We start from the raw sequence: 57,671 nt of genomic DNA on the forward strand, positions 1-57,671 counted from the left end.
CGTGCGTTCACCCCGGAATTCCGCAACCGCCTCGATGCGGTGGTGCAGTTCCAGCCGCTGGGCTTCGAACACATCCTGCGCGTGGTGGACAAGTTCCTGATCGAGCTGGAGATGCTGCTGCAGGAGAAGCACGTCAGCCTGTCGGCCACACCGACTGCGCGCGACTGGCTGGCCCACCACGGTTTCGACCCGCTGATGGGTGCCCGCCCGATGGCGCGGGTGCTGCAGGACAAGGTGAAGCGCCCGCTGGCCGACGAACTGCTGTTCGGCAAGCTGGTCAACGGTGGCAAGGTCAGCATCGACGTGCGCAACGACGAGCTGGTGGTCGAGGCGCAGGCCGAGCCGGAACGGCTGTTGCCGGCCACGGTGGAGTAAGGATGTGCCGGGCAGCGCCCGGCAACGGAAGCAACGACAGGGCGGCGCAGGCCGCCCTTGTCGTGTCAGCTCCTCAGCGGCTGCGCTGGCGGGCCATGCGCTGGAAGGTGGCAGCTTCGAGGGGTTCGATCCGCTCGACCGTGCAGCTGGCGCGGTCGGTCTTCAGTACGCTGCGTGAGCCGGCGCAGAGCTGGTTGCTTTCGCCCTGGGTTTCAAAGGCCAGCCGCCGCGAGGTCACGGCGCCGTTGCAGGAGGCTTTGAACACCACGCGGTAGTGCTGGTCACCATTGCGCAGCAGCACATCGCGATCGGCGCCGGCGCGGACGATCTGTTGGTCTTCGCTCAAGGCAATGCAGCTGTCACCGGCGCTTGCCGACGGCGTGTCGGCGGCCTGGGCGGCGGGTGCGATCAGGGCGGCAGTGCTGAATACCAGGGCGGCGAAACCAGCGGGCAGGGAAGTCACGTTCATGGCAGGGGGCAGGGGGTGGCGATCCGGACTGGATCGGATGCCACGATGACGCCGCCGCTGGGAATGCGAATCTGCCGCAAGCATGGCTGACCGATGTCACGGTGCATTCGGTCAGGGTGCCGTCCGGCAGGGCCGGATTCCAGGCATGACAAAAGGCCAGCGTCCAGGGCTGGCCTTGTCGAGGTGGCGCAACGCGCCAGCCGCTTACTTCATTCGGTAGGTGATACGACCCTTGGTCAGGTCGTACGGGGTCATTTCAACCTTGACCCGGTCACCGGTGAGGATGCGGATGTAGTTCTTGCGCATGCGGCCGGAGATGTGGGCGATGATTTCGTGCCCATTTTCCAGACGAACGCGGAAAGTGGTGTTCGGCAGCGTCTCGCTGACGGTGCCCTCGAACTCGATGGAATCGTCTTTCGACATGTAGTCCTGTGCGGTTCAGAAAACGGCCACGCTGGGCCTAAGGCGCAGCATTTTACGCGTCAAACGCCCAGCTTGCAAAGATTGTGTTATTCCCCGGCAAAATCCGCTGCCGGCACGCGCCCGACGAGCCGGGTCCAAGCGCCTTCCCGGCCCGGCGCCTGTACCGCGCTGCGGACCTGCTGCAGAAACGGCGCGCGCGGCAGGTGCTCGGCGCCCATGCGCAGCAGATGCGGATTTTCCACCTGCGCGTCGATCAGTGGCCAACCCCAGCCGTGAAGCGTGCGTGCCAGTGCGGCCAGCGCCACCTTGGAGCCGCCACTTTCGCCACTGAACATGCTTTCACCGAAGAACATCGTGCCGATGGCCACACCATAGATGCCGCCGACCAGCGTCTGCCGATCCCACACCTCGAAGGAATGTGCGAAACCCAGGTCGTGCAGCTGGCTGTAGGCATCCACCATCGCCGGGCTGATCCAGGTGCCGTCCTGGCCGGGGCGGGGCGCGCTGGCGCAGGCACGCATCACCTGGCTGAAGGCGGTATCGGCGGTCACTTCCCAGCGGTTGCCGCGCAGCTGCCGGCGGAACCTGCTGCTCAGGTGCACGCCGTCGGTACGGAACACCATGCGCGGGTCCGGCGACCACCACAGGATCGGCTCGCCCTCGCTGAACCACGGAAAGATGCCGCCGGCATAGGCATTGAGCAGGCGCAGCGGGTGCAGGTCGCCGCCCACCGCAAGCAGGCCATCGGGTTGGCGCAGCGCTGTCTCGGCCGGCGGGAAGGGGGCATCCGGCGCATCGGCCAGGCGCCAGGGCAACTGACGGGTCATGCCGGCATTGTATTCGTCGTGGCGATGGGCGATGTCTGGCACCATCACGCACTACCGGCAAGGAGCCCCGCATGAGCGATCCGATCACCGCCATCCTCGATGCGCACGATGCGCCGCGCACACGCAATGACAGCCTGGCCATGCTGTTGACCCTGGCCAGCGAAGACCGTCCCCAGCTTGGCGCGCTGCTGCTGCGGGCGCTGGACCGCCGCTCGCCCAGCTCCACCTTCCTCGACACCGCCTTGGATCTGCTGCCGGACGAGGCTGTCGCCCCGGTCTGTATTGACGCCTGGCGGCGCTATCGTGACGGCGAGCGCGGCGAGCTGCTGACCAGCGTGCTGGAGTTTGCTAGCTACCAGGCGCCGCACACGCTGCAGGACGATTGGGAGGCGCTGCTGGAGGTCGCCATTGAGGATCATATCCAGCTGGCCTCGCAGGTCTGGCAGGCATTGCCGCCGTCGGTTGCGACTGACTGGGCGCATCGGTTGACCGAGGCAGACGACGATCGCGAACTGGAGCGGGCCAAGGCAGTGCTGCTGGCCACCCAGCCGGAGACCCATGCCGCCGCCCGTGGCTACCTGGCGGACTGGAGCGACCTGGATGCCGAGGTCTGGGCGCACTGGGCGGGCTTGGCCGATGGCCCGCGTCTGCGCCATCTGCATGGCCGGCAACCGCTGCACCTGCGCTTCGGGCGCGAACAGCATCGTGCACAGGTGGCCGAAGAGCCTGCCTGGCGCAAGCGGATCTGGCGGCTGCATCCCACCTGGAATGGCGGCCAGGTGCTTCACGCCGGGCGCGTGGGCGGGCTGCTCGATGCCTTGTGCGGCAGCTGTCATGCGCCGCTGCAGCGTCTGCTGCAGTCCGATGCTGCGGCGCTGCAGCCGGACGCGGAGGGTGAGGTCACGCTCGGGCTGTGCCTGGACTGCTGTGGCTGGGAAGACCCGCCCGTGCGTTTCTATCGGCACGATGCACAAGGCACGCCGAGCTGCCACCCCAGCCAGCACTGCCAGGTGCCGATCAATCCCACCGACAGCGGCGACCTGCTGCAGGCCGAGGTGGGTCTTGCCGCGATGGACAGCCATCGCTGGCAGCAGCAGGACTGGGGCCAGTCCAATCACCGGCAGAACCTGTCGCGGGTGGGTGGCGCACCGAGCTGGGTGCAGAGCGCGCACTACCCGGCGTGCATCGATTGCGGCGAGCAGATGCCTTTTGTGATGCAGCTGGACTCAACGTTGCCGACTAACAATGAAGGCATGTTGCTGTGGGGTAGTGGCGGCATGCTCTACAGCTTCTGGTGCGCGAAGTGCCGGGTGAGCGGGCACTTCTGGCAGTGCACCTGAGCGCCGCATCCCCGCCATTGCCGTGGTGGATGCCAACCTTGGTTGGCGCGCTTCTCCGACGCTACGGTTCCGCGCGGAACGGGCCATGCCCCTGCAGCTCCTGCTGGTAGCGCCGCACATCCCGCCGCTCCTGCCGGCACCAGTCGCGCAGTGCCTCGGCAAACTCCGCATCGGCCACCCAGTGCCGGCTGCGCACGATGGTGGGCAGGAAGCCGCGTGCCAGCTTGTGCTCGCCCTGCGCACCCGGCTCGAAGCGGGCCACGCCCTCGCGCAGGCAGTACTCGATGCCCTGGTAGTAGCAGGCCTCGAAGTGCAGGCCGGGCAGGGTGGCACCGCCCCAGTAGCGGCCGTACAGCGTGTCGCCACCGCGCAGGCACAACGCGCCGGCAATCGGTTCGCCGTCCTGTTCGGCCAGAAACAGCACCAGCCCGCGCCCCAGTGAAACCGCCAGATGGCGCAGGAACGCTTCGGTCAGCGCTGGCGCGTTGCCGTATTCCAGGAACGTCTGAAGGTAGAAGCGGTACATCGCCTGCAGATCGGCGCGGGTGGCCTCATCGCCATGCACCACCCGGAAGCTGATGCCCTGGCGGCCGACCTTGGCGCGCTCCTGGCGGATGTTCTTGCGGTGTTTGTGGTCCATCGCGCCCAGGAACTCTTCGAACGTCACCCAGTCACCCGGGTTATGCCACTGGAACTGGATGTCCTCGCGCAGCAACCAGTCGTCGTCGAAGATTGTTTCGTCAGCCGCTGTGTGGAAGTTGATGTGTGCTGATGACACATCCAGCACAGGCAACTGTTCGCGCAGTGCTGTCAGCAGGGCGGTGCGCTGCGCATCGTCGCGGGCCAGCAGGCGCGGGCCGGTCACCGGCGAGTACGGCACCGCGCCGAGCCACTTCGGGTAGTAGTCGCGCCCGTGCCGCGCATAGGCATTGGCCCAGGCGTGGTCGAACACGAACTCACCGTGGGAATTGGTCTTCAGGTAGCCGGGAATCGCGCCGACCAGGGCATCACCGTCCCACAGGGTGAAGTGCTGCGGCTGCCAGCCCCAGTCCTCGCGCAGGCAACCGTAGGTTTCCAGGCCGGACAGGAAGGCATGGCTGACGAATGGATTGCGGCCATCGTGCAGGGCGTCCCAGGCGGTGGCGGGAACGGACTGCAGGGAGTCGAGGAAGCGGGCGGTGGGCATGGGAGAAAGGATAGGGCAGGTGGGATGCGAGCTGGGTTTGCGTAACCGGTCCGGTTTGTTGCGGGCTCGGTCGTGCTTGCCAGGCATGGCCTGGCACTACTGAAAAGAAAAGGCCGACGCTTTCGCGTCGGCCTTCCCGGTCAACCACGCCTCGATGCTGCGGAAGCCAGCCTCAGCTGGCCTTGCCCTGTGCATCCAGGTAACGCTCTGCGTCCAGTGCGGCCATGCAGCCGAAGCCGGCCGAAGTGATCGCCTGGCGGTAGTGCTGGTCGGCCACGTCGCCGGCGGCGAACACGCCTTCCACCGAGGTCTGGGTGGCGTTACCGCCCAGGCCCGAACGGATTTCCAGGTAGCCGTTGTTCATGGTCAGCTGGCCGTCGAACAGCTGGGTATTCGGGTGGTGGCCGATGGCCACGAAGAAGCCGTGGGCATCGATGTCGCGGGTGCTGCCGTCCAGGGTCGACTTCACGCGCACGCCGGTCACGCCGGCCTCGTTGCCCAGCACTTCCTCCACCTGGTGGTGCCAGACGGTTTCGATCTTGCCGGCTTCCACCTTGGCGAACAGCTTGTCCTGCATGATCTTTTCCGCCTTCAGGGTGTCGCGGCGGTGGACCAGGTAGACCTTGCGGGCGATGTTGGACAGGTACAGCGCTTCTTCCACGGCGGTGTTGCCGCCGCCGACCACGACCACGTCCTGGTCGCGGTAGAAGAAGCCGTCGCAGGTGGCGCAGGCGGACACGCCGCGGCCCTTGAACTCGTCTTCGGTCGGGATGCCCAGGTACTTGGCGGTCGCGCCGGTGGAGATGATCAGGGCGTCACAGGTGTACTCGTGGCTGTCGCCGATCAGCTTGAACGGGCGCTGCGACAGGTCCGCGGTATGGATGTGGTCGAAGATGACCTCGGTCTCGAAGCGCTCTGCGTGCGCCTGCATGCGCGCCATCAGGTCCGGGCCCATCAGGCCATGGGCGTCACCCGGCCAGTTGTCCACTTCGGTGGTGGTCATCAGCTGGCCACCCTGCTGCAGGCCGGTGATGACGACCGGCTTCAGGTTGGCGCGGGCAGCGTAGACGGCAGCGGTCCAACCGGCCGGGCCGGAACCGAGGATGACAAGACGCTGGTGGCGGGAGGGCAGGCTGGTGCTCATGTAGACTCGCGAAAAGGTAGATGGGACAAGGCGCGGCGATGTTTGCACAGCATCCTTGGCTGGTCATAGAGTGGCGGCTGGGGCAGGGCGATTCAAGCCGATGAACAGAACAGCGCCATCCACGGGCGGTTTCAGGCCCCGTCCTCGCTTGCGCGGCAACGGATAACTGAAAACTGACGCCGTCTCGTTTATTATCAAACACTAACAGCGCATTCCAAAGGTATGGTCTAAGGTGGCGAAGCAGGTCCCCGAACGCTCCAAGTCCGACGACAAAAAGGCATCGCGTCGCTCGGCGGCAGCGGCCACGACCGACAACCCACGCCGTCAGCGCCTGTGGCGCGACCTGGGTCTGATCGCCATCGCGCCGGCGCTGCTGTATCTGGCTGCCAGCCTTTTCACCTATTCAGCGACGGACCCGGGCTGGTCACACACCGGCAGCGTGGTTGCGCCGGTACACAACATGGGCGGCCGCGCGGGCGCGTGGATCGCCGACGTGCTGCTGCAGTTGTTCGGCTACATCGCCTTCCTGCTGCCGGTGGTGCTGGGCGCGCTGGCCTGGATCGCAATGTTCGGCCTCAAGCGTGAGAGCAAGGGCGAGAACGATCTGGATCCCGCGTTGCGGCTGGTTGGCCTGGTCGGCTTCCTGATCGCCGGCACCGGCTTCCTGCACGTTCGCCTGTTCAGTGGCGATGTCTCCAGTGCCGGCGGCATTCTCGGCAAGCTGGTCGGCAATTCGCTCAGCGTGGGCTTTGGTGCGCTGGGGGCAAACCTGTTCGTGCTGGTGCTGCTGCTGGCCTCGATCACCCTGGCCACGGGCCTGTCCTGGTTCGTGGTGATGGAGAAGATCGGTCGCGGCGTGATGTCGCTGGCACCGTTGCTCGAGCGCAAGAAGGAGCAGGCCACCGAATGGCAGCAGACCCGCGTCCTGCGCGAGGAACGCCAGGAAGTGCGCAAGGCCGATGCCGAAGTGCGCGCCAAGCGCGAGCCGGTGAAGATCGAGCCGCGCCCGGAGCCGGTGATCGAAAAGAGCGACCGGGCCAAGCGCGACAACCAGATCCCGATGTTCCGTGGCGTCAATGGCGACGGCTCGGACCTGCCGCCGCTGGCCCTGCTGGATGATCCCAAGCCGCAGCCCGTGGGCTATGACAAGGACACCCTGGACGCGCTGTCGCGGCAGATCGAATTCAAGCTCAAAGACTTCCGCATCGATGCACAGGTGGTCGGCGCCAATCCCGGCCCGGTCATCACCCGCTTCGAGATCGAGCCGGCGCCGGGCATCAAGGTCAGCCAGATCAGTTCGCTGGACAAGGACATCGCCCGCGGCCTGTCGGTCAAGTCGGTACGTGTGGTCGATGTGATTCCGGGCAAGTCGGTGATCGGCCTGGAAATCCCCAACGTCACCCGCGAGATGATCTACCTGTCCGAGCTGCTGCGCTCGAAGGAGTACGACAAGTCGGCCAGTTCGCTGACCCTCGCGCTGGGCAAGGACATCGCCGGTCGCTCGACCGTGGCCGACCTGGCGCGCATGCCGCACCTGCTGGTGGCCGGTACCACCGGTTCGGGCAAGTCGGTGGCGGTCAACGCGATGGTGTTGAGCCTGCTGTTCAAGGCGTCGCCGAAAGACCTGCGGATGCTGATGATCGACCCGAAGATGCTCGAATTGAGCGTCTACCAGGGCATTCCGCATCTGCTGGCGCCGGTGGTCACCGACATGAAGGAGGCCGCCAACGGCCTGCGCTGGTGCGTGGCCGAGATGGAGCGCCGCTACAAGCTGATGAGCGCGGTGGGCGTGCGCAACCTGGCCGGCTTCAACAAGAAGGTGAAGGACGCCCAGGACGCCGGCCAGCCGATGATGGACCCGCTGTTCAAGCCGAACCCGGAACTGGGCGAGGCGCCGCGCCCGCTGGAGACGCTGCCGTTCATCGTCATCTTCATCGACGAATTCGCCGACATGATGATGATCGTCGGCAAGAAGGTCGAAGAGCTGATCGCGCGACTGGCGCAGAAGGCGCGTGCGGCCGGCATCCACCTGATCCTGGCCACCCAGCGCCCGTCGGTGGACGTCATCACCGGCCTGATCAAGGCCAACATTCCCACCCGCATCGCCTTCCAGGTCAGCTCGAAGATCGATTCGCGCACCATCCTCGACCAGTCCGGCGCCGAGACGCTGCTCGGTCACGGCGACATGCTGTACCTGCCGCCGGGCACGGCGATGCCCGAGCGTGTGCACGGCGCCTTCGTGTCCGATGAGGAAGTGCATCGCGTGGTCGAGCACCTCAAGGCAATGGGGCCGGCCGACTATGTCGACGGCGTGCTGGACGAAGTACAGACGATGGGCGATGGCGTGGTGGTCGGTGCGACCGGCCTGCCGGAGAGCAGTTCCGGCGGCGGCGATGAGTCCGACCCGCTGTACGACGAAGCGCTGCGCGTGGTCACCGAGACCCGCCGCGCGTCGATTTCCGGTGTGCAGCGTCGCCTGAAGATCGGCTACAACCGCGCGGCGCGACTGATCGAGGCCATGGAAGCGGCTGGTGTGGTCAGTCCGCCCGAGCACAACGGCGACCGCACGGTGCTGGCACCGCCGCCGCCGAAGTAAGCCAAGCCCTGCCGCACTCCCGACGTCCAAGGAACCGACGCATGCTTCAACCCGTTTCCTGCGCGCTGGCGCTGGCCTGCCTGCTGGCAGCCGGCCCGGCGCTGGCCGACGCCGCCGCGACGGCTGTACCCGCAGTCGCGCCGCCGTCCACCGGCAGCGATGCCGAGGCCAGCAACAACTTCAGCTTCGTACGTTATCGCGCCGACTACCAGGTGCGCGCCGATGCCGGCAACGTGCAGACTGAAACCTACGAAATCCTGCTCAAGACCAAGGCAGCGGTGGAGCAGTTCAGCCAGGTGCGGCTGAGCTACAGCGAGAAGATGGAAACGCTGGATGTGGTCAACGCTTATACGCTGACCGCCGACGGCCAGCGCCGCGAAGTGCCGGCCGACCGCATCTACACCCAGGAAAGCTATTCCAGTGCCTCGGCGGCGATGTATGCCGACCGCAAGGTGCGGGTGATCGTGTTCCCGAACCTGGCGCCGGGCACGCGGCTGTTCTACCAGGTGCGTCGGACCCAGCTGACGCCCTATTTCCCGGGCTACTTTGGCCTGTGGGAAACCTTCAATGTGTTCACCCAGTACGACGATGCCGAAGTGACCCTCAGCGCGCCGGCCAATCTGCCCATGTTCGTGGACAGCCGTGGCGTGCAGGGCAGTGACCGACCGGTGGTGAAGAACGGCCAGGCGCAATGGCGCTGGCGCTACCAGCGCCGCGAGCCGATGCAGGCGCAGAACTGGTCGGCGGCGGTGTGGGAGTTCGGGCCGAACATCATGGCCAGCACCTATCGCGACTGGGCGCAGATGGGCCGCGCCTACCAACTGAAAGCAGGGCCGGCCGCACAGGTCACCCCGGAGATCCAGGCGCTGGCCGATGAAGTCACCGCCGGCATCAGCGACCGTCGCGCGCAGGCCGATGCGCTGTACCGCTGGGTGGCGCAGAACATCCGCTACGTGGCGGTGTACCTGGGCAATGGCGGCTTGGAGCCGAACAGTGCGCAGAGCATCCTCGACAACCACTATGGCGACTGCAAGGACCACGTAACGATCCTCGAGGCGCTGCTGGCGGCCAAGGGCATCACCAGTTCGCCGGTGCTGATCGGTGCCGGTGGCGGCCCGACGCTGCCGAAGATTCCGCTGCTGGGCCGCTTCAACCACGCCATTACCTACGTGCCCGAGTTCGACCTGTACCTGGATTCGACCAGTGCCTGGGCGCGCTTCGGCCAGCTGCCCGATGGCGACCTCGGTGCGCCGGTGCTGCACACCCGCGATGCCACCCTGGCACGCACGCCGGCCAATGATCCGCAGCGCAACGCCACGGTGATGGAGGTGCGCTTCACCTTCGACGCGCAGGGCAACCTGCGTGGCGAGACGGTGCCGCAGCTGAGCGACAACGCCGAGATCGGCATGCGCGCGCAGTTCGCCCAGCTCAATGCACAGAACCGGGCACGCGCTGAAGAATCGATCATGGCCGCGTCCGGTTTCGATGGCCGCGGCCAGCTGCAGCTGCAGGGTGTGCCGGTCGACCTGACCCGGCCGTTTGGCTATCGCATGGCCTTCCAGGCCGAGGACTACGTGGACTTCGATGTGGCCGGCGGCATGGCCGTGCCCGATCCGCCCGGTGGTGAATCGGTACGCGGGCTGTATGCCAGCGCCTCGGCGCCGGACAATGAGACGCCGTTCTACTGCAATGCCAGCCTGCGCGAGGAAACCTATCGCCTGCAGTTCCCGGCCAATGCCCCGATCATCGCGATTCCGCGCAGCCAGCGGTTTGCCAATGCGGCCGGCGAGTACCGGGTCGACTGGAGCCGGCAGGGCCAGGAAGTGACCGTGCATCACCGCCTGCAGCAGAACGCGGTGCGCGGCGCCGAGGCGCTGTGCCAGCCGCAGGACTATGCCGCGTTCCGCGCGCTGTTCCGCGAGGTGCGCCGCGGCTTCCGTGGCCAGGTGCTGTACGGCAAGCTGCCGGCCGCTGGCAGCTGAATCGCCGATCAGCGATCAGGGCGTCATAATGGCGTCCTGATCGCCCATTCATCTTTCGCCGGGCACACTGGCACCCAACTTTCCTGGCCGCGCGCCCACAGGATCCCTGCATGAACCTTCGCCTCCGCCGTTTCCTTGCCACCACCACCCTGGCCGTGGCCTGCGCCGCTGCCGGCAGCGCCTGGGCCGGCGCCCGTGATGACCTGAAGACCTTCACCACCGGCCTGAAGGGCCTGGATGGGCAGTTCAGCCAGCAGGTGTTCGACAGCCGCGGCAAGGCCAAGGAATCCACCAGTGGTCGCGTCGCTTTGTCGGCACCGCGCCTGTTCCGCTGGGAATACGTGCGCCCGCACGAGCAGCTGATCGTGGCTGACGGCAAGAAGGTGTGGATGTTCGAGCCGGACTTGGAGCAGGCGACCGTGCGCGAGCAGGGCAAGGAAGAGCAGAACAGCCCGCTGACCGCGCTGATCAACCCGGCACTGCTGGAGCAGCAGTACGACGTGAGCGAAGAGGCCGCCACCCGCGATGGCCTGCAGTGGCTGTCGCTGTCGCCGAAGCGCGAGACCGAAGCCAGCTTCCAGTACGCCGCGCTGGGCTTCAACGCGCAGGGCCTGGCGAAGATGGAGATCACCGATGCCGTGGGCCAGCGTACCGTGATCAGCTTCAGCGGCTGGAAGCGCAACCCCAGCTTCGCCGCCAACACCTTCCGCTTCACCCCGCCGGCCGGTACCGACGTCATCGGTAACTGATCGCAGTCGCCGGGCATGGCCCGGCGCTACCGGCCTTGGTGGGTGTCAACCGGCACCGCCTTGGTAGGTGTCAACCTTGGTTGACATGCTTTTGATCTGCCGGCCAGCGGCCGGCACTGCCGATTGCCGCAGATCTCCGGTCCGCCGGGCATGGCCCGGCGCTACCTGCGCTGGTGGGTGTCAACCGGCACCGCCTTGGTGGGTGTCAACCTTGGTTGACATGCTTTGATCTGCCGGCCAGCGGCCGGCACTGCCGATTGCCGCACATCTCCGGTCCGCCGGGCATGGCCCGGCGCTACCGCCCTTGGTAGGCGTCAACCTTGGTTGGCATGCTCTCGCGGTACAATGACCGCGTGCCAAGACATCGCTCCACTTCATTCCCCGGCCCCGATCTGCTGAGTGTCGATCGGGAACACATGCGCCCGCTGGCCGAGCGCATGCGCCCCCGCACCCTGGATGAGATGGTCGGGCAGAAGCGTCTGCTCGCGCCAGAGAGCGCGTTGCGCCGTGCCGTCGAATCCGGTCGCGTGCATTCGATGATCCTGTGGGGGCCGCCCGGCTGCGGCAAGACCACGCTGGCGCTGTTGCTGGCTGAATACTCCGACGCCGAGTTCCGTGCCATTTCCGCCGTGCTGTCCGGCCTGCCGGAGGTGCGCCAGGTGCTGGCAGAGGCCGCGCAGCGCTTCGCCGAAGGTCGTCGCACCGTGCTGTTCGTCGATGAAGTGCACCGCTTCAACAAAGCGCAGCAGGATGCGTTCCTGCCGCACATCGAGCGCGGCACCATCCTGTTTGTTGGTGCAACCACCGAGAACCCGTCGTTCGAGTTGAACTCTGCGCTGCTGTCGCGTTGCCGCGTGCACGTGCTGGAAGGTGTTTCGCCAACCGACATCGTCGAAGCGCTGGAACGTGCGCTCGGTGATCGCGAGCGCGGGCTGGGCGAGGAACGCATCGAAGTCGCGCCCGAGCTGCTGCTGGAAATCGCCACCGCCGCTGATGGCGACGTCCGCCGTGCGCTGACCCTGCTGGAAATCGCCGCCGAGCTGGCGGGCGGGGAGGGTGGTCGCATCACCCCGCAGACGCTGACCCAGGTGCTGGCCGACCGCACCCGCCGCTTCGACAAGGGCGGCGAGCAGTTCTACGACCAGATCTCGGCGCTGCACAAGTCCGTGCGCAGCTCCAATCCCGACGCCGCCTTGTACTGGCTCACGCGCATGCTCGACGGCGGCTGTGATCCCTCGTATCTGGCGCGCCGGCTCACCCGCATGGCCATCGAGGACATCGGCCTGGCCGATCCTCGCGCGCAGAGCATGGCGCTCGAAGCGTGGGACATCTACGAGCGGCTCGGCAGCCCGGAAGGCGAGCTCGCCTTCGCGCAGCTGGTGCTGTACCTGGCCAGCACCGCCAAGTCGAATGCCGGCTATGCCGCCTTCAACCAGGCCAAGGCCGATGTGCGCGACAGTGGTACCGAAGAAGTGCCGCTGCACCTGCGCAATGCACCGACCAAGCTGATGAAGGAGTTGGGCTACGGTGCCGAGTACCAGTACGACCACGATGCCGAGGGCGGCATCGCGCTGGACCAGACCGGTTTCCCCGATGCGATGGGCGAGCGGGTGTATTACAACCCGGTGCCGCGCGGGCTGGAGATCAAGTTGAAGGAAAAGCTCGACCGGCTGCGTGCCGAGCGTGAGGCGGCGAGGGCGGCCAAGGGCACGTAGTCGTCTGCGTGTGGCAAGGCGGCGCATTGCTCCGCTCGCATGCATTTGGCAGACTGCGCGGCTTGTTTTTCAAGGAACGATGCCGTGCAGGAAATGATTCTGCCGTTGAAGCGCTACGCCCAGTTCGAAGGCCGCGCCAACCGCCGCGAGTACTGGATGTTCCAGCTGTTCCTGCTGCTTGCGGGAGCCGCGGTATGCGTGATTGCGCTGGCAGTGGCGCTCGTTGCCGGCCTCGTGCTGGACGCCGATTCCAGCTGGATGGCCGGGATCACGATCGGCGCGGCGGCACTGGTGGGTGCGCTCTGGCTGGCCACGATCGTGCCGCTGATCGCGGTGACCGTGCGCCGCCTGCATGACTGCAACCAGTCAGGGTGGCTGTACCTGCTGGCGCTGGTGCCGGGCGGTGGCGTGGTGATCCTGATCTTTGCGCTGCTGCCGGGTACGCCGCAGGACAACCCGTACGGTCCGGTGCCCGCCGGCCCCTGAGTCAACGGGTTTCGGCCCGATGCAACGAAGCCGGCCCAGGGCCGGCTTCGTCGTTTCTGCGCTGCTGTCAGCAGTGCCAAGCTGATTACTGCAGAACGCAGTCGCCCAACGCCAGGTAATCCGATCCCGAACTGAACTGCAGCGTGCAGCTGGCGGTGAAGGTGACGCCGTCCTCCATCGCTGCAAGCTTGGCGTTCTGCTCGTCGTCGGAGGCGGTCAGGCGGGCCAGCACCTGGCCATCCTCATCGCCCGCCTCAAGGACCGGCTCGCCCTGCAGGTTGCTGGAGGCGCCCAGGCTCACTGCCGTGAACTGTACGGTCTGGTTGAGTTCTTCCAGCCCGAGGGAGGAATAGCCGGCCTCTTCATAGGCCGAATACAGCCCGGCCAGGCTCGGCGCGGCATGGCCGGCCAGCGGGGCGAGAAGGCCGGCGACGAGTGCGATCAGTGCTTTGTGCTTCAAGGGGTTCTCACAATCATGGGATCCGATCCCATGGCGGTTGTGGAGCTGATGGGCAGGGACCATGCAGGCACCCGCAAGGGCGGGGCGATTCCTGCGCCCCGATGGCAGGCAAAGTAGATGAACCCGGACTTCCGGTGCAAGCGCTGGCGTACGCACTGTCGCGCGCGTGATACATAGCGTGACGTTTGATCGATGTGATAATCATTCGCATTTAAGGTAGACTGCGGTCCCTTGTGAACCGGTGGCCGTGTGCCGCTTTCGCCGTCACTGATGAAGTCTTCCGTCCTGCCTCCGCGCCGCGGCCCGCTGCTGTCCGGCTTGGCCGCCTTGATGATGGGCCTGCTCCTGGCTACCCCGTACGCATACGCGCAGCAACGCAATCCGCTGCAGAAGATGGGCCAGACCGTGCTTGATGCACCGGCGGCCAGCTATCGCTTCGAGCGTTTCGTGATCGACAGCCCCGACCAGCAGCGCCGCTGGCGGGTGAATGTGGCGATTCCGGCCAAGGCCCCCAAGGCGCCATCGCCGGTGCTGTACGCACTGGACGGCAACGCCGTGGCGATGGTGCTGGACCAGCCGCTGCTGGCCGAGCTGGCCGCACGCAAGGCGCCGCCGGTGCTGGTGCTGATCGGCTACGACAACGACCTGCGCATCGATTCGGCGTCGCGTACCCGCGACTACACCGCATGGATCGATCGCGCCGATGATGAAAGCGGCAGGACGCAGGCTGTCGGCGGCGGCGCAGCGGCCTTCCTGGACATGATGGAGCGTCGCATCAAGCCCGAAGTGGAACGCCGCGCCAACATCGATCGCCAGCAGCAGGCCCTGTGGGGCCATTCGCTGGGCGGCCTGTTCGTGCTCAGCAGCCTGTACACCCGTCCGGCCGCCTTCCAGTACTACCTCAGTGCCAGTCCGTCATTGTGGTGGAGCCAGGGTGCGCCGCTGGGTGACATCGAGCAGCAGTTCGTGCAGAACGTGCATGGCCAGCCAGCAAAGGTGTGGCTGATGCTGGGCGGTGCCGAGCGCGTCGGCGACCGTGGCAAGCGCGACATGAGCAATCCGCGCGTGGTCGCGCATCTGCGCCGCATTGGTGGCGCCACCCCGGATGCGGCGATGCAGCTGTCCGAGCGCCTGGGCAAGGTGCCGGGGCTGAGCGTGCAGTATCGCGAGTTCCCAGGCCTGGGCCATGGCCCGATGCTGCCGGCGTCCTTCCACGCGGCGCTGCACGAGCTTTATGGCGTGACCGACCGCAGCGCCGCCGACGGCCAGCCGGCCGGTGGAGACAACGCCGCCGAATGACCCCCTCGCACGGCAGTGCCGTGCGACCCCACTACCCAGGCGGACTGTCGATGTGCAGCGGCCAAGGCAACCGATGAATCCCGCGCCACCAGGCGCGGCCTACGTGTGCAAGGAGCCTTCCATGTCATTCCGTCCGTCTTTCCGCCTCACTTCCCTGGCCGCCGGCCTGCTGCTGGCAGTGACCGCCAGCGCACAGCCGGTGTTCGACCAGCCGGCCAGCGCAACCTTCAAGGGCCAGGTTGTCTCACGCGGTGAGAACGTGGTTCCCGGCAGCACCGCCGATGTCACCGGCCGCGGCTTCGTGCCGGGCCAGCAGGTCAGCCTGCTGCGTGGCGATACCGTGCTCAACAGGCAGCCGGTGGTGGTCGATGCCGATGGCAACTTCAAGACCCAGCTGGCCATTCCGGCCGACGCCGTGCCGGGTACCCATCCGGTGGTGGTGCGCGCCAGCCAGCCGGCCGCCGCAGCCGTGCTGAAGCTGCGTGTGTCGCCGCAGCTGCCGCTGTCGGGCCAGGCGAAGTTCGCCACCCAGTCCAACAAGCTGGTGCCGGGCCTGTACCAGTCGGCCTACAGTGCTGCCAGCAATGCCGTGTTCGTGACCTCGGCCGTCGGCCGCCCGCCGGTCACCCAGTCGCAGCTGCTGAAACTGGACCCGAAGTCGCTGAAGGTGACCAAGGCCATCACCCCGGCGCAGGTGCCGGGCAGCACCAACGGTGCGGTGTTCGCGGTGTATGGCGTGGGCGTCGATGATGCCAATGGCAATGTCTGGGTCAGCAACACCCGCCAGGACACCGTGGCTGTCTATCGCCAGGCGGATCTGTCGCTGGTCCACCAGTTCCCGGTCGGCGCCGTGCCGCACGCCCGCGACGTGGTGGTCGACAGCACGCACGGCAAGGTGTTCGCCTCGGCCGCCGGTGAAGACCATTTGTCGGTGTTCGATGCGAAGACGCTGAAGGCGCTGGAGCCGATCACCCTGGCCTCCGGCGTGGACGACGAGAAGTTCGTGCCGATGAGCCTGGTGCTGGATGAGCCCAGCGGCAAGCTGTTCACGGTCAGCATCGGTACGCCGGAAGCGGCGGTGATCGATGTGGCCAGCGGCAAGGTCGACAAGGTCATCGATCTGGGCAATTCGATCAGCGCTTCGGGCGTTGCCTTCGATGCCGAGCGCAACCGCCTCTACGTGGCCTCGCAGGGCACCGACAACCTGCTGATCGTCGACGTGGCCAGCGGCAAGGTCGTGCACGACGTGCCGGTCGGCGCCGGCGCACTGAACGTGGCCTTCGATGCGAAGAGTGGCCTGGCCTACGTCACCAATCGCGGTGCCGGCACCGTCACTGCCGTTGACCGTGATGGCAAGGTGGTCGGCAACCTCGATGGCGGCACCTTCCCCAATCACGTCCGCGCCGATGGCAAGGGCAATGTCTTCGCCGTGAACAAGTCGCGTGGCGCTGAAGATCCGAAGGGTGACCGCATCACCCGCATCAGCCTGCGCCAGCCGTAAGCCACAGGGCAGGGCGGCACCCCGCCGCCCTGCCAGCAAGGAGAATCTGCATGAACATCGCTTCCCGCCTGCGCCAGTGCGCGCTCCCGATTGCCGTTTCATTGGTGCTGGCCGCCTGTGGCGATAAAGCGCCGCCGTCTGCCGGCAGCCCAGACGCAGCAGCACCGGCGGCCGCCACCGCCAAGGCGGGAGCACTACCCGCAGGTTGGCAGCGGGTGGCAGGCAGCGACGTGCCGACACTGCCGGGTCAGCAGGCGGTGCTGCCGAGCAAGGTGCACTCCGACGATGGCGCCGATGTGGAGGTGGATGACAGCAGCCGGATCATTGCCGGCGGTGACGACATCATCGCGGTGATCGAGGCGCTGGGCCTGGGCAAGCAGGTGTTCGCCGCGCCGACCAACACCACCACCGAGGCAGGCCTGGCCGCACCGCACCAGTTCCTGTTCAACCGCACGACCGGCGTGGAGGGGGTTCTCAGCCTGCAGGGGTCGCTGTTCATCGGCAACAGCCTGCGTCGCCACACCGAACTGGCAAAGAAGCTGCGCGAAGTGGGCGAGCCTGCAGTGGTGATCGATGACCTGCAGCCGGCGCCGGACAAGGTGCGCAAGATCGCCGCCGTGCTCGGCGTGGCCGACGCAGGGCAGACCCTGGCCACGCAGGTGCAGCGCCAGCTGGATGAGGCCGCCGCGATCGGCAAGGGCCTGGCGCATGCGCCGCGGGTGATCCATGTGTCGGCGACGGGAGCGGGCGGTTCGCCCACCGTGGCCGGTGCCGACAGCGCATCGGCCAAGCTGATCGCCCTGGCCGGCGGCCTGAACATCGGCACCGAGGCCGGCGTGGCCAACTATTCGCAGCTGAGCAACGAAGGCGTGGTCGCGGCGGCACCGGACGTGATCCTGGTGACCGAGCACGACCTGCAGCTGTTCGGTGGTGCCGAAGGCCTGTGGAAGGCCTACCCGACGCTGAAGCAGACCCCGGCCGGACAGGCCAACCGGGTCTGGGTGATGCCGGATGCGCAGTTGAAGTACGCCAGCATCGGTTCCGGTGCGGGGGCATTGGCCCTGGCGCAGGCGCTGGCGGCGCTGCCGAAGGCATGAGCCCTGCGAATCGACGCCGCCGTCGCGGGCGGACGATGTTGTTGATTGCGCTGCTCGCGCTGCTGGGCGCGGTGCTGGCGTCGTTCGCCGTGGGGCCGCTGCGCTTGCCACCGCTGGAAGTGATGCAGGCGCTGGCGGTGAAGCTGGGCCTGCTGGATCCGCAATCGGTCAGCAGCCGTGACCTGGCCGTGGTCTGGCAGCTGCGCATTCCGCGTGCGTTGCTGGGGGCGATGGTCGGCGCGGCGCTGGCGATGGCCGGTGCCAGCCTGCAGGGACTGTTCGGCAATCCGCTGGCCGATCCGGGCATCGTCGGTGTCAGCCAGGGCGCCGCGCTGGGTGCCGTGGCGGCGATCGTGCTGGGCGCTGCGGGTGCAGCCGGCTGGCTGGTGCCAGTGGCGGCCTTCGGCGGCGGTGCCGCCGCGATCGGATTGACCTACGCGCTGGCGCGGCCGGGCAAGGGCAGTGGCAATGCCACGCTGTTGCTGGTGGGCATTGCGATGGCCGCGTTCTGTTCGGCACTGATCGGCTTCCTGACCTACATCGCCAACGAAAGCGAGCTGCAATCGCTGGTGTTCTGGCAGATGGGCTCGCTGGCGCGCGCGAACTGGGCCGACGTGGTGGCGGTGCTGCCGCTGTTCGCCATCGGCGCGTTCGCACTCCATCGCTTGGCCACGCCGCTGGACATGCTGGCGCTCGGCGAGCGCCAGGCACAGCATCTGGGGCTGGACGTGGCGCGTACACGGCGCCTGCTGGTGGCCTTCAGTGCGCTGCTGGTCGGCGCGGCGGTAGCGTTCGCCGGCTCGATCAGTTTCGTCGGCCTGGTGGTGCCGCACGTGGCGCGCCTGCTGGTTGGCCCTGGCCACCGCTGGCTGCTGCCGTTGTCGGGTCTGCTGGGTGCACTGCTGATCGTGGTGGCCGACACTGCGGCGCGCACCCTGGACCCGCCTGCCGAGATTCCGCTGGGCCTGTTCTCCGCCGCGCTGGGCGCGCCGTTCTTCCTCTGGCTGGTGCTGCAGCAGCGCCGCAAGGCGGCGGCATGAGCGCCTTCCTGCAACTGCGCGACGTGGTGGTGCGTCGCCAGCAGCGCGAGATCCTGCATGGCATCACCCTCGCATTCGAGCCGGGCACGGTGACGGCGCTGGTGGGGCCCAACGGTGCCGGCAAGTCGACCCTGCTGGGCGTGGCGGCTGGCGATCTGCGTGCCGACGGTGGCGATGTGCAGCTGCATGGACGTCCGCTGCGCGACTACAGGGCTGGGCCGCTTGCACGCGAACGTGCGGTGATGCCGCAGGAGCACGGCGTGCGCTTCGCCTTCAGCGTGGAGGAAGTGGTGGCGATGGGGCGCCTGCCGCACCCGCCGGATCCGCAGGTGGATGAGGCCCAGGTGGAGCGGGCGATCGATGCTGCCGAACTGCAGGCGCTGCGCCTGCGCGAAGTGCAGCAGTTGTCCGGCGGCGAATCGGCGCGCACCACATTCGCGCGCGTGCTGGCACAGGACACGCCGTTGCTGCTGCTGGATGAGCCTACGGCTGCCTTGGATCTGCGCCACCAGGAGCGCACCCTGCGCAGCGTACGGGCCTGCGCCGAAGCCGGTGCGTGCGTGATCGTGGTGCTGCATGACCTCAACCTGGCGGCCGGATACTCCGATCGCATCGTATTGCTGGAGCAGGGCAGGGTGGCCGCTGACGGCACGCCTTCGCACGTGCTGACCGAGGGCAACCTGCAGCGTGTCTACCAGCAGGACGTGGTGGTGCTGCAGCATCCGCGCCGCGGTGTGCCGTTGGTGGTGGTTACCTGATGCAGTAAAGCTTCCTTGCACAGCGCGACGTATCATTGTCGGTTCGTTTTTCTCAACGGAATGACCCCCATGAACTACATCCTCCCGCGCGCGACACTGCTGGCTTCGATCATTGCTGCATCGTGCACGGCGCACGCCGCTCCCGTCCGCACGGTTGTGCTGGACAAGGTCGCTGACCAGGCGACCTCGATCGAAATCCGCCATGCGAAGGGCGCCGGCGCCGCCTCCGATCTTTTCACCACGCACTACTACACCGGTGGCGCGATGCTGATGGCCTGGGGCAATCAAAGCGTTCTGCTGCTCTGCAAGAAGTCGGCGTATCTGAAGCTGCCGGGCATGAAGCCTGCGGCCAGCGAACTGCCGCTGGAGAAGCGGCAGATGATCGGCTACGAAGCGATGATGGCCGGCTACGGCAGCCTCGCTTCGATCAGTGGACTGGTGGACGGCAAGATCGAAGTGGCCGATGACGGCAGTGAAGTGCGCCGCCAAGCCGAGCGGTCGTGGGCCTACGGCGTTGAACGTTACGACGTGATCAGCCAGCGCATGCCCAATGGTGCGCTGCGCGTGCGCGCACTGAAGACCGCCACGGTGAACAACGCAAAGCCGTCCAAGCCGGGCGACACCTTCAGCACCGATGACGACCAGGCTGCCCGCCTGAGCGAGCTGGGTGCGGTGGGCGCCTGGACTGAAGTGACCATCCACGACACGCCCCGTCGAGGCGAGATCAATGCCGCCTTCCCGCTGAAGGACTGGGTGTCGGTGACGGGGGATCACGCCGCGACGGTGGGTGAGGCGCGGCGGATCAATGGGTGCGAATGATCGTTCCTGGGTGATTGCTGCCCCGTTGCGCCTCATCGTTCCATCCATGCGCGCAATATTCACTTGCGCGCCAGATTGACAGGTCTAGAATGCGCCGCATGAACCGGATGCCGCTCCTGAAGTTTTTCACCCTGACCCGCGCAAGCGCGGAACGGGCGTGTCTGCCTGGAGCCCTACGAGGCCGCTGATCGCGGCCTTCGCTGGACCATCCACAGAGCGCCCTCCGGGGCGCTCTTTTCGTTTCCGTCCCCATCCCTCAACCCGCTCCACCGCAAGGAGAACGTGCCATGCACCAGATCGCCGAGACCGAACGCTAGCCGCACACGCCGTTGCCAACCGGCGTGTGCGGCCCCCGAAGTTGGCCCAGCAGGAACCTTTCTCATGAACACCAACACCCAGACTCTGTCGCGTCTTCGCAACCTCGGCATCATTGCCCACATCGACGCTGGCAAAACCACCCTTACCGAACGCCTTCTGTGGAAGACCGGCGAGATCCACCGCGTCGGCGAAGTGCATGACGGCAACGCGACCACCGACTTCTCGGCGATCGAGCGCGAACGTGGCATCACCATCGGTGCGGCCGCCGTGCACGCACAGTGGGCGCCACGCGATCTGCCGCTGCACCAGCTGACCCTGATCGACACGCCCGGCCACATCGACTTCGCCATCGAGGTCGAGCGCTCGCTGCGCGTGCTCGACGGTGCCGTGGCCGTGTTTTCGGCCGTGGACGGCGTGCAGCCGCAATCGGAAACCGTGTGGCGCCAGGCGCGCCGGCATGGCGTGCCGTTGATTGCGTTCGTCAACAAGATGGATCGCATCGGTGCCTCGTTCGAGCGCGTGCTGGAGCAGCTGCAGGACAAGCTGCGGGCGCGACCGTGGGCGCTGGGCGTGCCGCTGGGCAGTGAGGGCGACTTCCACGGCTGGGTCGACCTGGTCGATGGCCGCGTACTGCAGTGGCAGGACGCAGGCGCGGCGACGGTGACGGCATGGAGCGAAGCCGAGCGCGCGCAGTGGCAACCGCAGCGCAATGCGCTGGTCGAAGCCGTGGCCGACCATGATGATGTGCTGGCAACGGCATGGCTGGAAGGTCGTGACATCGACGCGGCGACGCTGCGCGCAGCGATCCGTCGCGCGACGCTGGCGGGCGCCGGCGTACCGGTGCTGGCGGGTGCTGCCTTCAAGGACAAGGGCATCGAAACGCTGCTGGATGCGGTGGTCGACTACCTGCCGTCGCCGCTGGATCGTCCTGCGGTCACTGCCGAAGGCGAGGGCGGCGACGTCCTGCTGCCGCCGGATCCGGACGGTCCGCTGGCTGGCCTGCTGTTCAAGATCACCCACCAGCAGCACGGTGCGTTGAGCTTCGTGCGGCTGTACTCGGGCACCTTGAAGGTAGGCGACAACGTGGCCAGCTCGCAGCACCCGCAAGGGCGTCGCATCAGCCGGCTGGTGCGCGTGCAGGCCGACCAGACCCAGGACATCGGGCAGGCCGTGGCCGGCGACATCGTGGCGGTGCTGGGCTGGAAGGATGCGGTCAGCGGTGAAACGCTGAGCGGGCGAGGGCAGCCGCTGCGCCTGGAGAGCATCCAGGCACAGGCCCCGGTACTGGCCTGGCGGTTGGAGCCGGCACGTGCGGCCGACCTGATCCGGCTGGCGCAGGGCTTGGCAAGCCTGGCCCAGGAAGATCCCTCGTTCCGGGTGGAAACCGATCGCGAGACCGGTGAAACCCTGGCCTGGGGCATGGGCGAGCTGCACCTGGAGGTGATGGTCGAGCGGCTGCGCAGCGAATGGAAGCTGGACATCGGCATTGGCGCGCCGCGTGTGGCTTACCAGGAAACGCCGCAGCGTGCCGTGGAAGGCGTCGTGGGCCGCCTGGTCAAGCAGACCGGTGGCCAGGGCCAGTTCGCGCACGTGGTGCTGGATGTGGTGCCGCGCGACGACGGCGAGGTCGTGTTCAATGACCGCATCGTCGGTGGCGTGGTGCCGCGCAACTTCATCGCTGCGGTGGAGAAGGGCGTTCGTGCCGCGCTGTCGGAAGGCCCGCAGGGCCATCCGGTAGTCGGCATCGAAGTCAGCCTGGTGGATGGCCAGACCCACGCGAAGGATTCGTCGGAGATGGCGTTCCATCGGGCCGGCAGCGAGGGCATCAAGGCCGCGTTGGCGGCCAGCGGTACGCAGCTGCTGGAGCCGGTGATGGCGGTGACGGTGCATTCGCCGTCGGCCTCGGTGGGGGACGTGGTGGGTGATCTGAATCGCCGCCATGGACGCGTTGCCCGCATCGACGACCAGGACGGTCGCGCCGAAGTCAGCGGGTTCGCGCCGCTGGCGCAGCTGGTCGGGTATACGACCTCGCTGCGTTCGCTGAGCCAGGGACGGGCCAGCAGCGAATCGCACCTGCATGGCTACGAGCCGGTGCGTGCAGCGTAAGGTGGATGCAGGGAGCCCGTTCGCGGGCTCCCTTTTTTGTGTTGACGAGGGGTCATCCACGCGTGACGTGGATCTGCCGATCTTTGCATTGGCGGGGGTCTATCCACGCATGGCGTGGGTCTACTTCCCACGCCATGCGTGGATGGGTGCCATCCGTGCGCCACGCAGTTGCATTGCATTGCAACAAAACTGCAGAAAAAGCTGGATTAAAGTGATGCCTCACGATAAATTGCGCACCCCCCGTTGCTTGCCGCCGCCCGCACCCTGCCCATGCGTGATGACAATGATCCCGGAACCCTGGAGCTGACCCTGCCGCGCAAACGCGGTCGGCCGCCCAAGTTCGGGTACGCAATGAGCGACGCACAGCGGGCTGCACGCTATCGGGCACGGCGCGCTGGCCAGGCCAACCACGCCGATGTGCGGCATTGCAGCGACATGGTCCTGCTGGACAAGATCCGCGCGGCGGTCAGTGCGCGCGACACCGAACTGGCTGGCTTTCTGGTCCACGTACTGTGGCAGCGCTACCCGTTGCAGTTGAAATAAGTCGGCCGCGGGGTGGCCGTTGTCACCTGCCTTGTTGATAATGCGGGATTCAGGTTGTTCCCGCTGGCGCGCCCGGGATGGCAGGCGCGCATGATCGACATGGTTTCCACGATGACCACCACCAGCGACACCACCACCGAAGCTGCGCCGAGCAGCGCGCCCCTGTTCTACACCCGCCCGGTGCCGCTGCAGGCAGACCTGCACGCCGATCTGCGCATCCTGCCGGGCAAGCTCGAGTTCGCTGCCAGCAGCAACTCCATCCCGCTGGTGCTGGGCGAATTCTCGCTGGCGCTGCATCACTTCCCGATCCTGTTCGCAGGCCCGAGCGCGGTGCCGATGGCCGCGGTGGGTGTGACCACCGACAACCTGTTCATCACCGATGGCCTGTGGGACGACGAGACCTACATCCCGGCCTACCTGCGCCGCCATCCCTTCATCTTCATCGACACCGGCGCGGACAATGACTTCCTGCTCGGCATCGACGAAGACAGCCCGCGCATCGTCCGTGGCGGCGAAGAAGGCCAGCCGCTGTTCGTCGACGGCAAGGCCACCGAGATGGTGCAGCAGGCACTTGAGTTCTGCGGTCAGTTCACCCGCGAGCACGAACAGACCCAGGCCTTCTCCAAGGCACTGGTCGACAACGGCCTGCTGGTCGAGCGCAATGCAACCGTGCGCCTGCCCGATGGTCGCGAGTTCAACCTCAATGGCTTCTTCGTGGTCGACGTCGAGAAGTTCATTGCGCTGCCGGATGCGACCGTCATCGAATGGCACCGCAACGGCTGGTTGGCGCTGATCCACCAGCACCTGATGTCGCTGGGTCGCTTCAACGACCTGACCCGCCGCCAGGCAGGCCGCAACGCCGCCTGATTCAGGGCGACGGCGCGGCTCCCGCACCCCGGGAGCCGCGCCACGACTGCAGCTCGGCCAGCAGCTGGCGCGCATCGTCCCAGCCGGGCGGCACGCGATCGCCCAGCTCCCATAGTTCGCCGGCGCGTGCATCCATGCCGCCCGCGTTGAGCATCTGCAGCACGCCCTGCAGGCGATGCGCATGATGGCGCAGCTGCGCAGCATCGCAACGAACGATCGCTTCGTGCAGGCATTGCAGCTCGCGATCGATATCTTCTTCGTAGGCGGCCAGCAGTTCGCGGGCAGTGCTTTCGAAGGCACGGCCGGGCACAGGCTGGTCCAGCGCCTGCAGCAGCGCATCGGCCTGCAACGGCTTGAGCAATACCGCGTCGATGCCGGCAACCTGGCAGCGCAGCGTGTGATCGTCGCCAGTGAAGGCGGAAAGCGCGATCAGCCGGGCGCGCGGCGCGCCTTCTGCCTCATGCAGCCGCAATTGCCGGGCCAGCGCGTAGCCATCCATTCCCGGCAGACCGATGTCCAGCATCACCAGCGGGCAGGGCGCCTGCATCTGGGCCGCCAAGGCCTCTTCGGCATTGGCAGCCTCCTGCACCGTCGCGCCCCAGCGCCGCAACTGGGCGGCAATGACCTGCCGGGTCAGCGCGTGATCCTCCACCAGCAGGATGCGCGTGCCGGCCAGCCGGGGCAGGGCGGACGCAGCGGCAGTGGCCGGTGCATCTTCCTGCACCTGCTGCACGGGCAGGCGAAGAATGAAGCGGCTGCCACGGCCATGCACGCTATGGACATCCAGGGTGCCGCCCATGGCCTCGGCCAACGTGCGACAGATGGAAAGACCCAGGCCGCTGCCACCGCGCTGCCTGCCTGCATCGGCCTGCCGGAAGGGCTCGAACAGGGCGCTCATCTGCGCTGGCGCGATGCCGATGCCGCTGTCGATGACCTCTATCAACAGTGATGCGTTCTTCGTGGGCGCATCCAGCTGCAGGCGCAGTTCAACGCCGCCTACGTCGGTGAACTTGACGGCATTGCCGAGCAGGTTGTCGAGCAGCTGGCGCAGGCAGTCCGGGTCCGTTGCCAGCATCGGGAACGGCGCCTGCGGTGCGCAGAGCTGCAGGCTGAGCGCCTTCTTCTGCGCGAGGGGCGTAATGGCCTGCAGCGCCTGCGTGCAGATCGCAGGGACGTTGCAGGGCAACAGCTTTGGCCGGAACGTGCCGCTGGCCAGGCGGGAGAAGTCCAGCGTGCGGTTGAGCAATCCGCGCAATGTCTGGCTGGCGGTGGCCGCAGCGGCTACCAGTTCGCGTTGCCCGGCTGGCAGTGGTGCCTGAGCCAGCAGGTCGATCGACGCCATGACTGCCTGGGCGGAATTGCGCACCTCATGGCTGATCATGCCCGTCATCTGCGCCTGCTTCTGATCAAGACTCTGCTGCTGGCGCAGCCTGCGTGCAGCCAACAACGGGAGTGCCAGCAGCAGGGCTGCGGCTGGCAACAGCCAGAGCACGGTGCCATCGAGGCCTTCGCGCACCTTCTGGCCGAGCGCGGCCGGCAGCGTCTGCCGCGCCCAGCGCTGCAGCAGCTGGGCATGCTCTTCGATGGTGATGTCATCCAGTGCCGCCTCGATACGATCAAGCAGCGCCTGGTCTTCGCGCCGCGCGAGCAGATGCAGCTGTGTCGAAAGATCGGCATCCACTGTCTGCAACCGCAGGCTGTGGGAGAAGTGACGTCGTGCTATCGCACCTGCAGTGGATTCCAGGCCGATCGCAGCGTCGGCAATGCCAGCATCCACGGCAGCCAATGCCGCCCGCATGCTGGGTTGCGGCAGCACAGGTACTGCAGGGTGGTGCTGTGCCAGCCACACCGGGTAGGGGCCTCCTTCAACCGCAGCGATGCGCAGCGTGCCCAGATCGGCAACCCGCCGTGGCAAGCGCTCGCCAATGCGGCCGGCAAGCACGCTGGCACCGCCAGGAAAACTGCGCGAGGGCGCCAGGCTGGGGCAGGGCAGGCGTGCCCCATCGTCAGCCCCCATCGCCAGCACAAGATCGGCCCGCCCCTCACAGACGGCGGCCATCGCGGCGAGGGTGCTGGGAAAAGGGACTTCGACGAAGGTCAGGCCGGAATGGCGGGCCACGAGCGCAGCATAGCCATGCGCCAGCGTCTGCAGTACCTCGGGGTCGGCAGCATCTTCGGGCACAGGGTGCAGCGTGGGGGCCGCGGCCACCCTGACCACGCGCCCCGCTGTCCATTTTCCGTGCTGGATGTCGCCCGCGGACGTACAGGGAAGCAGGGTAAACAGTGCCAGCAGCATGAACCTGCGGCCACGCTTGAACAGCGCGGTCACAGTGCCTCCAACTGCTGCCGTATCGCGAAGATCTCTGCGTCATTACGCAACCCGAGCTTGCGCAGCGCGGCAATCTTCTGCGTGCTGACGGTCTTGATGCTGCGGTGCCGATGCAGGGCAATCTCCGAGACGGTCAGCCCATCCAGGACCAGCCGGATGACCTCGCGCTCGTTGCGGCTAAGTGCATCGCAGGGCGTCAGCAGCTTGCACGACGGCGGAATGCGGCAGAGCCCTTGGGACACGCGTACGACCGCGTCGGACAGTTCAATCAACGGCTCGGATTTGCCGACAAAGCCGCTGATTCCGGCATCCAGCAGGTGGTTGATGATCGCCACCGAGGTCTGTCCGGCAAAACCCAGCAGCGTTACCCTCGGCAATGCCTGCCGCAGGTGCTCGACGAGCTCGGTGCCGCTGATATCACCGGGCGCCAGGGTGATGTCGATGATGGCCACATCGGCATGACGCTGCTGCAGCGCCTGCACGAACGCCTGGCTGTCACTGTGGCTGGCGACGATCTCGAAGCGGCTGTCGTTGCCCAGGTGGAAGGCCGTGCCGCGGCGGACGACGTCATGGTCATCAAGCAGGGCCAGGCGAAGCCGGCGCGGTGCAGGGAATCCGTTCATGCGCAGGAGTGTTGTCAGCGCCCAGTGGCGTGGCGCTCATTCTGGCGCCGCTGTCGCGTCGAGCATCGAAAACGTTCGATTTTTGAGACTTTTCCTAGAGTGGAAGTAGGAAAAGTTGGAGGTTTGTGTCGGGATCTGCACAGCGCGGGTGCAGCGAAGTAGCCTGTTGCGTCTGATGATTTTTGGATCGCGTCTGCAATATGCGCGCGGACTGCGTGCGCTGCGCAAGTCTAGTGCGCGCTCCGCTGGCGAAATGCCAGCGTCCACGCTCTGGTCAAGGACAGTTCCAATCACGAGACGTTCCAGGGCGGCGCGATTGACGGGTTGGCGGGCGCCATTAACGTGACGCGTCACGGTGGTCGCGGGTCCGCCGGCGTTGAATTCTGCAGGGCTGCGGGCTTGGGTTTCCCTCAGAATTGAACGTTGGTCCGGTGAGGTACGCCTGACTAGTGGAGATTGGACCTTGCGACTGCTTGTGCGGGCGTGTGCTGCCAGGACATGCCGGGTTGCCCCTGGGGCGCCGGCGACCATGAGTGCAGAGAAGCTACGGCTCGGTTGGGGCCCGGGTGATGTCCGGGGTGCCATTGGCCGGGCTCGGTAGCGGAGTCGATGCCCGGTCTGCTTTGAACATAATATACATTATGCGAAATGCTATATCCGCTATGGTTGGGTTCGTAGGCTCTGCTTGGCAATTGTCAGTTTTCTTGATTCTTGTCCTTTTGCTTAGGATCGTGCCCCTTCTTGATTTCATTGGGAATTTTGAGGCGTTCAGGGACACCATCCTAAATAAGGAAGTGTCGGCTGTAGTTGCCTTCGATCCTGTTCGTAATGCCCGTGCCGTATCTGAGTCAGCTGAGGTGGCCGAGAGCTACAGCCAGTGGCTCCAAGCAAAAATTGGCCGTGCGCTCAACCTTGGGGCCGCTTGCTTCGGCGTGTTCCGCTTGAAGGCTGCCTCCAGCTGCGCCGGAAGTTCTCGTAGGCTGCTGAGTTGCGTCTCAAGTGCCTCGCACCTACCCCGGAGAACATCGGCAGCTTGACCGGCCGAGATGGCTGCAGATTGGGCGGCATGCAGCTCCTTGCGTAGCTGCTCCTCAATTGCCCTCTGGGCTTTGGCCTGATTGTTGAGTTGAGCCTGGAGATCTTTCGCCTCCTGCCGAGATCGATCCACGTCGCTGAGCGTTCGATTCTCGACAGATCTGACGTACTCGGCCCAGTCCTCTCGCTCAGATTTTGCCGTTTTCAGCGCTTCATGAAGCCGGGCATCAAGATGCTGTCTTGCTGCCTCAGCCCGATCGGCTCTCCGAAGCTCGAGATCCCGCTGCTCCGTGAGTTCTGAAATCTGCAGGTGTAGCTGATCGACCAGTCGCTCCAGTTCTATAGCTCGCGTACTAGCTACGCGTTCGCCGGCGATAGCAGCGGCGCGCTCTGAGCGCATTTGACTCAGTTCGTCAGCCACGGCCCGTGGCCTGGCATCCAGCACATCACGTTGGGCAGCAAGTGACTGCTCAGTCTCTGCGAACTCTCGAAGGGCCGCCTCCCTAGCGTGCTTCAGCGCCAGTTCCCACCATTGCCCGGCCAGCAACGGTTGGGCGCTCGCCCTTGGCCACCAGTTCGTCGGCGGCGGTGTGGACGTCAGATTCGGTGATGCCGCGGGCCATGCGAAGTCTCCTGTACTGGTGCCCTACTCGGCTGGTAACGTACTGGCGATAAGTGATGATTATCACCAGTACACACCCTGTTTCATAACGTACATTACATAGTATGAAACGAAATGGCACGTTGCCTGCCAACGTACATTACATAGTATGAAACGAAATGGCACATTGCCTGCCGTGGCAGCGACAGGTGCGAGCCTAGTACTCCCCGAGCAGCTGGCCCAGCAGGCCGCTGACGCGGTGCGGGAGGTGCTGGCCGAAGCCGCTGCCGCCAATACCACCCGCAGCTATGCGTCCGCCCTGCGTTATTGGGCCGGCTGGCACCAGGCCCGCTACGGCGTCGAACTGGCCTTGCCTGCCAGCGAGGCCGTGGTGATCCAGTTCCTGGTCGACCACATCCAGCGCAAAGGCAAGACCGGCCTAGTCAGCGAACTACCGCCGACGATTGACCAGGCGTTGGTGGCCGCCGGCCTCAAGGCCAAGGTCGGGCCGTTGAAGCTGTCAACGGTAGTCCATCGTGTGGCCGTGCTGTCGACGGCCCACAAGCTCAAGCGCGTAAGTAACCCGTGTGAGCTATCCAGTGTCAGAACGCTGTTAAGCCGCGCTCGCCGATCCTCGGTCAAACGCGGTGAGCGGCCGACCAAGAAGACCGCGATCACCCGCGCTGAGCTCGAGGCGATGCTAGCGACCTGCGATGATGGTCTGGAAGGCCGGCGCGACCGCGCCCTACTCTGCTTTGGCTTTGCCAGCGGTGGTCGTCGGCGCAGCGAGATCGCTGCGGCCGATCTCCGCGATCTGCGCAAGGTTGGCGAGGACGGCTACATCTACCGGTTGGAGTATTCGAAGACCCAGCAGGCCGGCGTGACGGTGGATTCCACGCCGGACAAGCCGATCCTGGGGCGCAGCGCCGACGCGCTGACGGCCTGGCTCGAGGCCGCGGAGATCCACGAGGGGGCGATCTTCCGGCGGATCTGGAAGGGGCGGGTCGGCCCTGCCCTGCTCCCGGGCTCCGTGGCCGCGATCGTGAAGCGCCGGGCCCGGTTGGCTGGGTTGGAGGACGACTTCGGGGCGCATAGCTTGCGGTCGGGGTTTGTTACCGAAGCCGGTAAGCAAGGTGTGCCGCTGCCCGCAGTCATGGCGATGACTGAGCATCGCTCGGTGGCGAGTGTGATCGGGTACTTTCAAGCAGGTGCGGCAGAGGATAATCCCGCGGCACGACTGCTCAAATAGAAGGATGACACTTCGTGATGAAACCCTCGCCTATGTCGTTTGATTACGTTGCGGCCTTTCCGCTGCCTGCCGACCTTATTCCCGAGCGGCTGCGGAACCTGCTGACGCCCGTCGGCATCAACCCGCGGGAGGCTGTCGAGGTCGCCTGTCTGTACGAGGCACCGGACCGCGATATCAACGAGGAAGCTCTCCATCTCCAGATGGCCGTGGTGCAGGATGGCAGCGACGCGCCACTGGATGTTCTCGATGAGGCCGGGCATGGCGTTGTCGCCTATTCCGTACCCGTCGATGGAAAGGGAAACGCTGCGGAATATCATCCTTCCCTATCGGGGCACGACTATATCGTCGCCTCATGGGGAAGCGGCTCCTTCTATACCTATAATCTGGCCGAAAAGGTCTGGATGACCTTGGGGCTAACTCCGCGTTGCATCGGCAACGACCACCAGAAGCTCATTTATGACGATCTTGGCCTGCCGGAGTTCGGTGTGGCGCAGGGCGAGATTTCCAACGAGTACTACTGGAGGTCGACTCGCAATATCGGCTGGTCGATGTCCAATGAATACCTGAGGAAGTACCTATGGTTGCGATCGGCGCGCGGAGTCAGGGCGATCTATTACAAGAAGAAGCTTCCCGACCGTCCCGAGATCCGCAAACTGATGGGCGCCCAAGGACATATCGATCTGAAGCCCGAGACAGGACCCGCCTGGTACACCCTCGATATTCGCGAGTACAAAAAAGGATTTTTGCTCCAAGTATGGGCCTCGGTGGAAGCCGTATCGTGCGAGCTCTGCCCCGAGCAAAGCGTCGATGGCATCGTCTGGCCGGGGGATGCGGAACCGATGACTTGCGAGCGCGCTAACGCTCTGTTGTCCGGGAAGCAGGTTTTCCTGGACGACCGGTTCCTTGAACGATACGAGCAAAGCGCCTTCTACGACACAACGCCTGCCCAGATCGACGGAAGATGGCGTTGCAGCCCTTCCTATAAGGGTCAATGGGGATTTACGGACTGTATCCGAGTTGGACGCAACCTAGTCAGCGTCTCAATGCGCGAGCTGTACAAGCCGAAACCCGACCGCGAGATCCTTCATGCATACGAGCATGCACTCGGGCGCGACGAGATCGCGCATATGGACATGGATGCCGAACACATCGTTGCGAAGACGCAACGTCTGCTCGACCAGATTATTATTCTCGGCGACAACCTTTCGCATCTTGGTGCCAGCACTGGGCTACATAAGACCGCAGAGGAGCTGACTGGATTCTCCCGTAGGGAACTGCGCGATAACGGCTGGATGGCATATCAGAACCTGTGCAAGCTGGCACAGGTCGCGCCGCTGGACATGACCCAGCAGGCATTTCTTGCGAGGTGTAAGCAACTCCATGAGATCCTGCAGAAGATTCCCAATGGCTATTTGAAGTCGTTGCTGGAGAAGGCCGGTTGCCCACGGGGCAAGATCAACGACCTAGGGCTGTTGAAACTGCTGGAGGCACTGTTGAATGTCCTGCAACGACTGAACGACGACGAAGAGTCCCTGGACGCCTTCGGATCGCAACGAGAGCCGGAAGGATGGAATGCCAGGAGCCCGCTCATAGCGCCCCTATTCTTGAACAATGACCTTCGTATCGCGGACGCTCACGAGGCGGTCGGGAAATGCATTCAGACGCTCCAGGAAATGGGCTTTGATACCGGCCATTTGAGTGACGGCTATGGATTGGCCCTGGACTTCGTGATGGATGGCGTCATCCGCGCCCTTGAATCCATCAATTCCGCCATGGGGCAGTTGCTGGAGCGCCAACGCCGGTGAACGCAGCCCTCCGAGCCCAGCTGGCCTATCGAATTCGAGTAGCCTCGCCCGCCGACTGGGCGGAGTTCTCGCAACTCTGGATTGCGTTCAATGCGATTTACGGCGGAGAGCCTGATGCTCGGGAACGCTCACGAGTGATGTCGTGCGTTCGACGCAATTTCTCCGAGAGTATCGCACTTCGCGTCCTTCGGTCGATTCGCGGATCGGTGGATCGAATCCTGGAGGTTCCGCCAGGGAACATGCAGTTGGACCGGGATGACCCGAGTTTCCGGGCCTCCACTCAGCGCTGCGCTGCCCTCTACCGCAACCGAAGAGAGACATCCAAGAACCGTCTTGCTGCAGTGGGCGGCGTCATCTACCAGGTGAGGTGCAATCTCATTCATGGTGACAAGGATCCGGATGACGCGCGAGACCGGATGCTGGTCAGCGAGAGCGTGGCTGTGCTGCGCTCGCTTATGCCCGCCTTGGAGGGGCAGCTCGCATGAGCGCGGACTCGACCGATGCCGTGGGACGGGAATGCGTCGACCTCATGCGCCGTGGCATTTCTTGTACTTCTTTCCCGAGCCGCATGGGCAAGGATCGTTGCGGCCGATTTTCGTCGCCCGCTTCCCGGCCAGCGCCGCATCTTCGGGCGGAACGAACTGCGTCAGATGCATGTTGAACTGCTGCATCTGTTCAGTACCAAAGAACTGCCAGAGTCCATTCAGTTCCTCGTAGTGCGAGCGCAGCTGCTCGGTCCAAGTGCCACATCTCATCAGGATGAAGTCCTCTCCATCCATACCGTTTGAGTGCTTCGGGGCATCTATAGCGATACCGACGACCTTCATAAGGTCCGGGAACTTGTTCTTCGCCGCTCCGCACGCGATTTCAAGCAATGCCTGCCGCTTCTCGCGGTAGTCGGCCTGAGCCTTGAATTGGTCCGGCGCATGGAGCTGCAACAGGACATACCCCACGTTGGGCTGGTATGACGGAACGTACGTAACCTGTCGGGCGAACTGGCCTGCATCATCGGGAAAGCGTTCGACTGCTGTCAGAATCTTGTCCGCCAGACCACGGCGCACGAAGCGCGGTTCCTTCACCATCTCGTAGATCGCACTCTTTCCGCGGAGCAAGTCCGCGTTGCCACCGACCGTGCCATCTAACGTGTTCTGGCAGGTTCGCTGAATGAGGTCGTCCCAGAAGTAGGAAATCCGGTCCTCGCTCTTGGTGTTCTTGTAGAGATCGGTATGGATGAAGTCATGCCATTCGCCCTCTCCGATCATCACCCCGTTGAAGCCGCCACCTCCCCCTTTCAGGCCAATTGTGTGCCTTTTTTCCTTTTTGTTGTAGTTGAGGAGATAGTGTCCGAGCAAATCCTCCTCACCGCAGTAGCTCAAATAGTCGAGCTTGGCGATTGCTCTACGTTTCTCTTCTAGATACGCCGAAAAGTCCGTTACCGTATCGAGTTCGGACAGTACGATCGACAGGTTGTGGCTGTCGAGCACATGGACAGGATTGCTCTTGTCGATCTGGATATGGAAGGGATGCTCGGAGTCGGCGTGCGAATCCAGTTCGCCGTACGTGATCGCCAGGCTTCCGTAGACATTCCGCTCCGATGCGTTCTTGCAGGCCTCCTTCGCACCATGCGCCACAATGATCTTGTGAATCACCGCATTCGCCGGGTCGATGGCAAGCGGAAATGGGATCGTCTTCTTGCTATCCAGGAAGATCGCTCGTCCACTGCGGATGTACCGCTCGGCGCCATGCGCCGTCTTCACTTGACGATCAATCACGTTGCGCTTCCAGCGCCCCCAAAGTACTTCGGGATCTTTGACGGATGTCTCAGGTAGCCTGTTCTCGCGATCGAAGAAGACAAAGACCTGGTCGCCAAAAACGGCCAAGAGATCGCAGAGCTCGTCGCCGTCATCCTTGTAGGGATTGGCATAGGCCCACAGCCTCAGGAACGTACGATCGCAGAATTCCGCGAGGAGGCGTTCGGTCTCGGTGACCCCACTTGATTTGATGATTTTTGTAGTATCCAAACAGTCCCCCTGGCTCGACGCCGAATGTCCCTTTGTTCTTGGCGTATCGTACAGGGCGCAGTACGGCCCTGATCCTCCAGCCCCTGAGTCAGGCTTTGATGGTTATCGGGAATTGCTCTGGGGGCCAAGGTATCCCGAGACTTACCTCAAAACCACCATCCCGGCAGCGGTAGGTCGAAGCGCCTGCGGCTGCCCATCGACGATGGGGCCAGGGGGGACGCTCCGTTGGAACTCCGCGCCGAGATCGCTGAAAACAATGAAAAAACCCGCTCCGCCAGCCATTTGCATTGAAACCCGCCCTTGCCGGAAAGGGGATGGCGTAAAGCGTCTTGGCGCGCCCTCCCCTCCAGGCATTTGGGCACCTGGCGTATCGCGTCGTGAGACCTGCCGGCTGCAGACTGTCCGACATCCCCGTCATTCCCCTTAGCGAACCCGAGACACGTGACTTCGGAACCCATCCTGCAGCTGTCGATGACCCTGAAGTTCAGGCATCCGGTCACGGTCTATTCGCTGGTACCTGGTGGCGTCTCGCCATTGGCCATGACCAGCGCGGTCATCCACCTGCTCGATCGGAACGTCGTCAGCTGGATCGGCCGGGAGCCTCGCAGTGTACCGGACAGCCCGCGCGACGCCGCCATGCGCTGGTGGCTGGAATTCCTGGACACGCCGACTCAGTCGATCAACCCGGTGCTGTGCGCGTTCGAGGGCAACAAAAGTCGGATTCCGACGCTGGACGAGTTCAAGGACGAGTACCGGCGGTCCTGCGAGAAGATCGGCGCGTACTTCCGCAGCGCGAGGATCGTCCGGCACCGGGACGACAACTTCCTACAGCTCTACCAGAATGTCGTCGACCTGCACGCGCGACATCGCGCGGAGGTGGACTTCCTGTGCGAAATTGCCCCCGAGATCGCCGAACGACGCCCGCGGCGCGAACTCGTCGCGATCCGGGACCGGATCCTCGACGCGGCGCAACGCAGGCGCCTGGGCGCCTCGCTTGTGCTCATTGCCACCCTGTCCTGCTTGTACGAGGGTGCGACCGAGGCAACCGCTTCGGCGGCCAGGGGCGTCATCAAGCCCAAACCGAGGTATGGCCCTAGGGCCGCGCACAATGCGGTGTCGGACGTGCGCGCCGTCGAGATGCTTGCCGCGGGCGCCCCGTTGGGGCCGGAAACGCTGGGACTGTGCACCGGGGACCGCCAGCTTGCGCGATTCTGGGATGCGCTGGGGATCATGTCCGCCACCTGGAGCGGCAACAACGCATGTACCGTCAGCCAGCGGATGTCTTCGCGGCTGTTCCCGATCCTGACCGATGTCCAATGCCGTGAACTGGCGGAGATACTCGTTGAGCATAGGTTCGCCGATGCCGGCGCACGGCTGGGATACTACCAGCGATAAATCTTCCTAAACCTTAACTCTTCCTATGCTTGCCCGCTACACTTGCCAAATGCAAAGTTCCCGCCCGAAGATTTAGTCATTCTTCCCACGCGCGCGTTCAATGCCTAAGTGAGTTGCCTCCTAAACAGCTCTAGTCGGCGGCGGCTTCATCCTTTGGATATGAACCGGGACTTCTTGGGCCCCCGCTCGCTCCATCACAGAGTTCACCATGCCTTGCACATAGACGTCCAACAGCTCTGGCTGCGTGAGCGCGGCAAATCGGTCGCCGTGTTCGCCCATGAACTGAAGCAGCTTTTCCTTCGTGCTGCGGGCGAAAGTAGCTTTCAACCGGTCATAAAGTTCGACTGGATTGTTGATCGGGCCCGGTCCCTGGCGGATCTGCCCGAAGAAGGTCTCTGGATAGCGCCTCCACGCAGCAAATTCCTCAGGCGAGAGCTGGTTGGTGTAGACCGCTCGCCCGCCTTCATCCCGATCAATAATCAACGCGACCTCGCCGTTTTCGTTCATCACGCAGGCGTCTTCCAAGGTGCCCACCAAACCATCGTCCATCTGATATCGGCGCCCAATGAGCAGGCGGTTTGACGGCAGTCCAGGAATTTCCCCTTCAAATGTGGAAGGCAGGTCGATATGTTCCTGGATCGATGCCACGAGTGCTTCGACCTCAGGATTTCGTACGCGCATTTCAATCTTCTGCGGCAGCGTCAGGAACTGACCGGTCCGGTAGTCATCAATCTTGAAGCCCTCAACGGCGGCTCCAGCGTCGGGAACCTGGGTGTCAAGGTGGTGATGGTCGGGATAGTTGGTGATGAACACCACGGCGGAGGGCAGGGTCGCTGCGTTGGGTTGTGCCTCGAACTTTCGCAGCATGTTGATCCCGATCGTTCGCCAGTCATGCGGTCCACCCGGAACATAGGGATAGGCCTGCGTATTCAGGTCGACGAAGATCAAACGGGCATGTGGCGTCGCCTTCTTCAGCGCATCGCTCACCAGCCCGGTGAACTTCCCGAGATGCTTGTTCGCCTGCTTCGCAGCATCCTGGTTTCGGATCTTGCACTCGACGCCAAAGGCTTTTCCGGTGCGCGGATAGGTGGCGGTGTATTCCACATGCTTGGTTCGGCGATCGGTCTCATCTTCCCATTCCAGCTCGAACCCGGCTCTCAGCAGCATGGCTGCAACACGGATCTCATAACGCACCCCGATGAACTGATCTTGGCACTTCAAACGACCAATCAGTGATTTCCGCAGCTGAGGGGTGCGCGTTTGATCATTGTTGTGTTCCAGGGTGTAGAGGTCATACGCCAGCGTCAGAAATGCGCTGATCGCGCCGGTCATCAGCGTCGTGTGTGTCTCGCCTGGTGCCAGCTCGCCTGGTGCCAGGTTGGCGGCTTTGGATGCCAGCAGGAACTTTTCATGCCACTGAATGACAGGATGACGTTCGCTGTGCCCCAGCTGCGTCTGGGCCTCGAGCCAGTCGCGCCCCAGAACATCTAGGATGTAGCTATAAAGGAAGTCATGAAAGGTTGGCCATGCGCCATGAAATAGACGATGGCCCACAGCGACGATCCGTTTACCGGCTGTCTGGGTGGCGATGATTGGACGACCTAGGCCTTGCTGTCGCTGCTGCTGTATCCGATTGATCTCAGCTTTGCGCTTGGCTTCCTCGGCACCTCGCGAGATCATCTCTTCGTGGTTGACATTGGTGCCGCCGTGGCAGCGCTTGAACTTCTTGCCGCTTCCACACGGGCAGAGTTCATTCCTGCCTAGCTTAGTTCCGCCCATATGTGGTTCCTTTTCCGTTCTTCCTTGAGGGCGGCCCACTTCAGCGGCTCAGTCACTTCTATCAATGCTCGTGCAGAGGTGGCAGCAAGCACTTGGATGCGGCCTCGCTACCACTTTACAGCCTCCGTATCAGGTCGGGAACTGCCCTCCCCTACCCCCGATAAATCTTCCTAATCTACGGCTCACCTTGAGCATGCTACGGTCTCGCAGCGATGGGAGAAAGTGCGGGATCGGATCCTGGCGCTAGCCGGATTGGCACCAACGACCTAAATCTCTCCTGGATCCTTGAGCACGGACTGCCCCTTCTGCAGGAACCCAGCCAGCAGTCGGCCCCCTGCCACCCTCCGTCCCAGCTGCTTGTTGAGGTAGCTGCTCTGCAGGCGCGCATGGGCCAGCAGATCCGTCTGGGCCATGCTGGGAGTTGCGAACTGGAGCGGTTCGCCTAGGGACGCCAGCTGGCCCCAGATCGGCTGGACCACGCAAGTACGCTGGCTGTCACTCTTCGCATATCCCGTGGCCATCATCCGGCCGTTCTTCGGCGACCAGCCACCAAGCACCAACTCGGCTCCGAGCTGCTCGATCGGCAATCCTGCCTCGGCTGCCGCCTTCTCGTAGTTCGGCCACAGCTGGTCCACCACTAACCCCAGCTCGGTAGATAGCTGTTCCATTGTGAAATCTGCGCGGAAGCTGGCCTGCAGCGTTAGCTCATAAATGCGGAGGAAGAACTGCGTAGAACCTCGCGTAGCAAGTATCAGGTTGTGCTGAGGGATCAGCAGCAGCTTTGCTCCTGCTGAATGTTTCCCTGTGAGAGCATCCTCTGCCAAGGTATCCACTGCGACGACAAGGTGGTCACGAGTGAGTAGAAGGTTGAGGATGCTCATGGCAGGCTCGTCTGGACGTTCGCAGACTATCGCCCTCCCCTTCCCCTCCTGTCCAGACTGCCATGACCTCCGAGATTACAGAGATCCTTGATCGCCTCCATGCTTGCGAGGCCGCAATTGAGATGCACCGCGGCTACCTAAATTCAATGGAGTATGCCCTGCGGATTTCGTTTCTAACGCACCAAGATCAAGAGCTTCTGCCCGACACGTGGACCAGATTGCTCCCTTCGATCGCTCAAAGCCACGAGAGAGACGGTGGCCAACTGTTTGCGGCCGCATTCCAGCAATCCCTGACAGTTCTCACCGAGCGGATCGGCGCGGAATGCACTAGGCCCTAAAACGCTCGGGCAACGGATCGCGCTCCCGCAACCCGGCAAGATACGCTTCAAGAGCATCAACAAATTGCGCGTAGTGAATCGCCATGTCGATCATCTCAAGCCCGTGAAAAGAACCCGTGTTCCAGATCTTGTCGCTCTCCGCAGAGGTCAGCCTCCGGCCCAGCTCGGCTTCCATCGCCGATTGCGTTGCCGCAGACAACAGCCGATTCTGCTCAGATGGTGTTGCCATGGCGGGGCTTATTCCTCCATTTTGACGGAAGAACTATGCCCTCGCCTCCAGTCTAGTGCAAACACCAAACCCAGCCATGCAAACGACCGCTTGAGCCTCTAAGCGGGAACCGGACAGAGCGCCTGCGCACGTCTGCCTCCGGCCAGAAGCGGGTAACGATCAGTGGCTGGTGATTGAAGTATTCCGTCTATCCAAGCTTGCCCGCCACTACATCATCGCGATGGTGTTGCGCCCGCTGCGGTTACCTGGTCGGTCGCATCGTCATATGGGTCGTCCAAAGCGCGCCGCTGTCAGCCCGCTGCAACTGGTGTCACTACTTCAATAGTCATGAGCTGATCTCCCGCGTGCACTCGATGCTCACTTGATCTTGGCTGGAGGCGCAAACCAAAGCCAGTTGCGCGCCGTCATTACTTGAGATAGTGTCCGCCGCATTGCAAGGGGAACGTGACTGTCACTCTTAAGCGCAGCTATCGCAGCGCGGGTAGTTCGTGCGTAAAGCGCAATGAATGAGGCTCTATTGGCAGCATTTGTCCAGGCGATGTCTCATTGCTATCCGATAAGCCCTGAAGTTGTCTTGTTGCAGACTTAGTAGTCACCGGATCATGTCTGGCCGCTCAGCCAGCGCTACATGGAGACGTACGTGTCATTGCATTCCAAAGTCATCAGTGCTGTCCTCAATCTATTTTTGCTGACACTCGCTGCCGCTGCTCAAGCACAGACTGGCGCGCCACTGACCTCATCGCAGGCGGGCGTCTTCTACGAAGACAAGCTCAAGGGCCTGAGCGAACTCACGGTGTTGGGTAACGACCTGTTCGGTGACAGGGTCAGCCTCTATACGGGCGGCATCCAGTTCACCCAGGTTGATGTTGATCTACCTGGAAACAACGCATTGCCAATGCGGTTCTCGCGCACATTGAAAATGGGCGGGCGCCGGGACACCCTCAAATCGATGAGGGACTGGGATTTTGACCTGCCCTACATCTCAGGCATGTTTGGGCAGAGTGGCTGGGTGTCCATGGTGCCGGGCGAGCCACTACGTCGTTGTTCGATCCCACTGAATTCACCTCAGCAGGCAAGCGCTCCATCCGAGTATGTGAGTGGCGGGCAAGGAAACGTCGGCTTCTCCTTTGATCCGCACTTTTTCTGGGGCGGGCTCTCCCTGAGCCTTCCCGGGAGCGACAGCAAGCCCATGATCATCATGGCTGCGGGCGCCAAGCAACCTACGGACGGTCGTGCCTATCACTGGACCACCGCTGATCGCTGGGTGTTTTCCTGCCTTCCGAGCACCAGCAACGGCGAGAGCGGGGAGGCCTTCATGGCGCATGCCCCCAATGGGGACAGGTACTGGTTTGACCGCATTGTGGCTATACCCCGCGGAACCATGACCGCGAACTACGGTAATGGCTTCTTCAACTACACGAGCACGATGGGACTGCGTGAGTTCCGCGCGTTGCCGACCCGTATCGAGGACAGGAACGGCAACTTCATTACCTTCACCTACTCCCCAAGTCAGGTCGTGATGAGCGCGAGCGACGGCCGCTCCATTACGGTGAACTCAGGGGCTGACGGGGTACAGAGTGTCGTCGCCAATGGCCGCACTTGGAACTATGAGTACACCGGCAGCACTGTCGATCGCAAGCTCACCCGCGTGGCACTTCCAGATGGATCGAGTTGGTCATTTGATGCCGGAGCTGCGTTCGATAACCCCATTGGCGGCTGGAGGAACTGTGCAGACTTTGTGCCGTTCACACCTGGCCCAAGCTCATCCGCAACGGTGGTCATGACTCATCCTTCAGGAGCCAGGGGCACATTTGAAATGAGCTACCGACTTCATGGCAGAACCAATGCGCCGAACACCTGCCGGCCCTTCACGCAGATCTTCTATCCGGTGGAGTCCCACCTCCTGACCGTGCTGGCACTGGATCGCAAGGTCATCTCAGGGCCCGGGCTCGCGACCATGACATGGAGCTACCAGTACACGCCGCTTGCTGCGAGCCTGGACACTGGACAACATGTCTACTGCTCGACTACGCCGTGCCCCGAGACGCGCGCACTCACCGTTACTCGCGAGGACGGCAGCTGGGATCGCTTCACCTTCAGTCAGAAGTACGGAGATCTCGAGGGCCAGCTGCTGAGTGAGGAACGCGGGAATACGCAGGGAGTGCTGCGGCGGATAGACACCCAGTACCGGCGTAGCTCGGACGGCAGCTATGCCCGGATTGGCAGCAATCCCTGTTGGTCATGCTCGAAGGAAGAAGAGCTACCCAAGCCATTGGAGTCACGCACCACCACGCAGGATGGAAATACATTTCTCTATCGCGTGGATCAGTTTGACGCTTATGCAAGGCCGCTGAAGATCACGCGATCCAGCTCGCCCTGAGGGTGAGCTACGACAGGCAGTCGAATGGCAGCGCTCGTGCGCTGCGTCCCACAATTTAGGGAAGCGTATGGCACGTAAATCGCCTCGTAGAAGCACATACCCGCACAAGACGCTGCTCGCAGCTGCTCTGGTTGCAACGGCCAGCCTTCCACAAGCCTGGGCCGCCACTACCTTGGAAACCCTGAGCTACCATGACAACGAAAGCTCGTGGATTCTGGGTCAAGTTGCTACTCGTGCGATCAATGGCGTCCTCGCCGATCAGGCGACGTTCGATCCTGTCACCTCTCGACCCACGCAGTTCTGGGCATTTGGGAAGTTGACCCAATCGCTTGGCTACAACACTGATGGCACCATCGCATACGTGCGTGATGGAAATGGGAACACTATCGTGCTGGGCTCTTGGAAGCGCGGTGTTCCGCAGCTGATCAGCTTCCCTGATGGCACAACGCAAAGCGCTGTCGTGGATGATCGCGGCTGGATTAGCCAGGTCACCGATCAGAACGGGTTCTCGACCGGATATCGCTATGACGCGATGGGACGGGTGGCGGGCATTGACTACCCGAGTGGAGATAGCACCGCCTGGAGCCCGATGAACCAGAGCTTTGTTCAGGTCATGGGCGACGAGTACGGCGTTGCGGCTGGCCATTGGCGAAAAACAACCATTACTGGAAACCGAGTTTCCATCGCGTACTACGACGCACTGTGGCGACCGTTGATTGTCTCGGAGTACGACGCCGCCGACCCAGGCACCATCAGATTCACAGGCAGGGAGTACGACAACGAAGGCAGGACGGTGTTCTCCTCCTATCCTGCAGCAACAGCCAATAGTGATCGTGGCACTTGGACCGTCTATGACGCACTAGGTCGCACCACCTCTGTTACTCAGAACTCCGAGTTGGGTGACCTCACCACGTCACTCAGTTATCAACGAGACGCGTCAGGCGTGTTCACCCTTGCTCGCAATCCCAGGGGGGCCGAGATCCGGACCTGGTATCGCATGCTGGATCAGCCCTCCTTCGATAGTCCTACGCGGATCCTTCAACCGGAAGGAGGGCTGACAGTCATTGATCGCGACACCTTCGCAAAGCCGCTGAGCATTCGCCGCGGCAGCGCAGATGGCAGCCTGGAGGTTACGCGAGCCTATTCCTATAACGCGGCCCAAGAGCTGTGTCGGACAGTAGAGCCTGAGACAGGAGCTACGCTCGTCGGTTACGACGGAGCTGGTAACGTTGCCTGGTCTGCGTCCGGCCTCGCGAGTAGTACCGGCTGCGAGCCAGACGGCAGCTCGGCGTCGGTAGCTCCGCGACGCGTCTCCAGATCGTACGATGCCCGAAATCGCCTGCTCGCCTTGTCGTTTCCGGACAGCAATGGTGACCAGATCTGGAGCTACACCGCCGACGGCAAGGTCGCCCAAGTCACCACGCGCAATGATGCTGGTAGTAGCCAGGTGGTGAATACCTACAGCTACAACAGGCGTCGCCTCGTTACCGGAGAATCGATCGAACAGACGGGAATGCCTGCACGGTCGGTTGGGTACGTCTACGACCCACACGCTTCCTTGGCCGGTGTTCAGTATCCAAGCGGGCTTAGCGTTGAATACGCTCCCAATGCGCTGGGTCAGCCAACACGCGCGGGCGCCTTTGTATCCAGCGTCACGTACTTCCCTAATGGTGGCATGAGCCGGTTTGTGTACGGCAACGGGATAGTGCACGCAATGCAACAGAACGGGAGACAGCTTCCAGCCAGTGTTTCCGACGCAGGGGTTCTCAATAACACTTATGGCTACGATGCTGCAGGCAACGTAGCGCAGATCACCGATGGATTGAACGCAGCGCGCACTCGCTCGATGACGTATGACTCGCAGGATCGCCTGCTGTCCACCCATTCAACCGCCTTCGGTGGCAATGGGCAGCTTACTTATAGCTACGACGCCTTGGACAACATCCGTGCGGTCAGACTTGAAGGCCTTAAGGATCTTTCCTACTGGTATGACGGCAACAATCGCCTGACCAACATCATCAACAGTAGCGGCTCGACGGTAGTGGGGCTCGCCTTCGACGTGCAGGGAAATCTTTCTGTCAAGAACGGTCAAGGATTTCAGTTCGACTACGGCAACCGACTTCGCACAGCAGTGGGGAAGGAAAGCTATCGATATGACGGTAGCGGACGAAGAGTCCTGTCCTCGGCTGACTCTGGCACTATCGCATCCTTCTACGGAAATGACGGGGTGCTTCGTCGACAAGACAATGATCGCACCGCCAGTAGCGTGGAGTACGTCTATCTAAATGGAAGTCTGGTCGCGAAGGCCACAACATCGACGGCACCCGCGACCCCGGTGGTCAGTGCGCCTGCTCAGAGCTCCAGCGGCAACTACACGGTCTCCTGGTCAGAGGTGGCCCAAGCCAGCCGGTACGATCTGCAAGAGCAAGCGGGCGCCGGCGCGTGGTCCAACATCTATTCCGGGCCTGACAGGACGAGAGAAGTGACCGGCAGGGCTGGCGGGTCTTACGGCTACCGTGTGCGAGCCTGTCGCGCTACGGCCTGTGGCGGCTGGAGTGCCACTGCTATCACTTCGGTCCAGTCGCTCCCTTCAGCTGGGCCCTCCGTAAACGCGCCTGGGCTCTCAATAGACGGCAACTACAGCGTCTCGTGGCCAGCAGTGGCCGGCGCCCAGACCTATAGGTTGGAGGAGTCCACAACAGGAAGTGGATGGGCCGAAATCCAGAATGACGCCATCCTCTCTCGCTCCTTTGCTGGCAAGCCCAACGGCACATTTGCCTACCGCGCACGTGCCTGCAATGCCGCCGGCTGCGGTGAGTACGGTGCAACGGCGTCGGTGCAGGTGCTGCGCGTCCCAGAATCACCCGCTGGATTGAGTGCTCCCGCACTGTCTGCGAACGGTGCCTACACCGTCTCCTGGTCTTCAGTATCCGGCTCGAGCGTCTACCACTTGGAAGAAAGCAGCGGTGGCTCCGCCTGGATCGTGGCAGCAACAGGCGCAGCGACAGCGAAGGAATTCTCACAGAAGCCAGACGGAAGCTACGCCTACCGCGTGTCCGCTTGCAACAGCAGCGGGTGCGGGCCGAGTACTGGCCCCGCGACTGTGCGGGTCGTTCGTGCTCCGACAGGCAGCTCCAACCTGTCCGGCCCGACTCTATCCAATGATGGAAGTGTCGCTCTGAACTGGTCGCCGGTTCCCCTTGCGACGACATACCGGCTCTTCGAAAGCGTATCCGGCGGTGGGTGGAATGCCATCCTCAATAGCGGCAGCACCAGCGCGACATTGACTGGGCGCGCAAATGGAAGCCTCAGCTACAGCATTGCAGCTTGCAACGATGGGGGCTGCGGGCCGCAGGGGCCGGCGTTGAACGTGGTAGTGATGCGACCACCGTCAGAGCCGGTGCTATTCGGTCCGGGTAGTTCCGGCACCGGCAGTTACACGGTCAGTTGGAACGCGGTTGATCGAGCCAATAGCTATGTAGTTGAAGAGAGCGCGAATGGCGGAGGATGGACGGCGGTCTATAGCGGCGGAAGTACTTCTGCGGTGATCTCCGGTCGCGGCGATGGTACCTATGCGTACCGGGTCGCCGCATGCAATCAAGGGGGATGCAGCGGCTACAGTGGCTCAGTTGCGGTGGCAGTGAATGTTCCGCCTGTAACACCAACCGGACTCACCGCGCGCTTCGTGGTTACCAATGCATTCCCGCCGTGGCAGGTGCGTTACTTCGTCAGCTGGAACGCAGTGGCCGGGGCTGCCTGGTACGAAGTCACAGGAAGGGGAGCCTATTCGGGGCCTGCAACGTCGGTGCAGATCGACTACACGGGCGTTCCTGCAGGCGCTACGTTCCAAGTGAGAGCATGCAAGCCCATAGGGTGCTCGGCCTGGGCCCCCGCCGTTTCCGCAACTGGAGGGTAGTGCGAATGAATCGAGCCAGCATAGCTACCCGCCACATGATCTCGTTGATGCTGATGTGCGGGGCGCTCAGTCCTGAAGTGTATGCACAGGCGACAGTCACATACGTGCATACCGATGCCTTGGGGACCCCGGTGGCAGAGTCGGACGCATCCGGAAATCTGATAGCTGAATCATTCTATGACCCATATGGATCCATGCTCGTTGCAGGTAGCGATGATCAGCCAGGCTTCACCGGCCAAGTGTCGGATGCCCAGACGGGACTTAACTACATGCAGCAGCGCTACTATGATCCGACAATCGGACGCTTTCTATCGGTCGACCCGGTGGCTGCTCGACCACGCGGGGACAATTTCAATCGCTACTGGTACGCCAACAGCAATCCCTACACAAACCGAGATCCCGATGGTCGCGAATGCAGCGGCAAGGGCTGCTGGGTTACTGTTGAAGAAAGAGCGGCTGCCGTGTCGGGCGATTGGAAAGCATATTATCAATTGGCGGGATCGGGCGGCGATAAGTATGCGGAACGCGCAGGCGAAGTGGCAGGCAATAGTGGCTCCAACCCTCTGAATGCTCGGCTCTCAGAAATCACTAACAGAATTCTCGCAAATTCCATTGCCAGCAATATGGGCACTGACCCCCGGACTATGACAAGCACGCAGGCAATTGCGGTTGCGTTTAAGATGGAGGCCATAAGGATTGATCTTGCGAGAGCGCATGTGCAGGCGCTGGACCAGGCGGGTGCAACTGAGAAGAATCCGGTAATGTTAGACAGGAGTGTCATCGGAGAGTTCCACGAGCGAGTCTTTGAAAGAAATGGAGCAGACCCCAGGGCATTTGGTGGATACAAGACGGATGCTCTGGAGACGGTAATCAATGTTCTTGGCTCAACGACGCGGGACGTATATGACTATTGCGCGCAACCGAGTTGCAGTAACTAGATTTTTTGTGTGTGTCGTGGCAGCTCTTGGGTCCGGATGTGTGGATTCGCCCACTTCATATCGTGTCGATGGTGCGAAGACCGACTTTTGCATTCCTGGCGATCTAGATGCGACGCCTTCCCGGCGGGGTCATGAGGATCCTGTGGCCGGCGGCTTTACCCTGCATGGCTGTTACTCCAGCCATAGCGAGGCTTGTATCGGCCCCGGTAATTTGATCTCGGTAGCGGTGGTGGCCAAATCTTACTTTCCTGGAAGAAGGTTTGGCGACCTCCCCCAAGGATCCCATCTGCGTACGAGCGCTATTGAAGGCTGGCAAGACGCGAAGATGCTGGAGAAAGGATTGCTTGCCGTTCCCGACGGCGGCGACAAGAGCCACATTTTCGTATGGCGCTCGAGTGCACGTGGCGCAACACAACCCATGGATGACGATGAGCTAATGGCATCCTGCGACACGTTGGGCAGTGTTTCCTGCAATCGTGTGCTCCATGGCGACGACTTTGGCGTCACTTACTCCTTCTTCACAGACAATGAAATTCCGGGTGACTTCGGTTCATTAGACAAGCAAGTCCTGAATGAGATTGAGCGGATGAGATGTAGAAGATAGGACTCCGGCTCGGCCAAGCCGCCAGTGATGTTGCAGCGGCAGGCCTTTCGCGTCGTTCATCTCAATCCGTGACCTGGCGCGGGAAATTAAGTGGGAGTGGAGTAAGACGGAACTAATGCGGGTACGGCGGCACATTCTAGCGAGAAGCGCACCTCCCCCCTACCCTCGATAAACATCCCTTATCGCTAGTCCGCGATCTCAGATGCACTGCAACTCCCTGCCTGGCGATTGCCGAAACCCAGCCCTATTCCACAGCTGGAGCAGGCATCACACCCTTTCGCACAATCTCCACCCTCCCAACATCGCCAACAGGCACGAGCACGGCGCCCTTCCGCGCCGGGTGCCACAGCGCATAGCTATCACCAAGCCGACCAATCAGGCTAAGGCCGCCCTGCACCTTTCCATCAACAGTCACAGCCGTCACGTGCTCGCCGCCCCCAGAGGAGATCGTCGCGGCACGCCCGGAACCAAGCATGCTTGACACTATCGAGACATAGACCAGCATTACCAAGGCATAGATCAGCCAAGGGGAATCCTTCACCGTCGCTGGCACCACCGGCGAAAGTTGCACGATCAGCGCACAGATGATCGTCAGAAGAAGCCCTATCAGAAGAGGCCACGTGTTCGACCACCAAAGCAGCAGCCCCAGGCCCGTGAAGGATAGCAGCGGAAACAGCCATGCGAACAGCTTGTTCTTGGAGCTCCCACTCGTCAGCTTTACTTCCACCCAGCCGCCAAACAACAGTGCAATCAGAATGAGAAACAACACCATGCCGATGCCTGCCAGGCCAGCCAGGGCCAGTTCGCTCACCGCAACAAACTGAAAGGGATCAAGGCCAAAGTGGCCCCAGTACGCCTTCAGATAGAGCGCGCCTTGAATCAAACCAAACGTGACGACAGCCGAACCCCAGCCAGCCACGTCGGCCATCGTTAGTCCTTTTTGCGCACTTTCAATGTACTCCTTCCCTATCAAGCGCCCCTGACGCATCCAGGATAGTGCCATGGCGTGGAGCGTGGCGTCAGCCACGCAGTGCACTCTGATTGCAGCGGATAGGGGCAGACCTAAAAGCGGCATCGAGGGTTCGCCCCGTCCATCCCTTTGTCGCGTCTGCCCTACTCCCGGTCAGAGCATGTCGGTACCGGCACGAAATTTGCGGGCCAATCGGCACCGCCCACAGCCCTTGCAGGCCAAGCCTCTAGCGCCCTTCCCCGCCATACAACGATTCTGAAAACGTCGAAAACGGTGACGGCATTGCCCTTACTGTATTGGCAGCGCGCACAGCCGGGCGTATTTCTTGCCATGCCACCGAAAACCGGTGGTCGGGCCTCGAAATCCCGGTTGTGTAATCGTGACTTACGCTTGCCAGTCGGCACCATCGCTAAGGTGGTGCCGGCTGGCAATCCGTCTGCCGGCTATGGCGGGCGGTGCGTGGAGGCCTTGCGCCTGCCGGTCTGATTGCACGCCGGATTTCGAGCCACGCATCGTCCGCCACCTTTATCGGTGGCGGCTTCTGCCTGCACGCAAGGAGCCCAGCCATGACCACGCCCTACTCCCCTGCCCCACAGCCCATCCACGAGGCGCCCTCGGCCGGGCCTACCGTGGATCCCAACACCCTCATCGCGCTGCTGCACAGCATCGGCTCGGGCGTGGCCGCCGACGGTCAGCCCTGGCCAGAGCGGCATCAGCTGCGTGGCCGGCAGATGGCGCTGGCCGATGCCGACTGCTCGCTGACGGGCCTGCGCGTGGTGCTGGAAGTACTGCTGGCGGCCGAACGCACCCGCCAGAATGGTGAGCCGGAGCAATACGTCGGCGACCGGGTGATGGAAGGACTGATCATGGCCGGCCTGGGGCTCGCAGCCCACGCAAGCGAACGGCTGCAGCCTGCAGACTGAAGGATCACTTCGGTGGGGCCTGAAATGAAGGTGCGCCACGGGGTGCTGTGGGCGCTCTTTCTGGCGCTGGTCGTTGCCGTACAGATGCACTTGCCAGAGCCTGTTGAGCCGGAGGTGCTCGCGTACCGCGATGTGCCCGATGAGACATTCTGGACGCTGCGTCGCCACGCGCTTCGATTCGCAGAGGCACGGGCGCGGGACGGTTTCGAGTTCCTGGAGGGGACGCCCGCTTCGGCTTCCTTCCAGATCAGGTGCAAGGGTGTGCCGGTGCTGCACGTGGAGAGGCAGCCGCCGCTTCTGCTGATCCGGGTTGCGCTGGGTACCGAGCAACGGGCGCCTGCGATCTACCCCCTGCAGGCCACGCTGCAGTGGTCACTGGTCCCGTTGACCTATCTGGAGCAGGTCCTGTCTGGCGTGCAGGAACCTACGCTGCAGGATCGGCTGCTACTGACGCTTGCTGGCGATGTGCCTGAGGATGAGCGGTGTGGCGTGCGGAACTAGAAGCACAACCCCGGCGACGCCCCGCCTCACCTACCCTGCCGCAGCTCCCGCGCAAGGAACGGCGCCGTCCTGCTGCCCTTGGCGCGCGCCACCTGTTGCGGCGTTCCCTTCGCCACAATGGTGCCGCCCGCAGCGCCTGCGCCAGGCCCGACGTCAATCACCCAGTCCGCCTGCACGACCGCGCGCATGTCGTGCTCGATCATCACCACCGAATTGCCCGCGTCCACCAGTCGCTGCAGCTGCACCAGCAGCCTGTCCGCGTCCGATGCATGCAGGCCGGTGGTGGGTTCGTCCAGTACGTAGAGCGTGCGCCCGCGCTGGCTGCGCTGCAGCTCGGTCGCCAGCTTGATGCGCTGGGCTTCGCCGCCTGAAAGCTCTGTGGCCGGCTGGCCCAGCCTCAGATAGCCCAGGCCGATCTCCTGCAGCAGTTGCAGCGGGCGGGCAATGGCCTCTTCCTCGATGAAGAACGCGTGCGCCTGGTCCACCGTCATCTGCAGGACTTCGGCGATGTTGCGCTCATTCCACAGCACCTTCAGCGTGGCCTCGTTGTAGCGGGCGCCATGGCAGGTGGGGCACGGCGCATAGACGCTGGGCATGAACAGCAGTTCGACGCTGACGAAACCTTCGCCTTCGCAGGTCTCGCATCGCCCCTTGGCCACGTTGAACGAGAAACGGCCGGCATCGAAACGCCGACGGCGCGCGGCGGGCGTGGCGGCGAACAGCTTGCGCACGTGGTCGAACAGCCCGGTATAGGTGGCCAGGTTGGAGCGTGGCGTTCGGCCGATGGGCTTCTGGTCCACCTGCACTACCCGCTGGATGGCGTCCACATCGCCAGCCAGCCGGCCTCGGGTCGCTTCGATCACGGTCGGCGCGTCGGTGGGCGCACTCTCGGCGCTGTTGTCCTCGGGCTCATGCCCCAGGTGCAGCAGCACCAGCTCGGGCAGTGCCTGCGCCATCAGGCTGGATTTGCCCGACCCCGAAATGCCGGTCACTGCGGTCAGCAGCCCCAGCGGCACCTGCGCATCCACACCCTGCAGGTTGTGGCGGTGGATGCCCTTCAGCTCCAGCCAGCTGCTGGCGCGGCGCTGCCGGCTGGCGGCCGCAGGCACCTGGTCGAACAGATACCGGGCGGTGCGCGATTCCTGGACCTTGCGCAGGCCCTCGGGCTCGCCACTGTAGAGAACGCGCCCGCCGTGCTCACCCGCCTCCGGGCCAACATCCACCAGCCACTGCGCGCGGCGCATCAGCTCCAGGTCGTGCTCGACAACGAACACCGAGTTTCCGCCGTCGCGCAACCGGTCCAGCGCGTCGTACAGCGCCTGACTGTCGGCGGGGTGCAAGCCGGCCGAGGGTTCATCCAGCACGTACAGCACGCCAAACAGCAATGAGCTGAGCTGCGTGGCCAGCCGCAGGCGCTGCAGTTCGCCGGCCGACAGGGTCGGCGTGGCGCGATCCAGCGAGAGGTACCCCAGGCCCAGGCCTCGCAGCTGGTGTACGCGCGCCATGACGCCGCCTGCCAGCCGCTGCGCGGCCAAGCGCTTCTCTTCCGATAGGGCCGAGGTCAGCCGCACGTCGGGGGCTCCAGCGTGGACAGGGCGGCCGCTTGCAGCCCGCTGCGTGCGATCGCGTTTCGTGGCGCTGCCGCTGGTACGTGCGCCGCGGCTGTGCGCGCTGAAATCGCCCTGCGCGATGGGCCCGAGCAGATCCGCCAGTTGATCCAGCGGCAACCGCATGAACTCGCCGATATCCACACCGGCAAAGGTGACCGAAAGCGCTTCCGGCTTCAGGCGCTTTCCGTGGCAGGCCGGGCACAACCTGCCTTCCATGTAGCGCGAAACGCGCTTGCGCATCAGCGCGCTCTGGGTGTTGGCAAAGGTGTGCAGCACGTAACGGCGCGCACCGGTATAGGTACCCATGTAGCTGGGTTCCAGCTTGCGCTTCAGTGCGGCGCGGGTCTCTGCGGGCGTGAAGCCGGCATAGACCGGCACGGTTGGCGTTTCCTCGGTGAACAGGATCCAGTCGCGGTCCTTCTTCGGCAGCTTCTTCCACGGCACATCGATGTCGTAGCCCAGCGTGACCAGGATGTCGCGCAGGTTCTGGCCATGCCATGCCGGAGGCCAGGAGGCGATGGCACGTTCACGGATGCTCAGCGACGGATCCGGCACCATCAGCGCTTCGGTCACCTCGTACACATGCCCCAGGCCGTGGCAGGTGCTGCAGGCGCCCTGCGGCGTATTGGGCGAGAAGTCCTCGGCGTACAGCATGGGCTGGTTGGCCGGGTAGGCCCCTGCGCGCGAGTACATCATGCGCACCAAGCTGGACAGCGTGGTGACACTGCCCACCGAGGAACGTGCATTGCTGGCGCCGCGCTGCTGCTGCAACGCCACCGCCGGCGGCAGCCCGTCGATGGCGTCCACATCGGGCACGCCCGCCTGGTCGATCAGGCGCCGCGCGTACGGCGCTACGGATTCGAAGTAGCGCCGCTGCGCCTCGGCGAAGACCGTACCGAAGGCCAACGACGACTTGCCCGACCCCGACACCCCGGAGAACACCACCAGCGCATTGCGCGGGATCGAGACATCGACATTCTTGAGGTTGTGCTCGCGCGCGCCGCGCACCTCCACGCAACCGTTGGCTGCGGCCGCGCATGAGGATTCACCGAAAGGGTTGTTGGACATCGTTGCGTTCCTGCAGGCAGTGAGCGGTGCGCCCTGGAGCGCGCCCAAGGACGCATTTTCGCTGCTGCGAGGTGAATGTGGTGAGGGCACGACCGAAGCGCGCCCACCGCCCCTCATCCTGGGCTGGACTCAGCCCGCAGGCTGCATCCCGCTGGGCGTTGCCCCGCGCGACGCCGCCAGATAGCGGCAGTACTTGCCGATGAAGATGCCGGTGAATCCGCCAGACAGCAGGAGATAGGCGGCGCTGAAACCTGCGTTGCTGCTCAGGCCTGGCGCCACGGCGAGCGCCGTTTCAAAACCGTACTTGATGACGAACGTGACCAGCAGCAGTGGCAGCAGGCTGTAGTCGGCACTGCGCCACAGCGTGCCAGTGGAGGCGTCCACGGTCAGCGTTGCCCGGCGCAGGAGCAGCCAGCCCACTGCCGCGCCGGCGCAGATGCCGGCCAGCCATTCGCCCCACGCCAACGGCGAGCCGCCATAGCGGTGGCTGATCGACCAGATGCCCCAGACGCTGAACAGCGCCGGCACGATGGCCAGCTTCCGCAGCGAGGTCTGCCCCGACCGCATGGCCGCGATGCCGCGCGACACCAGGAACGCCAGAAGCACCCAGACCCAGATGGGGGTCTGCCAGAGAAGTTGCTGCAGCAGGTTCACGGGAGGTCCTTTCGGTGAGTGCCGGCCAGGCAGGCGGCGGTGGCGCTCACTATTGGCGGTACGCATTGGCCGGACAAGTGACAGGTGTCAGCGATGCAGCCTGCACCCTGTCCTCTGCGCGGCGCTCGGCGATGTACGCGTGTCCTATCGTGTCACCGTGACCAGCGAACGGAGGTCTTTGCCGCCCACCGATTCGTAGCCGAGGCGGCACCACTTGGCGTCTTGCCGGCCAGCGGCCGGCACTACCCTTTCGATGCGGATGTTCGGAATCGATATTACCGTGACGCGTCACGGTCAATGGCATGCGCCTTCAATCGGGCGCACGCCGGGTCCTGATACGGTCCTTTGCTGGCGGGGCCGGCGCTGCAGCCGGCACGGTATGATGCCGACTTTCTCGCACTTGCCATCGTTGTAGCGCGCGTTGCTGTTGGCTACGCGCCGGTGCAACTGAGACCCCACCCACTCCATGCTCGCTTCCTCTTCCCCCCTCATCATCTGGGCGGCCGTGGCCGTTGCCACCGTCGGCCTGCTGTTCCGGCCGTTCCGCATTCCGGAGTACGTTTGGGCGCTGGGCGCGGCCGCGCTGCTTCCGCTGCTTGGGGCGGTGTCGCTCGGCACGACCTGGCACGCGGTTGCTGAAGGGCGGGATGTCTATCTGTTCCTGGTCGGCATGATGGTGCTGGCCGAGCTGGCGCGGCGCGAGGGCCTGTTCGACTGGCTGGCGCTGTATGCGGTACGGCATGCGGGCGGCTCGGGGCGGCGGTTGTTCGACCTGGTGTTCCTGGTCGGCACGGTGGTGACGGTGTTCCTGTCCAACGATGCCACGGCGGTGGTGCTGACGCCGGCGGTCTATGCGGCGTGCAAGGCGGCCCGCGCCAACCCCCTGCCCTATCTGTTTGTCTGTGCGTTCATCGCCAATGCGGCGAGCTTCGTGCTGCCCATTTCCAACCCGGCCAACCTGATGGTGTACGGCAACCACATGCCACCGCTGCTGCAGTGGCTGACGCAGTTCGCGCTGCCGTCGCTGGCCGCGATCGGTGCCACGTATCTGGTGCTGCGCTGGGTGCATCGCCGCGAGATCGCACAGCCGTTGGCAGCATCGCCCGAGCATCGCCCGCTTACCGAGGGTGGCCGGTTGAGTGCGCTGGGCGTGTTGTTCACCGGCACCGTGCTGCTGGTGACCTCAGCACTGAACGGCCCATTGGGCCTGACTACGTTCTGTGCGGGCGCGCTGAGCGTGGCGGTGGTGGCGATCCGCCAGCGCCGCAGCCCGCTGCCGCTGTTGCGCCACGTCTCCTGGGGCGTGCTGCCGCTGGTGGCCGGCCTGTTCGTGCTGGTTGAAGCGGTTTCGCAGACCGGTGTCATCCAGACAGCGGCCAGCAACCTGCAGGCGCTGGCGCAGACCTCGCCGCACCAAGCGGGCTGGCTGGCCGGAGGCGCTGCCGCACTGCTCAGCAACGTGGCCAACAATCTGCCGGTGGGCCTGGCTGCGGGCTCGCTGGGCCAGATGGCCGAACTGCCGGCGCAGACGCGCGCGGCGTTGCTGATCGGCGTGGACCTGGGCCCGAACCTGTCAGTGACCGGCTCGCTGGCCACCATGCTGTGGCTGGTGGCGCTGCGCCGCGAAGGCGAGCATGTCAGCGCGCTCGACTTCCTGCGTGTCGGCGCGCTGGTGATGCCGCCCGCGCTGATCGGGGCGTTGCTGCTGCTCTGATCAGGCGCGGGCGCAGTATTTGCCTAGAACGCCACCTGCAAACGGGTGTTGAAGGTGGTGCCTTCGTCCCTGCCCGGCCCGGTACCGCTGCGGTTGTCGGTCTGCCAACGGATGGCCTCGAACATCACGCGACTGAAATCGTTGAGGTACCAGTTCGTGCCCAGCGTCCACGCATGGCCGGTACCGCCGCTGGGCAGTTCGGCGTAATCCACGTCTTCATAGCGCGCCTTCAGCTCCCACGCGCCCCTGCCGCCGCGTGTGACCGGGTCGGCCACCTTCACCCGGCTCCAGGCGCCGGCCTTGCCCGAATAGGCTGGCATGGCACCGGCCAGGAACCAGCCGGCCGAGACAGCCCAGGCCTGGTGGTCGAGGTCGTAGCGACCGCTGGCATCGGCACCGCGCAGGTTGCGGGTGCCCCATTCGCCCGTCGCCCATGCCGGGCCGAAGAAGCCCGCCAGCTCCGCGCCATAGGCGGTGCTGCGCTCGGCGCCGAGCAGCGTGCCCGGCGTGATCTTGACCAGATCGTTGAAATGCCCGGCGATGGCCGAGCTGCGCACCACGCTGCTGGCACCGGCGGCGATCTCCTCGTGGAAGGCCCATGCGCCCAGGTGCACCGTCGCGGCGGAACTCTCGATGGGATTCCAGTGCACGCGCGTGGCCCAGGTCTGGCTGTCGTTGTCGGTACCGGCGTTGTTGAGGTCATTGCCTGCCACCGAGAGGCTGGCGTGCCAGCCCTTGCCATACACCCGTTCGGTAAGGCCGACACCGAACAGCCCGCGCTGCGGCAGCATCAAGGTGCCCACGACATTGCGGTCCTGGAAGGGCGTGTTGGAGGTGCTGCTGGAACCATCGATGCCGCGGTCATTGAGGCGGTTGCCGACGGTAAGATCGGCAGGCAGGCCGAACAGGCGGTGATCGACAGTGGCATAGACCGACTTCCAGGCCACGTCGTTGTCGGCGAAATCGCCTTCGACGGCCCAGCCCAGAATGCCGTAACGCCCTTCGGCGCCCAGGCGCACCGAACGGATTTCGGTACCGGACAGGTTGCGGTCGCTCACCGAGGACCCGTCGGTACTGGATGCGTCGACGAACAGGCGGCCGCGTGGCCGGAAGGCTGCGTTGCCGTCTGCGCTGCTGAACTCCGGCGCCCCCTTGGACCAGGACACCTTGGGCTGTTTGGACTGGCCCGATTCCAGCGCGGCGACCCGGGTTTCCAGCGTAGCGGCGGGCGTTGCCGCCGGTACCGCTGCAGGGCCCTGCCCGCCTTCGACAGCGCGCAGGCGCGCCTCCAACTGCTGGATCTGCACGGCCTGCTGCTGCACCAGTTGCGAGAGCTCGGCCTGGCTCAATGGTGCAGGCGGTGACGAAGTGGACTGAGCGCCGGCATGGCCACTGGCCAACAGCAGGCCGAGCGCGACCGACAGCGCTGCCGGCGGCAGCACGGTGGAATGGTTCATGGTCTCTCTCTCCGGCCAGCCGGCCCCCTGGCCTGGCGCTGGCCTGTTGCGGTGGTGCGGGGGAAGATCGGGGAAGGAGGCGCGCGCCGCCGGATCAGTCCGGCGGCGCGGCAAGCGGGCTCAGGCGGCCGCGCTCAGCTGGTGGCCTGCGTCTGCGCGTTCGGGCGCCAGGTGATCAGCTTGTTCTCGACCACATCCAGCAGTGCGTCGATGACCAGCACGAAGGCGGCCAGGATGATGATGCCGGCGAACACGCCCACGGCATTGAAGTTGCCCTCGGCCTGGGCAATCAGGTAGCCCAGCCCTGCCGAGGCACCGAGGTACTCGCCGATGATCGCACCGACCACCGCGAAACCGACGGACGTGCGCAGCGAGGACAGGATCCAGCTGGCCGCCGCCGGGAAGTACACGTGACGCAGCAGATCGCTGCGGCCCGCCCCCAGGATGCGTGCGTTGGCCAGCACCACCGGGTTCACTTCACGCACGCCCTGCATGGCGTTGAAGAACGTGGTGAAAAACACCAGCGTGACCGCCAGCGCCACCTTCGACCACAGCCCAAGGCCCAGCCACAGCACGAAGATCGGTGCCAGCACCACACGCGGAATCGCGTTGAAGCCCTTGATGAACGGGTCCAGGATGCGTGCCGAGCGTCGGCTCAGGCCAAGCCACACGCCACCGGCCACGCCCAGCCCGGTGCCGATGATGTAGCCCAGCGCGGTTTCGGTCAGGGTGATGTAGACGTGCTGGTAGAACGAGGTGTCGGACAGCCAGGTCCACGCCTGCTGCACGATTGCCGTTGGCGAGGGGAAGAAGAACGGATCGATCACGCCCAGCGCGATGCCGCCTTCCCAGCCGCCGAATACGGCGACCACCAGGGCCAGCTGGATGAATTTGTCAGTCTTGGCGTGCATAGCTCTTCTCCACTTCGCCGCGCAGGCAGGCCCAGATGTCGCGGTACAGGTCGGTGAATCGTTCGTCCAGCTTGATTTCGGCCACGTTGCGCGGCCGTTCCAGGTCCACGTCGAAGCTGCGCACGACGCGGCTGGCGGGGCCGGAGGACAGCACCACCACGCGGTCACCCAGCGCGATGGCCTCTTCCAGGTCATGGGTAATGAGGATCACCGAGCGCCGGTCCTCCTGCCACAGCCGCAGCAGTTCGTTCTGCATCAGGTGGCGGGTGTGGATGTCCAGCGCCGAGAACGGCTCATCCATCAGGATCACCTTCGGTTCGACGATCAACGCCTGTGCCATCTGCACGCGCTTGCGCTGTCCGCCGGACAGCTGGTGCGGGTAGCGATGCTCGAAGCCGGCAAGGCCGACCTTGGCCAGCCAGGCATTGGCCTTGGCCCTGCGCTCGGCTTCGGGCACGCCACGAAAGCGCAGGCCCAGTTCGACGTTCTGGTACGCGGTCTTCCATGGCAGCAGCGCATCCTGCTGGAACAGATAACCGACAGATTCCTGCACGCCGCTGACCTTGCGGCCGTCGATGGCCACCTCGCCGGACGATGGCGTGAGCAGGCCCGCCACGGAGTTGAGGATGGTGCTCTTGCCGCAGCCGGTAGGGCCGACGATGGCGAGGAACTCGCCGTCGCCCACCTGGATGTCGACATCACGCACGGCGGTGAATTCGCCGAAGGACATGGTCACCTTGTTGATGGCGACCATGGTCTGTGCAGGCTCCAGCTGCGGCGCGCCATTGAGCTGGCGCACGGTGGCATTGAGGGCCATGGGGTTACCTCCGCTTAACGTTGGGCTGCCGGCGCCGCAGCGTGGGCACGCTCGACGAAGGCATTGGTGTAGGTCCTGGACAGATCGATGTTGGCCTTGGCCACATCCGTGTTGAACTCGCGCAGCACCTTCAGCGGCGTTTCCAGGTCGGCCGCGGTGAAGTGGCCATCGGTGGTGAAGATCGCGCGGGCGTTCTCCACGGCGCGGGCATAGGTGGCGCGGTCGCCGGAGACATAGCTGTCAGGCAGGGCTGCGACGATGTCCTCGGCGCTGTTGTCGGCGATGAACTTCAGCGCCATCTGCTCGGCACGGGCAATCTTTTCGGCCGCTTCCGGGCGCTTGTCCAGGAAGCTCTGGTTGGCGTACATCACCGAGGTCGGGTACAGGCCGCCATAGACCTGTCGTGCGCCGTCATCACTGCGTGCGTCGAGAATGATCTTCCCTACCTTGCGTTCGGTGATCAGGGTGGCGGCAGGATCGTAGTTCACCAGCAGGTCGATCTTGCCCTGCTCCAGCGCGGCGACCGCAGCGGCACCGGAACCCACGCCGATCAGCGAGATGCTGTCGACCGGGATGTCATGCTGGGCCAGGAAATGGCGAACGAAGAAGTCGGACGAGGAGCCCGGTGCGGTGATGCCGACCTTCTGGCCCTTGATGGTCTGCGGGCGCGCCGGATCGAATGTGGCGTCTTCGCGGCCGGCCATCACCAGGCCGGAATTGCGCGAGAGCAGTACGAAGGCGACTACGTCCTTCCCCTTGGCCTGCATCTGGATGGTGTGGTCGTAGAAGCCGACGGCCACGTCGGTGGAGTTGGCAACCAGCG

47 protein-coding genes (2 of these 47 only partly in view) are annotated in these 57,671 nt (G+C 64.1%); 27 read left to right on the top strand and 20 right to left on the bottom strand.

Going from position 1 to position 57,671, the window contains the following annotated elements:
* Window positions 1–375: the final stretch of an ATP-dependent Clp protease ATP-binding subunit ClpA gene (gene clpA, locus LC407_RS06745; RefSeq protein WP_032974818.1), read on the top strand. 1,908 nt of this gene lie to the left of the window's left edge; 375 of the gene's 2,283 nt are visible here — the last part of the coding sequence; its start codon lies beyond the left edge, outside the window; its stop codon occupies window positions 373–375.
* 73 nt (window positions 376–448) lie between these two features.
* Here clpA and LC407_RS06750 read toward each other — a convergent pair whose 3' ends face one another.
* The 3 genes from LC407_RS06750 to aat form a co-directional block, all read right to left on the bottom strand.
* The gene (locus LC407_RS06750; RefSeq protein WP_025879129.1) at window positions 449–844 is read right to left on the bottom strand and encodes a hypothetical protein; all 396 of its coding nucleotides are present in this window, start codon (window positions 842–844) and stop codon (window positions 449–451) included.
* Window positions 845–1,048: 204 nt separating this feature from the next.
* Window positions 1,049–1,267, bottom strand: coding sequence for a translation initiation factor IF-1 (gene infA / locus LC407_RS06755; RefSeq protein WP_005409596.1), 219 nt, complete (start codon window positions 1,265–1,267; stop codon window positions 1,049–1,051).
* Window positions 1,268–1,353: 86 nt separating this feature from the next.
* Entirely contained in the window at window positions 1,354–2,094 is a 741-nt protein-coding gene (aat, locus tag LC407_RS06760; protein ID WP_100436615.1) for a leucyl/phenylalanyl-tRNA--protein transferase, read from the bottom strand.
* 71 nt (window positions 2,095–2,165) lie between these two features.
* On the opposite strand from aat, the gene LC407_RS06765 reads away from it, so the two are divergent.
* Window positions 2,166–3,434 (top strand): hypothetical protein, encoded by a 1,269-nt coding sequence (locus tag LC407_RS06765; protein ID WP_223482446.1) that lies wholly within the window; start codon window positions 2,166–2,168, stop codon window positions 3,432–3,434.
* A gap of 61 nt (window positions 3,435–3,495) precedes the next feature.
* Here LC407_RS06765 and LC407_RS06770 read toward each other — a convergent pair whose 3' ends face one another.
* A complete protein-coding gene (locus tag LC407_RS06770) occupies window positions 3,496–4,620 on the bottom strand; it encodes a GNAT family N-acetyltransferase (protein ID WP_223482447.1) in 1,125 nt (374 codons plus the stop codon).
* A gap of 172 nt (window positions 4,621–4,792) precedes the next feature.
* Complete coding sequence (gene trxB / locus LC407_RS06775; RefSeq protein ID WP_025877237.1) at window positions 4,793–5,764, bottom strand: thioredoxin-disulfide reductase; 972 nt, start codon at window positions 5,762–5,764, stop codon at window positions 4,793–4,795.
* Between the two features lie 232 nt (window positions 5,765–5,996).
* Here trxB and LC407_RS06780 point away from each other — a divergent pair, with 232 nt between their 5' ends.
* The 5 genes from LC407_RS06780 (at window position 5,997) to LC407_RS06800 (ending at window position 13,292) form a co-directional block, all read left to right on the top strand.
* The gene (locus LC407_RS06780; RefSeq protein ID WP_223482448.1) at window positions 5,997–8,360 is read left to right on the top strand and encodes a DNA translocase FtsK; all 2,364 of its coding nucleotides are present in this window, start codon (window positions 5,997–5,999) and stop codon (window positions 8,358–8,360) included.
* Between the two features lie 41 nt (window positions 8,361–8,401).
* Window positions 8,402–10,342, top strand: a complete 1,941-nt coding sequence (locus tag LC407_RS06785; RefSeq protein WP_059064157.1) for a DUF3857 domain-containing protein — start codon at window positions 8,402–8,404, stop codon at window positions 10,340–10,342.
* 110 nt (window positions 10,343–10,452) lie between these two features.
* Window positions 10,453–11,091, top strand: coding sequence for an outer membrane lipoprotein chaperone LolA (lolA, locus tag LC407_RS06790; RefSeq protein ID WP_223482449.1), 639 nt, complete (start codon window positions 10,453–10,455; stop codon window positions 11,089–11,091).
* 329 nt (window positions 11,092–11,420) lie between these two features.
* Window positions 11,421–12,806, top strand: coding sequence for a replication-associated recombination protein A (locus LC407_RS06795; protein WP_317850704.1), 1,386 nt, complete (start codon window positions 11,421–11,423; stop codon window positions 12,804–12,806).
* An 84-nt stretch (window positions 12,807–12,890) separates the two neighbouring features.
* On the top strand, window positions 12,891–13,292 hold the full coding sequence (locus LC407_RS06800) for a DUF805 domain-containing protein (RefSeq protein WP_223482451.1): 402 nt from the start codon (window positions 12,891–12,893) through the stop codon (window positions 13,290–13,292).
* Window positions 13,293–13,377: 85 nt separating this feature from the next.
* Here LC407_RS06800 and LC407_RS06805 read toward each other — a convergent pair whose 3' ends face one another.
* Window positions 13,378–13,752 (bottom strand): hypothetical protein, encoded by a 375-nt coding sequence (locus LC407_RS06805; RefSeq protein ID WP_088099885.1) that lies wholly within the window; start codon window positions 13,750–13,752, stop codon window positions 13,378–13,380.
* Window positions 13,753–14,022: 270 nt separating this feature from the next.
* On the opposite strand from LC407_RS06805, the gene LC407_RS06810 reads away from it, so the two are divergent.
* From LC407_RS06810 to LC407_RS06850, 9 genes are all read left to right on the top strand, one after another.
* Window positions 14,023–15,051, top strand: a complete 1,029-nt coding sequence (locus tag LC407_RS06810) for an alpha/beta hydrolase-fold protein (protein WP_134832518.1) — start codon at window positions 14,023–14,025, stop codon at window positions 15,049–15,051.
* A 121-nt stretch (window positions 15,052–15,172) separates the two neighbouring features.
* On the top strand, window positions 15,173–16,552 hold the full coding sequence (locus tag LC407_RS06815) for an ATP-binding protein (protein WP_134832519.1): 1,380 nt from the start codon (window positions 15,173–15,175) through the stop codon (window positions 16,550–16,552).
* 50 nt (window positions 16,553–16,602) lie between these two features.
* Window positions 16,603–17,649, top strand: coding sequence for an ABC transporter substrate-binding protein (locus LC407_RS06820; protein ID WP_154880304.1), 1,047 nt, complete (start codon window positions 16,603–16,605; stop codon window positions 17,647–17,649).
* A complete protein-coding gene (locus LC407_RS06825) occupies window positions 17,646–18,689 on the top strand; it encodes an iron ABC transporter permease (protein ID WP_223482452.1) in 1,044 nt (347 codons plus the stop codon). Before LC407_RS06820 ends, LC407_RS06825 begins: the two co-directional genes overlap by 4 nt.
* A complete protein-coding gene (locus LC407_RS06830) occupies window positions 18,686–19,447 on the top strand; it encodes a heme ABC transporter ATP-binding protein (RefSeq protein WP_059064165.1) in 762 nt (253 codons plus the stop codon). Before LC407_RS06825 ends, LC407_RS06830 begins: the two co-directional genes overlap by 4 nt.
* A 69-nt stretch (window positions 19,448–19,516) precedes the next feature.
* Window positions 19,517–20,266: a hypothetical protein gene (locus tag LC407_RS06835; RefSeq protein WP_032974801.1), complete on the top strand. Its 750-nt coding sequence runs from the start codon at window positions 19,517–19,519 to the stop codon at window positions 20,264–20,266.
* A gap of 381 nt (window positions 20,267–20,647) precedes the next feature.
* Window positions 20,648–22,690, top strand: a complete 2,043-nt coding sequence (gene fusA / locus LC407_RS06840) for an elongation factor G (protein ID WP_025877212.1) — start codon at window positions 20,648–20,650, stop codon at window positions 22,688–22,690.
* A gap of 270 nt (window positions 22,691–22,960) precedes the next feature.
* A complete protein-coding gene (locus LC407_RS06845; RefSeq protein WP_025877210.1) occupies window positions 22,961–23,233 on the top strand; it encodes a hypothetical protein in 273 nt (90 codons plus the stop codon).
* Between the two features lie 111 nt (window positions 23,234–23,344).
* Window positions 23,345–24,100 carry a SapC family protein gene (locus LC407_RS06850; protein WP_025877209.1) on the top strand — a complete coding sequence of 252 codons (756 nt, stop codon included), beginning with the start codon at window positions 23,345–23,347 and terminating at the stop codon, window positions 24,098–24,100.
* Between the two features lies 1 nt (window position 24,101).
* Here the strand turns inward: LC407_RS06850 and LC407_RS06855 are convergent, their stop codons facing one another.
* From LC407_RS06855 to LC407_RS06865, 3 genes are all read right to left on the bottom strand, one after another.
* Window positions 24,102–26,429 carry an ATP-binding protein gene (locus tag LC407_RS06855; RefSeq protein WP_317850705.1) on the bottom strand — a complete coding sequence of 776 codons (2,328 nt, stop codon included), beginning with the start codon at window positions 26,427–26,429 and terminating at the stop codon, window positions 24,102–24,104.
* Window positions 26,426–27,052: a response regulator transcription factor gene (locus LC407_RS06860; protein ID WP_033831073.1), complete on the bottom strand. Its 627-nt coding sequence runs from the start codon at window positions 27,050–27,052 to the stop codon at window positions 26,426–26,428. Before LC407_RS06860 ends, LC407_RS06855 begins: the two co-directional genes overlap by 4 nt.
* 868 nt (window positions 27,053–27,920) lie before the next feature.
* Window positions 27,921–28,508 (bottom strand): hypothetical protein, encoded by a 588-nt coding sequence (locus tag LC407_RS06865; protein ID WP_223482454.1) that lies wholly within the window; start codon window positions 28,506–28,508, stop codon window positions 27,921–27,923.
* A 349-nt stretch (window positions 28,509–28,857) separates the two neighbouring features.
* Here LC407_RS06865 and LC407_RS06870 point away from each other — a divergent pair, with 349 nt between their 5' ends.
* Genes LC407_RS06870 through LC407_RS06880 form a run of 3 tightly spaced genes read left to right on the top strand, consistent with a single transcriptional unit; the run spans window position 28,858 to window position 32,227 of the window.
* Window positions 28,858–29,937, top strand: a complete 1,080-nt coding sequence (locus LC407_RS06870; RefSeq protein ID WP_223482455.1) for a site-specific integrase — start codon at window positions 28,858–28,860, stop codon at window positions 29,935–29,937.
* 17 nt (window positions 29,938–29,954) lie between these two features.
* A complete protein-coding gene (locus LC407_RS06875) occupies window positions 29,955–31,742 on the top strand; it encodes a hypothetical protein (RefSeq protein ID WP_223482456.1) in 1,788 nt (595 codons plus the stop codon).
* Window positions 31,739–32,227: a hypothetical protein gene (locus tag LC407_RS06880; protein WP_223482457.1), complete on the top strand. Its 489-nt coding sequence runs from the start codon at window positions 31,739–31,741 to the stop codon at window positions 32,225–32,227. Before LC407_RS06875 ends, LC407_RS06880 begins: the two co-directional genes overlap by 4 nt.
* Before the next feature lie 42 nt (window positions 32,228–32,269).
* Here LC407_RS06880 and LC407_RS06885 read toward each other — a convergent pair whose 3' ends face one another.
* A complete protein-coding gene (locus LC407_RS06885) occupies window positions 32,270–33,763 on the bottom strand; it encodes an SEC-C metal-binding domain-containing protein (RefSeq protein ID WP_223482458.1) in 1,494 nt (497 codons plus the stop codon).
* A gap of 471 nt (window positions 33,764–34,234) precedes the next feature.
* Between LC407_RS06885 and LC407_RS06890 the strand changes: the two genes are divergently transcribed.
* Window positions 34,235–35,158 (top strand): hypothetical protein, encoded by a 924-nt coding sequence (locus LC407_RS06890; protein ID WP_223482459.1) that lies wholly within the window; start codon window positions 34,235–34,237, stop codon window positions 35,156–35,158.
* A gap of 120 nt (window positions 35,159–35,278) precedes the next feature.
* Here the strand turns inward: LC407_RS06890 and LC407_RS06895 are convergent, their stop codons facing one another.
* From LC407_RS06895 to LC407_RS06905, 3 genes are all read right to left on the bottom strand, one after another.
* The gene (locus LC407_RS06895; protein WP_223482460.1) at window positions 35,279–36,937 is read right to left on the bottom strand and encodes an SEC-C domain-containing protein; all 1,659 of its coding nucleotides are present in this window, start codon (window positions 36,935–36,937) and stop codon (window positions 35,279–35,281) included.
* A gap of 266 nt (window positions 36,938–37,203) precedes the next feature.
* Window positions 37,204–37,818 carry a hypothetical protein gene (locus tag LC407_RS06900; RefSeq protein WP_140226992.1) on the bottom strand — a complete coding sequence of 205 codons (615 nt, stop codon included), beginning with the start codon at window positions 37,816–37,818 and terminating at the stop codon, window positions 37,204–37,206.
* Between the two features lie 327 nt (window positions 37,819–38,145).
* Window positions 38,146–38,385 (bottom strand): hypothetical protein, encoded by a 240-nt coding sequence (locus LC407_RS06905; RefSeq protein WP_140226990.1) that lies wholly within the window; start codon window positions 38,383–38,385, stop codon window positions 38,146–38,148.
* 640 nt (window positions 38,386–39,025) lie between these two features.
* Here LC407_RS06905 and LC407_RS06910 point away from each other — a divergent pair.
* From LC407_RS06910 to LC407_RS06925, 4 genes are all read left to right on the top strand, one after another.
* A complete protein-coding gene (locus tag LC407_RS06910) occupies window positions 39,026–40,765 on the top strand; it encodes a hypothetical protein (protein WP_140226989.1) in 1,740 nt (579 codons plus the stop codon).
* A 67-nt stretch (window positions 40,766–40,832) separates the two neighbouring features.
* Window positions 40,833–44,681: a wall-associated protein gene (locus LC407_RS06915; RefSeq protein WP_223482461.1), complete on the top strand. Its 3,849-nt coding sequence runs from the start codon at window positions 40,833–40,835 to the stop codon at window positions 44,679–44,681.
* Window positions 44,682–44,686: 5 nt separating this feature from the next.
* The gene (locus tag LC407_RS06920) at window positions 44,687–45,619 is read left to right on the top strand and encodes an RHS repeat-associated core domain-containing protein (RefSeq protein ID WP_223482462.1); all 933 of its coding nucleotides are present in this window, start codon (window positions 44,687–44,689) and stop codon (window positions 45,617–45,619) included.
* Window positions 45,620–45,659: 40 nt separating this feature from the next.
* Complete coding sequence (locus LC407_RS06925; protein WP_140226987.1) at window positions 45,660–46,223, top strand: hypothetical protein; 564 nt, start codon at window positions 45,660–45,662, stop codon at window positions 46,221–46,223.
* 244 nt (window positions 46,224–46,467) lie between these two features.
* Here LC407_RS06925 and LC407_RS06930 read toward each other — a convergent pair whose 3' ends face one another.
* Window positions 46,468–47,250, bottom strand: a complete 783-nt coding sequence (locus LC407_RS06930) for a hypothetical protein (protein ID WP_223482463.1) — start codon at window positions 47,248–47,250, stop codon at window positions 46,468–46,470.
* A 509-nt stretch (window positions 47,251–47,759) separates the two neighbouring features.
* Between LC407_RS06930 and LC407_RS06935 the strand changes: the two genes are divergently transcribed.
* Both LC407_RS06935 and LC407_RS06940 read left to right on the top strand, forming a co-directional pair.
* Window positions 47,760–48,116: a hypothetical protein gene (locus tag LC407_RS06935; protein WP_223482464.1), complete on the top strand. Its 357-nt coding sequence runs from the start codon at window positions 47,760–47,762 to the stop codon at window positions 48,114–48,116.
* A gap of 24 nt (window positions 48,117–48,140) precedes the next feature.
* Complete coding sequence (locus LC407_RS06940) at window positions 48,141–48,617, top strand: hypothetical protein (RefSeq protein WP_223482465.1); 477 nt, start codon at window positions 48,141–48,143, stop codon at window positions 48,615–48,617.
* A gap of 26 nt (window positions 48,618–48,643) precedes the next feature.
* On the opposite strand, the gene LC407_RS06945 is transcribed toward LC407_RS06940, so the two are convergent.
* Both LC407_RS06945 and LC407_RS06950 read right to left on the bottom strand, forming a co-directional pair.
* Window positions 48,644–51,295: an excinuclease ABC subunit UvrA gene (locus LC407_RS06945; protein WP_223482466.1), complete on the bottom strand. Its 2,652-nt coding sequence runs from the start codon at window positions 51,293–51,295 to the stop codon at window positions 48,644–48,646.
* 129 nt (window positions 51,296–51,424) lie between these two features.
* A complete protein-coding gene (locus tag LC407_RS06950; protein ID WP_223482467.1) occupies window positions 51,425–51,949 on the bottom strand; it encodes a DUF6622 family protein in 525 nt (174 codons plus the stop codon).
* 466 nt (window positions 51,950–52,415) lie between these two features.
* Here LC407_RS06950 and LC407_RS06955 point away from each other — a divergent pair, with 466 nt between their 5' ends.
* Entirely contained in the window at window positions 52,416–53,663 is a 1,248-nt protein-coding gene (locus LC407_RS06955) for an arsenic transporter (RefSeq protein WP_223482468.1), read from the top strand.
* A 23-nt stretch (window positions 53,664–53,686) separates the two neighbouring features.
* On the opposite strand, the gene LC407_RS06960 is transcribed toward LC407_RS06955, so the two are convergent.
* The 4 genes from LC407_RS06960 to LC407_RS06975 all read right to left on the bottom strand — a co-directional run.
* Complete coding sequence (locus tag LC407_RS06960; RefSeq protein ID WP_223482469.1) at window positions 53,687–55,120, bottom strand: porin; 1,434 nt, start codon at window positions 55,118–55,120, stop codon at window positions 53,687–53,689.
* Window positions 55,121–55,254: 134 nt separating this feature from the next.
* Complete coding sequence (locus tag LC407_RS06965; protein ID WP_032974771.1) at window positions 55,255–56,031, bottom strand: ABC transporter permease; 777 nt, start codon at window positions 56,029–56,031, stop codon at window positions 55,255–55,257.
* Entirely contained in the window at window positions 56,015–56,848 is an 834-nt protein-coding gene (locus tag LC407_RS06970) for an ABC transporter ATP-binding protein (RefSeq protein ID WP_223482470.1), read from the bottom strand. The genes LC407_RS06965 and LC407_RS06970 overlap by 17 nt, the downstream gene beginning before the upstream one ends.
* Window positions 56,849–56,862: 14 nt before the next feature.
* A protein-coding gene (locus LC407_RS06975) for an ABC transporter substrate-binding protein (protein WP_032974882.1) crosses the window boundary here: on the bottom strand, window positions 56,863–57,671 show its 3' portion. 253 nt of this gene lie beyond the right edge of the window; 809 of the gene's 1,062 nt are visible here — the last part of the coding sequence; the start codon falls outside the window, past its right edge — the gene reads right to left on this strand; it ends in the stop codon at window positions 56,863–56,865.

Origin of the sequence: Stenotrophomonas sp. OVS01A (assembly GCF_019969775.1) — a bacterium.
Classification (GTDB): Bacteria; Pseudomonadota; Gammaproteobacteria; order Xanthomonadales; family Xanthomonadaceae; genus Stenotrophomonas; species Stenotrophomonas indicatrix.

What these genes read in the sequence shown, in the direction of transcription:
- LC407_RS06960 (WP_223482469.1), bottom strand. Translation starts at nt 55,120, where the DNA reads ATGAACCATTCCACCGTGCTGCCGCCGGCAGCGCTGTCGGTCGCGCTC.
- LC407_RS06895 (WP_223482460.1), bottom strand. Translation starts at nt 36,937, where the DNA reads ATGGGCGGAACTAAGCTAGGCAGGAATGAACTCTGCCCGTGTGGAAGC.
- LC407_RS06770 (WP_223482447.1), bottom strand. Translation starts at nt 4,620, where the DNA reads ATGCCCACCGCCCGCTTCCTCGACTCCCTGCAGTCCGTTCCCGCCACC.
- LC407_RS06890 (WP_223482459.1), top strand. Translation starts at nt 34,235, where the DNA reads ATGACCCTGAAGTTCAGGCATCCGGTCACGGTCTATTCGCTGGTACCT.
- LC407_RS06810 (WP_134832518.1), top strand. Translation starts at nt 14,023, where the DNA reads ATGAAGTCTTCCGTCCTGCCTCCGCGCCGCGGCCCGCTGCTGTCCGGC.
- LC407_RS06875 (WP_223482456.1), top strand. Translation starts at nt 29,955, where the DNA reads ATGAAACCCTCGCCTATGTCGTTTGATTACGTTGCGGCCTTTCCGCTG.
- LC407_RS06945 (WP_223482466.1), bottom strand. Translation starts at nt 51,295, where the DNA reads ATGTCCAACAACCCTTTCGGTGAATCCTCATGCGCGGCCGCAGCCAAC.
- LC407_RS06955 (WP_223482468.1), top strand. Translation starts at nt 52,416, where the DNA reads ATGCTCGCTTCCTCTTCCCCCCTCATCATCTGGGCGGCCGTGGCCGTT.
- trxB (WP_025877237.1), bottom strand. Translation starts at nt 5,764, where the DNA reads ATGAGCACCAGCCTGCCCTCCCGCCACCAGCGTCTTGTCATCCTCGGT.
- LC407_RS06785 (WP_059064157.1), top strand. Translation starts at nt 8,402, where the DNA reads ATGCTTCAACCCGTTTCCTGCGCGCTGGCGCTGGCCTGCCTGCTGGCA.
- LC407_RS06850 (WP_025877209.1), top strand. Translation starts at nt 23,345, where the DNA reads ATGACCACCACCAGCGACACCACCACCGAAGCTGCGCCGAGCAGCGCG.
- LC407_RS06830 (WP_059064165.1), top strand. Translation starts at nt 18,686, where the DNA reads ATGAGCGCCTTCCTGCAACTGCGCGACGTGGTGGTGCGTCGCCAGCAG.
- LC407_RS06815 (WP_134832519.1), top strand. Translation starts at nt 15,173, where the DNA reads ATGTCATTCCGTCCGTCTTTCCGCCTCACTTCCCTGGCCGCCGGCCTG.
- LC407_RS06835 (WP_032974801.1), top strand. Translation starts at nt 19,517, where the DNA reads ATGAACTACATCCTCCCGCGCGCGACACTGCTGGCTTCGATCATTGCT.
- LC407_RS06940 (WP_223482465.1), top strand. Translation starts at nt 48,141, where the DNA reads ATGAAGGTGCGCCACGGGGTGCTGTGGGCGCTCTTTCTGGCGCTGGTC.
- LC407_RS06915 (WP_223482461.1), top strand. Translation starts at nt 40,833, where the DNA reads ATGGCACGTAAATCGCCTCGTAGAAGCACATACCCGCACAAGACGCTG.
- aat (WP_100436615.1), bottom strand. Translation starts at nt 2,094, where the DNA reads ATGACCCGTCAGTTGCCCTGGCGCCTGGCCGATGCGCCGGATGCCCCC.
- LC407_RS06935 (WP_223482464.1), top strand. Translation starts at nt 47,760, where the DNA reads ATGACCACGCCCTACTCCCCTGCCCCACAGCCCATCCACGAGGCGCCC.
- infA (WP_005409596.1), bottom strand. Translation starts at nt 1,267, where the DNA reads ATGTCGAAAGACGATTCCATCGAGTTCGAGGGCACCGTCAGCGAGACG.
- LC407_RS06820 (WP_154880304.1), top strand. Translation starts at nt 16,603, where the DNA reads ATGAACATCGCTTCCCGCCTGCGCCAGTGCGCGCTCCCGATTGCCGTT.
- LC407_RS06795 (WP_317850704.1), top strand. Translation starts at nt 11,421, where the DNA reads ATGCTCTCGCGGTACAATGACCGCGTGCCAAGACATCGCTCCACTTCA.
- LC407_RS06765 (WP_223482446.1), top strand. Translation starts at nt 2,166, where the DNA reads ATGAGCGATCCGATCACCGCCATCCTCGATGCGCACGATGCGCCGCGC.
- LC407_RS06860 (WP_033831073.1), bottom strand. Translation starts at nt 27,052, where the DNA reads ATGAACGGATTCCCTGCACCGCGCCGGCTTCGCCTGGCCCTGCTTGAT.
- LC407_RS06965 (WP_032974771.1), bottom strand. Translation starts at nt 56,031, where the DNA reads ATGCACGCCAAGACTGACAAATTCATCCAGCTGGCCCTGGTGGTCGCC.
- lolA (WP_223482449.1), top strand. Translation starts at nt 10,453, where the DNA reads ATGAACCTTCGCCTCCGCCGTTTCCTTGCCACCACCACCCTGGCCGTG.
- LC407_RS06920 (WP_223482462.1), top strand. Translation starts at nt 44,687, where the DNA reads ATGAATCGAGCCAGCATAGCTACCCGCCACATGATCTCGTTGATGCTG.
- LC407_RS06870 (WP_223482455.1), top strand. Translation starts at nt 28,858, where the DNA reads ATGAAACGAAATGGCACATTGCCTGCCGTGGCAGCGACAGGTGCGAGC.
- fusA (WP_025877212.1), top strand. Translation starts at nt 20,648, where the DNA reads ATGAACACCAACACCCAGACTCTGTCGCGTCTTCGCAACCTCGGCATC.
- LC407_RS06825 (WP_223482452.1), top strand. Translation starts at nt 17,646, where the DNA reads ATGAGCCCTGCGAATCGACGCCGCCGTCGCGGGCGGACGATGTTGTTG.
- LC407_RS06900 (WP_140226992.1), bottom strand. Translation starts at nt 37,818, where the DNA reads ATGAGCATCCTCAACCTTCTACTCACTCGTGACCACCTTGTCGTCGCA.
- LC407_RS06970 (WP_223482470.1), bottom strand. Translation starts at nt 56,848, where the DNA reads ATGGCCCTCAATGCCACCGTGCGCCAGCTCAATGGCGCGCCGCAGCTG.
- LC407_RS06750 (WP_025879129.1), bottom strand. Translation starts at nt 844, where the DNA reads ATGAACGTGACTTCCCTGCCCGCTGGTTTCGCCGCCCTGGTATTCAGC.
- LC407_RS06905 (WP_140226990.1), bottom strand. Translation starts at nt 38,385, where the DNA reads ATGGCAACACCATCTGAGCAGAATCGGCTGTTGTCTGCGGCAACGCAA.
- LC407_RS06845 (WP_025877210.1), top strand. Translation starts at nt 22,961, where the DNA reads ATGCGTGATGACAATGATCCCGGAACCCTGGAGCTGACCCTGCCGCGC.